Origin of the sequence: Noviherbaspirillum sp. ST9, from assembly GCF_048799745.1 — a bacterium.
Classification (GTDB): domain Bacteria; phylum Pseudomonadota; class Gammaproteobacteria; order Burkholderiales; family Burkholderiaceae_D; genus Noviherbaspirillum.
Window position 1 is genome coordinate 1 of the sequence record NZ_JBLWFR010000016.1, and the last position, 49940, is coordinate 49940.

The following is a 49940-nucleotide window of genomic DNA, read 5'->3' on the forward strand; positions in this document are numbered from 1 at the left end:
GTGTATTTCGGCCCAATTGCATTGGGCCGATTTGATGAGCGCAAGGGCGGCGAGCGTGGTTACTTGAACCTGAAGGTGTAACCCATGTGATTGAACTTTTTTGTTACCTATGTGGTTGACTCCTACAGACCCTGGTCCGCAGCCCCTTCGGGGTTCCCGAAAAAATCCGGCACAAGGCGGGAAGCGCAAAAACTCGCCTTCGGCTCAGACATTTGCGCTTCTTTTTCCGCCTTGTGCCGGATTTTTTCGGCTGCGTACAAGGGTGAAGAGCGCACCCCATCCCCACCCTAGCCCTCCCCTTGAAGGGGAGGGAACTGAACATTTCTCCGGGCGCTGGCAAGTGACGCATTCCCTCCCCTTCAAGGGGAGGGCCAGGGTGGGGATGGGTTTGAAGTTCCCTTGTGCCGACGCCAAAAGAGCGCAGGAAAAATCGGATAAAGAAGCGCAGTTGTCTGAGCCGAAGGCGAGTTGCTGCGCTTCCCGATTTTTCCTGCGCTCTTTTGGGAACCCCGAAGGGGCGGCGGAACCAGGGTCGCCTTTTTGGCCTACCTTTTTGGCGAAGCAAAAAGGTAGGTGGCCCGCCGGGGCCAGTCCCGGCTAGCATCAACGGAGTGACCACAGATTCGGGCCACCGAAGAAAAAACTAACCCTCCAACTTAGAAGTAAGCGAAATCTCCGCCTTCAACAACTTCGACACCGGACACCCCACCTTCGCGTTATTCACCGCCGTATCAAACACATCCTGCCCTATCCCCGGCACCTTCGCCGCCAGGTTCAAATGAATCTTGGTAATCTCAAAACCCGAAGCCACCTTCTCCAGCGTCACTACAGCATCCGTCTTCAAACTCTCCGCCTTGAACCCCGCCTCCTCCAGCTGCAAGGACAAGGCCATGGTGAAGCATCCGGCATGCGCCGCCGCGATCAGCTCCTCGGGATTCGTCCCCGGCCCTTCCTCGAACCGCGACTGAAAACCGTAGCGTGAGTTCGACAGCACCCCGCTCTGCAGCGAGACCGTCCCGGTGCCATCCTTGAGTCCGCCGCTCCATGCGGCCGTTGCACTGCGTTTCATGCTTCTTCTCCTGTAAGTTAATGCCGCTTCTTCCTTCGCTTCGCGGGTGGCTTGACGTCAAGCGCCGCGGTCCAGAAATCCGTCACCTGCTTCATGCCTCGTGTCATCATCGCCGCACTCTGGCGCTTGCTTTCCGCCATGATCCGGCGGCGCGCGGAACCGGCGACCGCGTTGGCGCCGCTGAGCCACATGCTCATCACCGGATTTTTCTTCATCCAGGGATTTTTCATTGCATCCTTTCTCCGCGACACGGGTAAAGGACTTCGACAAGCTTTGTGCGAGACAGGTCAGGCCCCGGCGCGAAAACGCGCCGGGCTTTGCGGAACATCAATAGGACGGTGCTACCAGCTATCCATCCGGTCGCCCCAGCTGGTCATGTCGCGGGCGTAGAAGCGGTAGGTGTCGCCGGGCGTGTGTTGCGCCAGCCGCGCGAGGTCGAAAATGAACAGCGCGCGTCCGATACCACGACGGCGATAACCGCGATTACGCTTGGGCAAGATGGAATCGCGCCATGCGCCGAGATTGATGTAGGTGTAGTTGTTGCGCCCCTGACGCGGCTGCCGGAATTGCAGGTCCGCCTCCAGCGCGACATGGGTATGCCCTTCCACATGCAGGCGCAGGCCAAGCTCGCGATAGGACGGCTGGAAAGCGGGCAGGCCGGTCAGCGTGCGGGTCTTGATATCGGACTCCGGCTCCTGCACCTTCGCCATCAAGCGCATGAGCGTGATCTCCAGCCAGTACCAGCGGATCCGGCTGAGGACGCTCAGTACATGCAATCCGAACTTCGTGCCCCCATGCGCACTCTTCCAGGTTTCGTCGTGCGACATCCAGTCGACCAGGCTTTCACGGAAACAGCGCAGCACCTTGTCGTGCAGACCCTTTGCCTCCGGCGTGCGCCAGGCCAAACGGCGCGATTCTGCCAGCAGCCGGACCACCGCCGACACCGACGGTCGATACAGGTCCATTTCATCGAGCAGGTTGCAGATGCGCCCCGCACCGGGCATGTTCTTGTCGATGGTATCGGCCATCTTGCAGATGAAGCGCGACAGCATGCCCGCGGCAACCGTGTCGCCGAAACAGGGCTCGCTGAACGCGCGGTACTGCTCCTGTTGCCACACCTGCGGCTGCCAGCCGCGCGACAGCTTCCAGTTCGCGGTGGACCGGCTGTTGTCCCGGTCGCGCCACTGGCCATGCGTGGCGAGCAGGCGCAGGCCGGTGTCGGCAAAGTAGAACGGCATGCACGGGTACATGTCGTCCTTCGCGGTGCCCATCTGCGCCGCCACCCAGGCACGGTAGCTGTCACCGATGTCGAGCGCGGTCATGCCGAGGCATTCCTCGTAGAACAGCTGCCGCGCCGCCGGCACGACCTGCAATTCCTTGTCGTGGTTGCCGACGATGGGGATCACGGTGACCGCGATGCCGCGCGCGCGCAGGGAGGCAATGCTTTGCCGCATCCAGTAGAAGAATCCGGAATACGGCTGCTCGCTGCATTCCGGCCGCGCGCAGGCATGGATGGCGACGATGTCGCGCATGATGTCGAGGATGATCTCAGCAAAGCGGGGATCGTCGCGCTGCCATGGATAGATGCCTGCCTCGGCCCACTTGCTGGTGCGGATCAGGTCGACGATGTCGCCGTTGAGGATCAGCAGCAGCTCGTCGATGCGCTGCTCCGGCGGCGCCTGCGCCTTGTCGCCGGGATTGTGCACGGCGAACTCCATCTGCTCGAAAAAGAGCTGCCAGTCCGTCTCCGACGCCGTCTGGTTGCCGACCGTGCAGTCGGTGCAATGGATGTCGCTGATCAGCACGCACACACGGTTCTTGCTTGCCGTGCCGGCCGGCCACATGACCAGGCCGGGCGGGAGTTCGCGTTCAGCCATGGGCATGCTCCCGCAGGAAGGCGAACAGATGGGGGAAGACATCCTTCGCGACATCCTTGCCCATGAAAATATCCTGGTGGCCGTAACCGGGAACGAGATGCAGGCGATGGCGGCCGGGAACGATCTTTTCCAGCCGCTCATGGCAGCGGATGTTGGAATCGGCAAACACGCGGTTGTCCTGCCCCTGGACGAACAGGATGGGTGTGCGGATCTCGGCCGCATGGTCGAAGTAATTGTCGGGCAGCGCCGCATAGCGCGGATTGCCGGGCTCGAACTTCACGGCCGTATTGCCCGCCGCAACCATCTTGTGCACATGGCGGTAGTAGTGCACATCCACCCCGCCGAACAGGTCGCCGAGCCGGTCGTGGGTCACCTTCAGCATGTTCTCGTGGTTGAACAACGCCGGCCTGCCGGTGCCCCACATGAAGCTGAGCATGTGGCATTCCGGCGAGTCGCATTCCTGGTGCAGCAGGTCCGCGCCCATCGCGATCAGCTTGCCGACCGACCATCCGGGCTGGCGGCGCCAGCTCGGGTTGTAGTACTCGATGCCAAGCAGATAATCCGATGCCCACGGCCCCAGGGCGAGCTTGAGGCCGGACCACACCGGCACGTGTGGCGTGAGCGCGACGCTGTTCAGGATCACGCTAGAGACGCCCTGCACCGTCTTGCCAAACAGGCTCATGGCCATGGTCAGCGCGCCGACGCAATGGGCAATCACGTGGATGCGTCGATGCGGGCCGATGTGCCGGCGCAATTCCGCAATCGCGGCGGGATGGTCGAACAGGGCGATATCGTCGAAGTTGTAGCGGCTGCGCGCGAGGTTGTACGGGAAGCGGCAGCTGCCCCGGTAGTCGAGCGTCCAGACATCCGGGAATCCCTCGTCGAGCAGTGTCTGCACCAGGTTCCTGTGCTCCGGCATGATGAACATGTCGGACGAGCTCGTCAGCCCGTGGACGATGAGGACGACGTCGTCGCTCGCTGCACGCGAGAAGCGCGTGAGATTGAGCGTGAGTCCGTCCGCCGTGGAAAACGGATGCATGGAAATCGCAGCACCCTGCACGCCTTCAAGCGTGAATTTTGCGTAAGTCCGCTGCGGCTGGCTGGGTGCGGGCGGCAGATGCGGTCCGTAGACGTCCCACAGTTTTCCGGCAAAGAAGCGGCCGAAAGCGATCAGGCCCGCGAAGCTGGTGGCGCCATGCGCATCCTTCGCGCTCAGGCCGCGCAGCACCTGCATGAAGTCCAGCAGGCCGAGGCTGATGATGCCCGTTACCCATAACGCCGCCTGGGCCGGCTTTTCCGGATCGACGTGGCCGCGGTAGACATTGACGAACAAGGTGGTCGTGTCATGCCACAGGTCGAGCGGCGCCGTGTGCTGCACCTGCTTGTTGCCGACGAAGGTGAACTGCTCGCCGGATGGCGTGGTGCAGTACACCTGGTAGTACATGACCTTGCGGTCGCGGTCGGCAGTATTGGGCATCAGCCGGAAGGTGCCGGACTGCACCGGGCAGACGCCGCCGAGCAGCGGGCAATCGACATGCCCTTCAAGCGTGCCGGCGTGCCCTTCGGTGTGAAGGAAGGCGTGGAGGTCGGCAATGCGGACGGTGACATGCAGCGCAAGCGCGTGGCCGGCTTTTTCGCCGTCGGCGTAGCCGTCCGCGAAAGTGGTGGCTTCGGCGCTGACGTAGCCTTTCATGACTTCGGCGAATTCGATTTTTACGTCGCGTAGTTCGTCGGACATTCGCGTGCTCCCTGTGGATTGTTCTTTGCGCGCCATGCAGGCGGGCGCTTTCTTCTGATCTTTCGCATCCCCTCGCCCCGTCATTCCCGCGATCAGGCCCCCTCCCCTACAACCCCGAATCCGGCATCGCCCCCGTCATGTCATGCGCAATCCACTCCGACAACGCAGTAATCGTCGCCACCGGGTTCGCCCCAAGTGCCGTCGGCATCAACGACCCATCGGCTACGTACAGTCCCTGGTAGCCAAACACCTGCCCCCGGCTGCCGGCCTGCGCGCTGACCACGCCCTGCTCCGGCGTGTCGGCGATCGCACAGCCGCCGAGCGGATGGACGGTCACATTGTTCTTGATCGGCCACAGCCAGTTCGGCATCGGCAGGTAGTGCTTGCCGCCGATGAACTGTGTGAAGCGCTTCCCCAGCCGGATGATGGCGTCGTACAGGGTTTCGTTGCTGTCCTGCGGCCAGTCGATGTCGAGCCAGCCGTCCTTGTTCAGGCGCAGCACGCCCTTCGCGTTGTCGAGTCCCATGCACAGCAGGACTGCGCTGTACTGCGACAGGTCATGCGCAAACAGCTTCTGCACCATGTAGCCGACGCTGCTGTGCTTGCGCCCCGGATAGAACTTGTCGAAGGCATAGGCGAGCACCTGCTTGACGGTCGTGCAAATCATCGCGAACGGGCTCATCACCGGGCCGAGCGCGGCAGTCGCCCAGCCGACCTGGGTCGGATAGCTGGCGTCCTCCAGCAGGAAGGCTTGCTTGCGGTCGAAATCCTTGTACAGGTGGTGGTCGGTGTACTGCGTGATGACGGGACCGTAGGTGGAATTGACTTCCTTCGTGCCATCCACGGCAAAGGCGAGGAAGTCGCCGTTGCCCGAAAATTGCTGCCCCAGACGCGAGGAAATGCGTGGCAGCGTCTTGTGCACATTCCGGTTGCGCATCAGCAGTTCGTTGGTGCCGAGCGTTCCGGCGGACACGACGACGCGCTGTGTCGTGACGCTGACCGTCTCGCCCGTCGGCAGGTCGCGGAAATACACGCGGTAGCCGTGGAAGCCGTCGCCGTCGGGATCATCGGCATGACCGGCATCGAGCGGCACGATGCGCTCGACTTCGCACTGGGTGCGCACCGAGGTCTGGTAACGGTGGCGCGCCACATGGAGGTAATTGTGATCGACGGAATTCTTGGCCTGCACGTTGCAGCCGATATCGCATTCGCCGCAGTAGGTGCATGACGTTTGCAGCGCCCCGTAACGGTTGGCTTCCTGCACGCCGAGCGGCACCGGCTTGTCGCTGCCGCGATAGGTGTAATCGTTGCCGAAATAGACGCAGATGTCAGCCATCTTCGTGGGCAGTTCGGCCTGCCGGGCGAACTCCTGGAAGCGCTCGGTACGCCGGATGTAGCGCCGGTCATCCTCGCCGCTGGCCGGGGGCACCGGCCGCGCGCCGAGTACCTGCTGGGCAACGTCATAGTACGGCGCCAGCACCTCGCGCCTGAGTGCGGAGGGCCAGCCCTGCTCGAAGACCGCTGCCGGCGGCCGCAGGAAGACATTCGCGTAGATCTGGGAGCCGCCGCCGTAGACCGCAGATGTAACCGTATCGATCTTCTCGAAATGCCGGATGTCGAACATGCCGGTCAGGTGGCCGCGTTCGGCCTTGCGCTTGCGCACTGCGCGGGGGCGGCGCGCGGTATCGCCGTCGGGACACCAGACGTTGTCCGCCATGTCCGCGGGACTGCGCGGATAGGCGCCCAACGGATATTCCTTGCCCCGCTCGAGCACCAGGACCTTGCCCGGCCACTGGCGAGACAGGCGGGCCGACATCACCGCGCCGCCGAAGCCGCTACCGATGATGACGGCTTCATGTTGAAGAGTGGTGCTCATTGTGCCTCCCCCTTGCGGTTTGCCGAGAGGCACCGCGATTATTGAAGTTTTCGGATCATATTTGATTTCTGTTAAGAAATGTTAATTCTGTAACTGCATGTTTCAACGACGCAACTTGCTCAAACGCAGACTGCGTTAACGTATGCTGTTACGATAGAAGTTGTTTCTAATTTGTAACATTTACAAACAGGTGAGGGATGTTGTCCGCTTTTCGTTTCATGCGTGCCTGCTGGGTAATCTGCCTGCTGCTCCTCGCCTCGGCGAGCGGAGCTGCCGACCTCCAACTGGATGGCAAGCCGGATCCCAAACCGATCAATCTGACGCCCTACTGGTCCGTGCTGGAAGATGTGGACCAGGTGTGGAATATCGACCAGGTGAGCAGCGATGCATTCGCTCCACGCTTCAAGCAGCCTCGCCTGAAGAACGACTCCCTCAACTTCGGCCTGCGCCGCTCGGCCATCTGGCTGCGCATCACAATCGCCAACAAGTCGGACCGCGACCTGGACCGTCTGCTCGAAGTCCCCTTCACCCACCTGCACCACGTCGACTTCTATTCGCCGTCGGATTTCAGCTTCAACCGGATTTCGACCGGCCACTCGAAACCCTACGCGGAACGCGTGGTCAATCACCGGCACTTCGTCTTCCCGCTCCACATTCCCGCCGGCACGGAGATCACGTATTACCTGCGGGTCGCCACCGGCACCACCCTCGACATTCCTACCAAGCTGTGGGAACCGAAAGTCTTCGAGCAGGAAAGCCTGCATGAATACATCGGCCAGGCGCTCTACTTCGGCATGCTGCTGGCGCTGGGCCTCTACAACCTGCTGCTGTTCGCCTCGCTGCGCGACCGCACCTATCTTTACTATGTGATGTTCGTCGGCGCAAACGCGCTGTCGCTCATCGCCTTCAGCGGCGTCGGCTTCCAGTTCCTCTGGCCGGAATCGCCGCGCTGGTCGATGATTTCGTCGATGATCGGCTTCGCGCTCACCGGCCTGACCCTCATGCTCTTCCAGCGCCGCCTGCTTGCGACCGACGTGACCGTGCCGGTCCTCGACAAGGTGATGCGTGCGATGATCGCTTTCAACGTGCTGCAGATGATCGGATTCTGGGTGTTGCCGTACCACCAGATCATTGGTACCGGCATCACCCTCGACATGCTCAACATGCTGCTGGCGCTGGTCGTCGGTATCGTGTGCAAGATGCGCGGCCAGCGCAGCGCGCGCTTCTTCCTGCTCGCATTCAGCTGCCTCGTGCTCACTGCAGTGGTCACTGCCCTGCGCAGCTACGGCGTCAAGGGCATCCCCAATTTCCTGGCGGTATACGGCATCCAGATCGGCTCCGCGCTCGAAATGCTGCTGCTGTCGCTGGCGCTGGCGGACCGCTTCAACCAGATGAAACGGGAAAAGGAAAATGCCCAGCAGCAGCTGGTGGACAGCCTGAAGCGTTCGGAACGCATCCTCGAACAACGCGTCGCCGAGCGCACCACGGAACTGCTGCGCACCAACCGTGAACTGCGCGAGCACGAGAAGGCGCTGGAAGACGCAAAGGAAGTGGCCGAGGAAGCGTCGCGCATGAAGTCGGCCTTCCTGGCCAACATGAGCCACGAAATCCGCACACCGATGAACGCGGTGATCGGCATGGCTTACCTCGCGCTGCGCACGGACCTGACCGGCAAGCAGCGCGACTACGTCGAAAAGATCCATCGCGCGGCAGTCTCGCTGCTGGGCCTGATCAACGACATCCTGGATTTCTCGAAGATCGAGGCCGGCAAGCTGAGCATCGAAAGGACGGATTTTTCGCTGCACGAGGTGCTGGCCAACGTCAGCACCGTCACCAGCCAGCGCGCGGCGGAAAAGGGCTTGCGCTATGTGTTCGACGTCGCCGACGACGTGCCCGTCCACCTCAACGGCGACCCGCTGCGCCTCAGCCAGATCCTGATCAACCTGATCAGCAATGCGATCAAATTCACGCAGCAAGGCAAGGTGCAATTGCGCTGCCGCGTCGTGTCCAACGGCAGCGACGGCGTGGAACTGCGCTTTGACGTCGAAGACACCGGCATCGGCATGTCGCAGGAGCAGCAGGCCAAGCTGTTCCAGGCCTTCACCCAGGCCGATGATTCGACCACCCGCAAGTATGGCGGCACGGGCCTCGGCCTCGCCATCAGCCGGCGACTGGTGGAAATGATGGGAGGCGGCATCTCGCTGCAGAGCCAGGAGGGCGTGGGGTCGACCTTCACATTCGCCCTTCGCTTCGGCCTCGCCGCGCAGACCGCGGTGTCGTTGCCGAGCCTGCCGGAACGCCTGCTCGGATGCAGGGTGCTGGTAGTCGATGACAATCCCGCCGCGCGGGAAATCCTCACCCACCTGGTCGAGGGCTTCGGTCTACAGGTCAATGCCGCGTCCAACGCCGGCGATGCGCTGGTCGCCATTCGCAATGCCGACCTGGGCGTGCCCTACGACCTCGTCCTGGCCGATCTCGGCATGCCAGGCATGAACGGCGCGGAGCTGGCGACCGCCATCCAGAAGGCCGGTCTGGCGCACATTCCGAAAGTGATCCTGGTAACAGCGTTCGGGCGCGAGGATGTAATGCGGCAGGCGGAAAACGCGCCGATTGACGCGGTGCTGTTCAAGCCCATCGACCAGTCCCTGCTGCACGACACGTTTGTGAATGTGCTGGCCGCCAGCCCGGAGCCGGCGCGAGGTCTTCCTGGCCAGCAGCATCTGCCGCGCTTCGATGGTTGCCGCGTCCTGCTGGTGGAGGACAATGAAATCAACCAGCAGATCGCACGCGAAATGCTCACGGTAACCGGGGTGCAGGTGGAGATTGCCGGCAACGGCCGTATTGCGGTGGACAAGCTGCTCGCCGAAGGACCGGACGCCTTCAACCTGGTGCTGATGGACATCCAGATGCCCGAAATGGGCGGGCACGCGGCGACCCGCCGCATCCGCATGGATGAACGCTTTTCCGAGCTGCCCATCGTGGCAATGACCGCCCATGCCACGCCGGAAGAGCGCGACGCCTGCATGAAGAGCGGTATGCAGGACCACATCACGAAACCGATCAACCCTGAACACTTCTACCAGACGCTCATGCGCTGGCTGTCGCCGCTGAGCGTCGTGGAAATGGTGCCGGCGCCCGCACCTTCTGGCACCGGCGCTGTGCCCATCGATATTCCGGGATTCGATACGGCCGACACCCTGGACCGGCTGTCGGGCGATGTGGAGCTCTACCACCATGTCCTGGACATGCTCGTGCCCAGCTTGCAGACGTCGGTGGATCACTTCACGGCGGCCGTTGCCTCGTGCGACCATGCCGGGACCAAGTCTGCCGTTCATAGCATTCGCGGAATGGCAGCCAACGTCGGCGCGACCGAGCTGGCCGGATGCGCCACGGAACTCGAACAGCTCCTGGGCGAGCATTGCGAAAATCCCGAGCAGCTGGCGCGCTTCAAGGCGCTGACGGAGCAGACCATCAACCTCGTGCAGGCGGCGCTGGAGGAGCGGAAGGCGGCGGTGACGCCTTAGGATTCTTAGGGGTTCAATTGATCTGTGCTTGCGGGCACCTTCCCTTCAATGACTGAAATTCCCCTTCCCCGTCATTCCCGCGAAGGCGGGAATCCATGGTGAGGCTGCTCGTACTACCTGCCTATGGATTCCCGCCTTCGCGGGAATGACGGGGAGGTTTTAGCGATAAATCGAACATGGTTGCCCGCCCTCCAACCCACGCGCAACTAGTCGACCATCAATGACTGGTCCCCGCCGAGCGGGTGATCTTGTTGAACACGTTGTACTTGCCCGACGGCTTGCGCATCGGCAGGCGCTTCACTTCCTTGAGCGTCTGCGCGTCGTACACCACCAGCTCGCCTTCGTTCTCCCAGATGCTCACCAGCGCATACTTGCCATCGCGGCTGAACTCGGTATGCGCCGCGACCTTGCCCGGGCTCGGGCGCAGCTGCGCGACCACTTCGAGCGTCTTCTTGTCCAGGATCTGGATCACGTCCCGATCCTTCGTGCCGTTGAACACGTCGACCCAGGCATAGGGCGTATTCTCATGGCTGCGCATGAAGAATCCCGGCCCCAGCGTTTTCACCTGTTTCACGGTTTTCCAGGTCTTCATGTCGATGACCGTGACCAGGCCATCCTTCAGGTTGGGCGAAGCCATCACCGGCCGGCCGTCGAGCTCCCATGAAATACCGGAACCGAGATGCGGCATGCCCGGCAGTTCGATATCGGTGATCTTGCGGCGGATGTTCAGGTTGACGACTTGCCCCTTCCCTTCACGCGAGGAGCCGATCAGATGGTCGTAGCGGGCGTCGAAAAAGAAATCATCCAGGTAATCCTCCAGCACGATGCGGCGCACCGGGAACGGGCCCTTTACCGCAACACCCTCGCCCATCTTGTAGTCGTGGACCATGCCGTTGTACACCGGCTCCGCCTTGTCGTCGTACGTCAGTTCCCAGACTTCCGGAATATCCTTCAACGCGGCAACGAAACTCTTGCGCGGCGCGGCATCGTACACCGCCGAGACGCGCGAACTCTTTCCCTTGTCGTCCTTGACGTCGATGATCCTGATCGGCTGCAGATCCTTCGCATCAAGCGCCACCAGCGTGTGCGGCAGGTAGTTGGCGACCATCACGAAGCGCCCGTCGCTCGATACCGCGAGGTTGCGCGTATTGATGCCGGCACGGATTTCCGCCACCAGCGCGAGGTTCCAGATGTCGTATTTGGCAATCCAGCCGTCACGTGAGGCGAAGTAGACATAGCGTCCCTCCGGCGAAAACTTCGGGCCACCGTGCAGCGCATAGCGCGTCGGGAAGCGGGTGATCGGTTCCAGCTTGTCGCCGTCCAGGATGGTGGCGTGGTGGTCACCCAGCTCGACCACGACGAACAGGTTCATCGGGTCGGCCTTGAACACCGGCTTGTCGCCGAGGCTGGCCGCGGCGCGGTGCTCGATGCGCGACGCGCGCATTTCGGCCATGCCCCATGTGGGCATGGTCGGCAGCGGCGTGTAGACCAGGTCGACCAGGGATTTGATCTCTTCCTCGTTCAGCTTGTCCTTGAAGCCGGGCATCTGCGTGGCGATCCGTCCGTCGGCGATCGTCGAAAGCGCCGCGGGCTTGCGCAGGCGCTCGAGATTCCCCGGCAGCAGTGCCGGCCCGGTTCCGCCAAGGCGATCCGCGCCGTGGCATGCGGCGCAGTGGGTGCGATACAGGGCGTCGGCATCGGCACTCCATGCCTTGCCCATTTGAAGGGATAGGGCCGCCGCTGCCGCGGTCAGGACGATGCGCCAGATCATGATGCCCTCGCGGTCCGGATCTTGAAGTAGGGCTTGAGCTGCACCCGCTCGCGTTCGCCCGTCAGGCCGAGCTCGTCATCGTGGAGATAGCATGCGGGATCTTCCTGCCATGGATCGCCGGTGAGCTGCATCGCGCGCACGCGCGTGTTGCCGCCACAGACGTCGAAATAACTGCACTCGCCGCAGCGGCCCTTGATGGTGCGCGGCGATGCCTTCAGGCCGGCCATCAGCGGATCGGACGTGTCACTCCAGATCTCGGAAAACTTCCGGTCGCGCACATTGCCAATCGTGTAGTTCCACCAGAACGTATCCGGGTGCACGTTGCCCAGGTTGTCGATATTGGCAACATTGACGCCGGAAGAATTGCCGCCCCACTGCGCCAGCTTGGCGCGCAGGTGCGCTTCCTTCTCCGGCATGTGTCGGCGCACCCAGTGCAGCAGGAAGACGCCGTCGGCATCGTTGTTGCCGGTCACGAATTCCTTTTCCACACCGCGCTGCAGGTCGTTCCAGCAGGTGTCGAACAGCAGATTCATCGCATTGCGCGTCGTTTCGAGGAAGGCATCCCTGCCGCGGTTGGTATTGCCGCGTCCCGCATAGTTGAGATGCGAGAGGTAGAACTTGTGAATGCCTTCGTCGTCGACCAATTTCAGCAGCCCCGGCAGATCGCGCGCATTGTCTTGCGTCAGCGTGAAGCGCACGCCGACCTTGATGCCCCTGTCGCGGCACAGGCGCACGCCTTCCAGCGAGGCATCGAACGCGCCTTCCTTGCGCCGGAAAGCATCGTGCGTGGCGCGGATGCCGTCGAGGCTGATGCCGACGTAATCGAAGCCGATTTCGGCGATGCGGTCGATATTGGATGCATCGACGAGCGTGCCGTTGCTGGACAGGCCGACGTAGAAGCCCATCTGTTTCGCGCGCCGGGCGACGTCGAAGATGTCCGGGCGCAGCAGCGGTTCGCCGCCCGACAGGATCAGCACCGGGACACGGTAGGCGCGCAGGTCGTCCATCACCTTGAACACTTCTTCCGTGTTCAGTTCGCCTTCGTAGTCATGGTCGGCGGAAATCGAGTAGCAGTGCTTGCATGTCAGGTTGCAGCGGCGGATCAGGTTCCAGATAACGACCGGGCCGGGCGGATTGCGTTTCGGGCCGAGGGGCGTCGGTTCAGCGATTTCGCGCATGTATTGGCTGATGCGGAACATGGTTTTTTCCTTCTAGGATTTGGTCTTGGCCAGCCGCAGGCCGGTCTTCTTCAGGATGCGCGTGCTGTACAGCACGTCATGGCCGCGCACGTGCTCGCCAAGCAAGGCGGCGATCTGTGCGACTTTCGCTTCTACCTCGTCGCGCGTGCGTCCGTGCACCATCGCGAACAGGTTGTAGTTCCATTGCGGCGGGCGACGCGGACGGCGGTAGCAGTGGCTCACGCAATCGAGCCGTCCGACGCGCTCGCCGAGTTCGTCGATGTGTTCGTCGGGCACATCCCAGACCGACATGCCGTTGGCGACGTAGCCGATGGCGTAATGGTTCGGCACCACGCCGATACGGCGGATTAGTCCCCGGTCGAGCATGGCGTTCATGCGGGCCATCACTTCGTCCGGCTTGATGCCGACCTGCTCGGCGATCGCATGGTAGGGACGCGCAACCAGCGGCAGGCCCTGCTGCGTGGCGACGATGATGGCGCGGTCGATGTCGTCGGTAGGAGTCATCAGACAGTCAGCTTTAGTTCAACGAAATATTCACGCGACTTCGGGAAGTTGTAGACCTTGCAGCCCGTGTCGCGCTCGATGCGTTCGATGGCACGGTCGATGCCGTCCGGTGTTTCCGCCGCCACCACGAACCACATGTTCAGGTCGTGGGTGCGCTCGTAGTTGTGCGCCACTTCGGGAAACGCATTGACGGTCGCCGCGATGCGCTCGTAGTCCTCCGCCGGCGCGCTCAAGGCGGCGAGCGTGAAGGCGCCGCCCATGCGTTCGATCTGGAACAGCGGTCCGATACGGGTGAGCGTGCCGTTGCCGAGGAGAGCCGACAGGCGCTGGAGCAATTCCTCCTCGCCAATGCCCAGCGTCTGCGCCGCCGCGAGATAAGGGCGCTCGCATACCGGCAGACCGCCTTGCAGCGAATTGATGATGCGGCGGTCGATGTCATCCATGGCGCGTCTCCGGCATGCTTGCATAGTGCGCGCCGCGTTGCTTGAAGCGGCGGCAGCTGAACAGGACATGGCGCGGCCAGGCATCGAGCCCGCATTCCGCGGAGAGCGCGTCGATCCGCGCCTGCACGTCTTCCCTGTCCTTGCCGTGGATCATGCAGAACAGGTTGTAGGGCCAGTCGGGCAGGCGGCGATCCCGGCGATAGCACAGCGTGGCGCGGCCGCTTTCGGCGATGCGGCGTCCTGCCTCTGACACCTCGTGGTCCGGCACGTTCCAGACGGTCATGGCATTCGCGGTGTAGCCCAGCTCATGGTGACGCACGATGACGCCCATGCGTTTGAGCAGGCCGTCGTCGAGCCAGCGTCCGATCAGATCAATCGCATCCTTTTCGGACAGACCAAGACAGGAGAACGGCCGCTCGACAATGGGCAGCCCTTCCTGCAACACAGCAACGACGCGTTGCTCGGTCTCGTCCAGGGTGACGGGCGGGCAGCGCACCACGCGGGAAGGACGCACGCCCTTGCCGGCATCGTAGGCGGCGAAGTCGAATCCAAGGTCGATGTGGTATTCCTCGACCATTGGCAGCACCAGCACCGGGCCGGATTCGCACACTTCCTCGATTTCCGCGAACACGGCATTGAGCCGTTCCACGGACGGCGCAGCGGCCACGAACCACAGGTTGTAGCGATGCTCGCGTTCATAGTTGTGGTTGACTTCGGCGAATGCGCTGACGAAGCTCGCCACGCACTCGAGCCGTTCCGGCGCAACCGCCAGCGCTGCGAGTGCGCTCGCACCGATCACATTGGGACGGAACACGGCGCCGATGCGGCTGATCGCGCCGTTGTCGCGGAGGGTCCGCAGTCGCTCGATGACCAGCGATTCATCGACACCGAGCTTGTCGGCCATGGCGGCGAAGGGCCGCGGCTGCAGGGGAAAATCGCGCTGGAAGCCGTTCAGGAGTTCCAGGTCGAGTGGGGATTGGATGGAGACGCGGGCGGCGTTCATGCGGACCTCAGAATCCGGTTCGCGCTGCGCGCGAAGTGAAGAAGATGCCACTCGGTGCCTCGGCTTTCAGTTCCACCTTGCGGACAAACGACGACGTGTCGTACACCACCACCCGGTTGTCGTCGCGCGCCGAGATCCAGACAGCCTCGCCGCGCGGCGTGAATTCCATGTGCAGGACGGTCTTGCCCGGCTCCAGGCGCTTGACGACGCGTCGCGCTTCGGCATCGATGACGTCCACGTGGGAATTGTCGGGGAAGGCGAAGTTGACCCAGATCTGGCGGCCGTCAGGACGCGCCATGACGAACACCGGCTGGCCGCCGACCGGAATGCGCCCGGCTTCCTTCCAGGTTTCCATGTCGAGCATCAGCACCTCATTGCGTCCGATGGCTGGCAGGTAGGCAAAGCGCCCCGCCACTGCCCAGCCACGCAGGTGCGGCATCTTGTACACCGGCATTTTCTCGGTGCCCTTGCCGTAACCATCGAGCACGCGCTTGACGCCGCGCTCCGGATACCACAGGTCGAGCATGGCCAGTCCGTCTTCGCCAAACAGTCCGGCGAGGTAATAGCGGCCGTTCGGTGTGACGAGGCCGTCATAGGGTTCGCGCCCGATATTGCGGAATTTGTCGACCTTCGGCGAACGCGGGTCGGTCACGTCGGCGACCCAGATCTCGCCGGCTTCGAACAAGCTCCAGACGAAGCGGTTGCCAGGCGCATCGGCCAGGCCGACCACCTTCGCACGCGCGCCCTGCTCGCCGTAGGTAGCAGGGATATCGGCAACCATTTCCAGCGTATCGGCATTGAAGATCTTGACGCCACCCGGCGTGTAGTTCTGCGCAGCGACCCAGCGGCCATCCTGAGAAATGGCACCGCCGATGCTGTTGCCGGCCTGGATGACGCGGTTCACGATCGCGCCCTTGAGCAGGTCCACTTTCGTGAGGCCACCGTCGCGTCCGAAGACATAGGCATAGCGGCCGTCGCGCGAATACACCAGCGAGGCATGGGACAAGTCGCCCAGGCCTTCGACGCGTGAGATCGCCTTCTGGCCGGACGTTTCCACCACCTGCACACTGCCGCTGGCGCGCTCGATCACAACGCCGAGGTCGCCCGTGCCGCGCAGCGGTTCACTCGCGCAGCCCGCGAGCACCAGGGATATTGCCGCCATCAAGCATTTAGCGCTCACCGGGAAATCCTTTCTGCAAATTGTCGACGATCCACGCGGCTTCCTGCTCGTTGACGAAGCGGTTCCACGGCGGCATCGGGGTGCCGGGACGGCCGCCCATGATGGTCGCGATCAGCGACTCGGCGGGCTTGTCGCGCAAGGTTTCGGGGAGCAGTGCCGGTCCGAGGCCGCCCTTGAGCGTCAGACCATGGCAGGAGCCGCAGTCCTGGCGCACGAGGCGGATCAGTTCAGCGCGGCGAGCGGGATCGGGGGAATAAGGTGCGGCATCGGATGCCGCGAAGGTGTTCAGGTGCAGGAGTGCGCAGGCAAGGAAAAGCAGGCCCTTGCCCAGGTAATAAACCGGGGGAAGCAGTCTTCCGGATCCGAGTAATGCAGGGTTCATGCTGCTGCTCCTGTTTTCGGCAGTCCGCAAGCGCCGGCAGCGGGCGCTTGCGGCATCTCCGCGCGCTGAACGCGGAGATGCGCCGTACATCAATAAACGTCGTGCTGCGTGTTGTTGACGTTGAACTTGCCGGTCGGCGTAATCAGCTTCGGATCCTTGATCACGGTCTTCAGCTTGCGGGTCTTGTCATCCACGACCACGACAGCCGAGACCTTGTCCTTGGCGTTCCACACCGAGAACCAGACTTCGTCGCCAGCCTTGTTGTACTCGGGCTGCACGACACGCTTGGCGCCTTCGCCCAAATTGGCCCACTCGGCGATCGGCAGTACTTCAAAGCCCTTGTCGAGGTTGTTGATGTCATACACGGCCACCGACTGGCTGACCTTGGCATCCGGGTGCAGCGGCGTGTCGACCCACAGGTTCTTCGACTTCGGATGGGTCTTGATGAACAGCGAACCGCCGCCCTGGCCCTTCAAGGTGGCAACAACCTTCCAGGCCTGTGCCTTGTTCTTGACGGGGTCGGTGCCGATCAGCGAGATCGTTTCGTCGCCGAGGTGGCTGGTCGCCCATACCGGACCGAACTTCGGATGCTTGAAGTTGGCGCCGCGTCCCGGGTGCGGCGTCTTGCCCACATCCACGATCGAGGCCAGCTTGCCTTCCTTGGTGTCCACGACCGCGATCTTGTTGGAGGCGTTGGCGGCCACCATGAAGTAGCGTCCGGTCGAATCGAAACCGCCGTCATGCAGGAACTTGGCAGCATCCAGCGTCGTCGTCTTCAGGTTGTTGATGTCCCTGTAGTTGACGAGGTAGATCTTGCCGGTTTCCTTGGCATTGATGACGAATTCCGGGTTGTAGTGCGACGCAACGATGGAGGCGACGCGCGGTTCCGGATGGTACTCGTTGTCGACGGTCATGCCGCGGGTGGACACGATCTTCAGCGGCTTGAGCGTCTCGCCTTCCATCAGCACGAACTGCGGCGGCCAGTAGGAGCCGGCAACGGCATACTTGTCTTCGAAGCCCTTGTACTTGGAGGTTTCCACCGAGCGTGCTTCGAGGCCGATCTTGATTTCAGCGACGTTGTCCGGCTTTTCCATCCAGAGGTCGATCAGGTTGATGCGCGCATCGCGGCCGATCACGTACAGGTAGCGTCCCGATGCGGAAATGCGCGAGATGTGCACCGCATAGCCGGTCTTGACGATGTTGATGATCTTCTTGGTATCGCCGTCGATCAGCGCCACTTCGCCGGAGTCCCGCAGCGTGGTGGAAAAGATGTTGGCGATGTTGTAGTTGTTCATCTTCTTGGTCGGGCGCTTGGCGACCGGGACGATGTCCTTCCACGAGGCTTCCATTTCCTTGATGCCGAATTCCGGCGGCGTCGGCGGCTCCTGCTGGATGTAGCGGGCCATCATGTCGACTTCCTGCTCGGAAAGGTCACCGGAGGTCTGCCAGTTCGGCATGCCCGCGGGCGAGCCGTAGGCGATGAAGACTTTCAGGTAATCCGTGCCCTTGGCGAGCGTGATGTCCGGCGTCAGCGGTTTGCCGGTCGCGCCCTTGCGCAGCACCCCGTGGCAGCCTGCGCAACGCTCGAAGTAGATCTGCTTGGCGCGGTCGAACTCCGCCTTGGTCATCGGCGGCGCCTTCGGGTTGATGTTCTGGTGCATTTCCTCATTGGCGAGCGGCGACGCGCCGGCCTGGTACTTCACTTCCGGCCCGGCATGAGGTGTCTTGTCTGGCGAGACCTGCGCAACAGCAACAGCAAACGGCAGAGCTGCCAGTATTGCCGCCAGGGGGCGAACAACCTGCTTCTTCAGCTTCATGTTGATTCTCCTTCTAGAAGGATGTTGGACTACCACAAGAGAAACAGCTTCATAAGAAACCGTTTACTGCGCCGAATGATGAAATGTACATGCGGCGATTCAGGCTGTCCGACACTTTGCGCTCGGTCAATTTCCATTTCCTTAATATCCATCAATTTTTTTCGGACTCGCGGGGAATACATTGATGTCGATCCGACGTGCGTCGGATGCGCAATGGAATTCATTGATAAGGAGCCCCCACCATGTCACCCTTTCCGCCCGTGCGCGCCGGGCAAGGCCAGGCAGGCCAATGCCCCGGAAAAGTGTTTCTCGTCGGCGCCGGCCCGGGAGATCCGGACCTGCTGACCGTACGCGCGGCGCGCCTTCTCGGGTCCGCGGACGTGATCGTGTACGACCACCTGGTAGGGACAGGCATCGTGGCGCTGTTCGCCAAGGATGCGGAGCGCATTTACGCGGGGAAACAGAATCGGCGACACACGATGGCACAGGGCGATATCAACGACCTGCTGGTGCGTCTGGCCAAACAGGGAAGGAATGTGGTGCGGCTCAAGGGCGGCGACCCCTTCATCTTTGGCCGGGGCGGAGAAGAACTGGAAACCCTGGCCGCGCACGGCGTTCCGTTTGAAGTGGTGCCTGGCGTGACGGCCGCCAGTGGAGTCTCCTGCTACACCGGCATTCCCCTTACGCACCGCGACTACGCCCAGTCCTGCATCTTTACCACCGGACACCTGAAGGACGGCACGCTCGATCTGGACTGGGACATGCTGGCACGTCCGCGCCAGACCGTGGTGATCTACATGGGTTTGAACGCGCTGCCGGAAATCGCGCGGCAGCTGATTGCACATGGACAATCGCGTGACATACCGGCCGCCGTTGTCGAAAAAGGGACGACGGCACAGCAGCGCGTGGTGACCGGTACGCTGACCGCGATGCCGGACCTGGTGGCAGCATTGGGCCTGCAATCGCCCTGCCTGATCATCATCGGCGAAGTCACGGCACTGCACCGGAAGCTGCAGTGGTTCAACACCGTGGCCGGCAACGTGGAGACGGCGGAAGTCTTCTGCTGAGGAGCGCTCTTACCGCTCCCCCGTCAACTGCACATAGAGGTTCGGCAGCACCTTGGGCAAGGTCTGCGCGTCACGCACGACCACAAAGCCATTGGCACCGAACAGATGCGGCAGGTACTCCCCCGCCTTGTCGTCGATGGTCACGCAGAACGGTGTGAGACCCAGCCGACGCGCCTCCTGCACCGCCATGCGCGTATCCTCGATGCCGTACCGTCCTTCGTACTTGTCCAGGTCGTTCGGCTTGCCGTCGGTGAGGATGAGCAGCAGCTTGCGCGCGGTGCGCTGCTTCGACAGGATGGCCGCCGAATGCCGGATCGCCGCGCCCATGCGGGTGTAGAAGCCGGGCTTGAGCGCCGCGAGCCTTCCGCGCACCTCGCCGCCGTAGCGCTCGTCGAATCCCTTGAGCAGGTGGTAGCGCACGTTCTCGCGCCGCACCGACGAAAATCCATACAGCGCGAACCGGTCGCCGGTCGCACCCAGCGCTTCACCGAACAGCATCATGCTGTCGCGGATCACGTCGATGACGCGCGCCGAATTGCTTACCCAGGCATCGGTGGACAGCGACAGGTCGGCCAGCAAGAGGCACGACAGGTCGCGCTGCTGCTTGCGGCTGTCGATGTAGAGGCCGGGTTCGGAGGTCGGCACGCCGCTCGCCTTCTCCGCGGCGTAACGCACGCAGGCGTCCAGGTCGAGGTCGCTGCCGTTGGCCTGCGCGCGCAGGCGGGCACGCTGCGAGGTCAGCGCCTGGAACTGGCTGCGCAGCCGGCGCGCGGCGGGACGCAATTCCACCGGAAGGTCGCAGGCTTGCGCGTCACGCGAAAGCAGCATCTGCAGGCGGCAATGCGCAGGCTGCATCTGCTGCTTGCGGTAATGCCATTCTGGCAGGAGGATGCCGTCGGCCAGCACGAGGTCGTCATCCGCCTCTGCCGGCAGGTCGAGGTCGAAGCGGATGCGGCTGGCCGTCGTCTTGCCATCGTTGGCAACGCTCATGACGTCGAGGTCGTTGGCGGCCTTTACCGCATCGTCGTTGTCGTCTTCTTCGAGCGAGCGATTGACCTTCACGTATTCAGCCCAGGTGAACAGGCTTTCGGCGCGGAACAGCAGGACGAAGGGGTTGTCCGCCTTCGGCATATCGACGTTCTCGGCGGCGCGCTTGCGGGCTTCCTCGTCCTTGTTGACCTTGCCGCCCTCGGGCTGCTGGGGTTCGCCCTGCCCTGCCTTGCGGGCTTCGCCTGACGGCTGCGGCGGATCGGGGTGGAGCCAGAGCGGCACCGGGAACGGTGGCTTGGTCCCCGGCGTGAATGCGGTTACCGATCCGGGCTGCAACAGTGCATCGCGAATCGTCTGCTCCGCTTTGGCGTCCGCTGCGGGCAGCTTGGCCGGGTCCATGCGCCTTGCCATTTCCGCCTCGAGCAGACGGCGATAGCGGGACTGCATGCCGGGCAAGGCTTCCAGCGTGGCGCGTGCCGCTTCCTGGTTGCGCACGATCCAGTCCGCGTCCGGCGCGACGTCATGCGCCGCCAGCGCGATCAGCCAGAGATAGAGCTCGCGGTTGAGCGCCTGCTCGGGGTAGAGGTCGATCGAGGCTGGCAGGTGCAGCGTGGCGTCGTCGGTCCATGCCAGCTCGGTTTTTTCGCCAATGCCGGCCACCCGCTCCATCCAGCTGCGCCGCGCGCCGTGTGCCGTTGCCGTTCCCGACCGGATGTTGAGCCCGGCATCACCGCCGAGCGCGCGGAAGAAGATGGGCGCAAGCTTTTCGATATCCTTCAGCTCCACGCGCGCCTTCGGGAAGCCGCGGTAGGCGGTGCGCGTAATCAGCTTGTCCCACAAGCCGCCGACGAATTCTTCCATGGCTATTCCTTCTTGCCGGATTGCACCGGCGTAATCTTGATGGTGCGTGCTTCACGCATATTGAACGCGGCCTCCGACTCCGCACGCACATCGTGCACCCAATTCAGCAGTGAGCCCTTGGGATTGTCCGCCTGGGTATGGTCGCAGGCATCGACGCACTGGCCGCACTGCACGCAGGCGAACATCATGCGCTTGACGTTGCGCGGATTGAGGCGCATCGGGCACACATGGTCGCAGGCGGAGAAACAGGTCGAGCAATCCTTCGCCTGTTCGCGCTTGAAGCCAACCACCATGGCCTTGTCGTTGCTCATCCACGCCAGGCTCTGGAAGAAACCGACGGCGCAGGCATAGCGGCAGAACAGGTGGCGCGCGAACATGAACTCGACGAAGAACGCGAGCGATGCCACGCCGATGAAGATGGACTGGTTGCGCGTCAGTGTGCCATTCCAGATGTTGCCGTAGATTTCCACAGGCGGCAGCAGGTAGGTCAACAGCACGACTGCCCACAACACCGAGCAGGCGATCACGAGCGGAATCACCGCGAACCACCAGATGGCATCATGCGGCGTCTCGCTGCCGTCTGGATTGCGCGTGGGAATGCGCTTGGCGTCCCAGATGCTCTGCTTGCCGATGGCGCGGCGCAGGGTCTGGTTGATGGTTTCCACCACCGAGAAATGCGGACAAAGCCAGCCGCAGTACAGCCGGCCCCATTTCCAGCTCACGTAGATCAACGTGCCGCCGACCGCGAGCAGCGGCAGGAATCCGCGCAGCACGATATTGATCGAGGCCTGTACGGCGGTAGCACGCCCGGCCAGGAAGTCATCAAGCCCGAGCGTCCAGTCAAGTCCGAAGAAAATGAAATGCTTGACGTTCAGGTCCAGCCGGAAGATGTCGAATACCGGTGCCAGGATGAACAACAGGAAGAAGCCTGCTTGTGTCAGTTGCCGCCAGCGCTGCACGCGCAGCCCCAGCCAGCCGGTCGCATGGCCGCCTGTCGCCGGCGCCACGACGGGACCGGTTGCGGCGCTCTGCATGGGCTTTACCATTGATGGCTCCCGATGAGGGGATAGATATAGGGTTTTCCTGCCATCGCGCGCGACAGCCCGACGATGCCGAGCAAGGCCAGCACCGCGTGACAGCAGGTGAAATAGAGGATCAGCACGACCCAGGTGGCCGGCTTGTGCAGGCCACCCATGACCAGGATGGTGGCGGTGACCGCCATCAGCAATGCGCCTGCCCAAAGACTGGCGACGATGGTCTGCTTCAGGTGGCAGCGCGCCAGGTCGCTCGGGCTGCCTTTATGACGATGCGCCAGCCACAGCAAAGCGGCAAAGGACAGCCCCGGCAGCAGCAGCAGGTTCAGGAGGTAGAGCGCTTCGGCCTGCACGGCCACTGGCGCATGCGGGTCCTCATCCATCATTTTCCGAACGTGGCCTTGATGACTTCGAGCAGCGCCGCGGCGGTGTCGGCATCGTCGGTCAGCGGCTCGACCAGTGCCGCCTCGCAGGCGTCCACCGGATCGCAGCCCGCGTGCATCAGGCTGGCGGCGTACACCAGCAGGCGCGTGGACACGGCCTCTTCCAGGTCATGGTCCTTCAACTGGCGGAAGTGGCCGGCCAGCGTGACGAGCTGCGTGGCGCGCATGGCTTCGATGCCGGTCTCGGCGATCACGATCTTCTGTTCCATCGCCGCAGGCGGGAAACCGAAGTTGATCGCAACGAAACGCTGGCGCGTCGACGGTTTCAGGCTTTTCAGCAGGTTCTGGTAGCCGGGGTTGTATGACACCACCAGCATGAAGTCGTCAGGCGCCAGCAGTTCCTCGCCAGTGCGCTCGATCGGCAGGATGCGGCGGTCGTCGGTCAGCGGGTGCAGCACGACGGTCGTGTCCTTGCGCGCCTCGACCACTTCGTCGAGGTAGCAGATGCCGCCCTGGCGCACCGCGCGGGTCAACGGGCCGTCGGACCAGACCGTCTGGCCGTCACCGATCAGGTGGCGTCCGACGAGGTCGGCGGCGGTCAGGTCATCGTGGCAGGCGACGGTGATGAGCGGCCGTGCGAGGCGTGCCGCCATGTGGGCGACGAAGCGCGTCTTGCCGCAGCCGGTCGGGCCCTTGATGAGGAGCGGGAGGCGGTTGCGGAACGCGTATTCGAACAGCGCGCATTCGTTGCCGATCGGCTGGTAATAAGGGATATCGAGGGTGGCCATCAGTCCGGGTGCAGTGAGGTCGTTCATCTATTCCTCCATACTAATTCTGTGAAATGTGGAATGCAAAGGCGATCAGGCCGACCACCGTGAGCAGCCAGCCGAGCACCGTGATGCGCCAGAGGATGGGCGCATGGCGCAGGCCCATGAAGGCGTCGATCACGATGCGGCCCTTGAGCAGGGTTGCCAGCAGCACCGGGACGAGCACGGCGAGGCCCGACAGGTGTGTCTCGGCGAGCCCGGTGCTGAGGCCGGTCAGGGCCAGCAGGATCAGCCATGCGCGCATCGATGCAGTGTTTGTCATGATGTCAGTGCAGTATGTAAATCAGCGGGAACAGCACGATCCACACGAGGTCGACCATGTGCCAGTACGCCGCGCCGGTTTCCACGCCGGCGTGGTCTTCGGGGCTGTAGCCGCCGCGCCGCGCCTTCAGTGCAACGGCGGCAAGGATCACCATGCCGAGCACCACGTGCATGAAGTGGAAGAAACCAAGAAACAGGTAAAACATGTAGAAGGTATTGGTCGACATCGAAATGCCGGCGGATACCTTGACGCCGAATTCGGCAAGTTTCAGCACGAGGAAAGCGCCGCCGCAGCCCATTGCCGCCATGAGCCAGCGCGCACATCCCGTACCGCCTTGTTGGCCGCCGCGCCGGATTGCATCGACGGCACGCACGACAAAGAAGCTGCTGGTGATCAGCAGCACGGTATTGATTGCGCCGCTGGTGCGGTCCAGTTCGAGTTGCGACGCGTTGAAGAGTTCGACGTGGTTGGCCCGGGTAAAGGCGTACACCACGAAAAAGACGCCGAACACCAGCAGTTCGGCGAGGATAAAGCACCACATCGCGAGATCGCCGCGCAGCTGGCGATCGTCCTGATGAGGCACAAAGGGAGACAGTGTGGTGGTCACGGCTGTTTTCCGAATCCGCCCGGCCGAAGCCGGGCGGTTGGTCAACTTGAAGGTCAGGCGGCTGCCTTGTCCTTGCCCTTGATGAAGAAGCTGGCAATGTAGAGCACGATGCCGACGAGGAACACGACACCGGCCACTTCACGCATCCAGTAGAACAGGGCCACCTGGTCCTGCGCCACCATGAACGGCATCGGGGTTGCCGACACGCGCTGCAGCCAGACTTGCAGGATGCCCGCAGCGGTCAGGAACAGGGTGATGAACACCATGGAGATGGTCATCAGCCAGAACGACCACATTTCCACGATCTGCGCCTTGTTGCTGTTGGCCGGACGGCCGCGCATCAGAGGCATGGTGTAGCTGATCATGGTCAGCGTGACCATCGCATACGCACCGTAGAACGCCATGTGGCCGTGCGCTGCCGTGATCTGGCTGCCGTGGGTGTAGTAGTTCACCGGTGCCAGGGTGTGCAGGAAGCCCCACACGCCTGCGCCGAGGAAGGCCATCACGCCGGTGCCCAGTGCCCACAGGACGGCTGCCTTGTTCGGATGTTCACGACGGCGGCGGTTCACCATGTTGAATGCAAAGACGGTCATCATGAAGAACGGAATCGGTTCCAGGGCGGAGAACACGCTGCCCCACCATTGCCAGTATTCCGGTGCGCCGATCCAGTAGTAGTGGTGGCCGGTACCGATGATGCCGGTGATGAGCGCCATGGCGATGATCACGTACAGCCACTTCTCGATTACTTCACGGTCAACGCCGGTCACCTTGATGAGCACGAAGGCCAGCATCGAACCCATGATCAGTTCCCACACGCCTTCCACCCAGAGGTGCACGACCCACCACCAGTAGTACTTGTCCTTGACGATGTTGGCCGGGTTGTAGAAGGAGAACAGGAAGAAGATCGCCAGGCCCCACAGACCGACCAGCATGACCAGGTTGATGCTGGTCTTGCGGCCGCGCAGGATGGTCATCGAGATGTTGTACAGGAAGACCAGTGCAACGATCACGATGCCGACCTTGGTGGGCAGCGGCTGTTCCAGGAACTCGCGGCCCATGGTCGCCAGCAGGTCATTGCCGGTGTATTCGGCAAGCTTGGCGTACGGGACGGCGAGGTAGCCGACGATGGTTGCCGCGCCGGCGATCAGGAAGACCCAGAAGGTCGCCAGTGCCAGCTTCGGGCTGTGCAGTTCACGCTCCGATTCTTCGGGAACGAGGTAGTACGCCGCACCCATGAAGCCGAACAGCAGCCACACGATGAGCAGGTTGGTGTGGACCATGCGGGCCACGTTGAACGGAATCGCCGGGAACAGGAAGTCCCCCACGACATACTGCAGCCCCATGATCAGGCCGAACAGAATCTGCCCGAAGAAGAGGCCGATCGCCGCGATGAAATAAGGCTTCGCGACCGCCTGTGATTTGAATTGCATTGTTTTCTCCGCTTGTTGCTTTGAATTGGATTAACCCTCGATATTCGGCGGCCACTTGCTGGTGTTGACCTCGGAGGTGAACTTCAGGAAGTTCACGAGATCGTCCAGCTGCTGGTCGTTCAGGTGGAACTGCGGCATCTGGCGGCGGCCCGGGGTGCCGGTCGGCTGGATCTTCATCCACGTCTTGATGAAGTCACCGCCGCGGCGGGTGTACACGTTGGCAAGCTCGGGAGCGAAGTACGCGCCCTCACCCATCAGCGTATGGCAGCCGATGCAGTTGCGCGTCTCCCAGATGTGCTTGCCGCGGGCAACTGACTCGGTCAGGTTCTCGCGGTTGTCACGCTTGGGCAGCGTCTGCATGGTGTCGAAGGTCATTGCCACGAATAGCAGGAAGAAAAACACCGCGCCGCCATAGAAGATATTCCTGGCTGCGGATTTGGTGAAAGAGGCGCTCATGTCAGGGGATTCCTATGTCTGAACCGTTAAGGGTTTCGGCGCGTCGCATACGATGAAAATAGTCGTATGTTGAGCCGACAGGCCAAATCATACATTTAAGATGCATCTTTAGGCAAAGGGGAAAATGCCCTTTTGTTGCCAAAAGACGGGAAATTTTCGTACCTTGATCTAAGTTAAGGACAGCAGGATGGGAAGGCAGGACAGTAGCCAGTCACGCTTGTCAGTCCTGTACCTCCATCACGAGGCGAATGCCGACCAGGGTGTAGCGGGTGTCCGGCGAATTCCAATTGCGATAAGCACAACGTGCGTACAGCGGCCACGTATGCCACGAGCCGCCACGGCGGACCTTCACCGAACCTTCTGCCGGTCCAGGAGGATTGTCCAGGGGCGAATGCGCGTAATAGGTTTCGTCATGCCAGTCGGCCGTCCATTCCCACACATTCCCATGCATGTCATGCAAGCCGAAGGCATTGGGCGCGAATTGACCTACCGGGGAGGTAAAGGGATAGCCGTCATGGCTCGATAACGCAAACTGTTTCCATTTCGTCCAGTTGGCCACCGAGTCAGCATCGAATACATTCGCCACCTTGCTTAGCGACGCCGGGTCATCGCCGCTGTGGTAGTGGGTCCGCGTGCCGGCGCGGCAGGCATACTCCCATTCCGCCTCGGTCGGCAACCTGTAGCGGCGGCCTTCGGTCTCGCTCAGCCAGCGCGCGAGTGCCTGCGCATCGTGCCATGTCACGTTCACAACCGGATGGTCGTCGGCCTGTTCGAATCCCGGGTTTTGCCAGGAATAGCGGGGGTCACGTCCCTCGAACGCATCGCCCCGGCGCGACGAAGCCGGATCGTATGCGGGGTTGTATCCGTATCCGCCCGTACCGTCCGCAATCGACTGAGGCACATGGCCCGACGCCTGGAGAAATCGGCGGAACTGGCCGACAGTCACCTCATGTCGTGCCATGTAAAACGGCCTCGTGAACCGGACCGGATGCATGGGCACCTCGTCGGTCAGGTCGCGAAGGCGGCGCTCCTCGTACTGTGGAAAGACGTGGGCAAGGTCCTGCGGCGATGCGTCGCTTCCCATCATGAACTCGCCCGCCGGGATCAATACCATCTGCATGCCCAGGCTGTTCTGCATGGCCTCCTGCGAGGCAGGGACGGTGCCGCAGGCGCTGAGGAAGGTCGTCAGGACAACGATCGCGCCAAGGCGCGAAGACACGGCTACAGCAGGCTTCATTTCGCGGCTGCCTGGAGTACCGCATGAAGGCGATCCAGGTTCTGTTCGTTCGCGGGGACAATGATGTGCGCCATGCTTGCAGCGGCGCGTGGATCGTCAAGGGCCTGCCGCCAGTCGAGACGCGTTTGCCCTGCCGCCTCGCTCAGGGTAATGGTCAGCGTAAAGTTTGGCGGCGAGGCATGCCGGATGATGATGCGTTGCGGCGAGGCGTCCAGGAACATGCATTCGTTAGGATAGTTCTTGCCATCCGGCCCGTGCATGACGAACTTCCATCGCCCCTGCGGCTTGAATTCGAATAGCTCGAACGTATTGCTGAAGTCTTTCGGTCCCCACCACCTTGCGAGCTGATCGGGATTCGAAAACGCAGCGAAGACTTGTGCGGGGGCGAATGGGAAGAGGCGGCTCGTTGTGAAAACGCCGTCAGCGCTCGGTTGTGAGGTCATAGGGGCTTCCATATTGAGGAGCGACACCTGAGGCAACGGTCGCCGGGAGTCGACATATTGCCCCGCATTCGGGCAAAACGGCAAGTCAGTAGGTGGCGTTGAACGCCTCATCATATGAAACCGTCCCTGATGGAACGGAACCATTGAACGAAAGAGTCTGGAAATATTCCTGCGGAACGCCAGGCAAGACCAACGCAGGTTCCGCCCTGAAGCCGAAGCGAGCGTAGTAGCCAGGCTCGCCCAACACCACGCAGCCAGCGGCGCCCGCCATGTGCAAATCGTCCAGCGCACGGCTCACAAGCGCACTGCCGATTCCTTTTCCCTGGCGCTCAGGCAGGACCGAGACTGGCCCAATCCCGTACCATCCGCCCGCGCCACTGGAGATGGACACTGGCGACACGGCGACATGTCCGACAATGGCACCGCCATCGGTGGCAACAAGTGATATGGCCAACTGCCCGGCCTTCCGTAGCGCATTGACGATGAATTGTTCGGTGTGGCTGGTGTGCGGGGCATGCAGGAAAGCGTTGGTTGTCAGCGCTTCGATGTCTGCGATGTCTGAGGCCGCTTCGCTTCGAATTTCAATGGGCATAGGATCCGGATCCGAGTACCGTAGGCTGGGATGAAATCCCGGCAGTGCCGTACGAATGAAAGCTGGGACTGCATCCCAACCTACGGTACTCCACCACCGCCGACATCGCCCCTCTGCACCTCATAGCGCAACTCCGCGAATCCCGTCCCGACCTGTCGAACCGAAACCAGACGAAGCGGCGGTTTCGTGACGTTCCGGGGGAACAAGGGCTTGCCCTTGCCCAGCGTGACCGAACCGACCTGGACAATGAGCTCGTCGAGAAGGCCGGCATCGTAGAATTGACCGGCAAGATCGCCCCCGCCCACGATCCAGATGTTCTTCGTGCCCGCCGCCTTCTTCATCTCGGCATGCACGGGCCGCACGTCGCCACGGACGAATTGCATGTTCGCGCCTTGAATCGGTGGAAGTACCCGACTGGTGAAGATCCACGTCGGCTGTGCATAAGGCCACGGCGATCCGGTTTCAGTAGCGACCTTATCCGCATGGCGCAGCATCCACTCGTAGGTTGACGAGCCCATTGCCAGCGCACCGACTCCCTTGATGAATTCGGGATAGCTTGTATCGTTCACATCGCCAAGCGGAAACAGCCAATCCAAAGAATCATCTTCCGTGGCAATGAATCCGTCGAGGCTCGTTGCGGTGTAGTACTGGGTCTTCATAACGTCGGCTTCTCCTGCGTTGGCGCTTGGCGCTGCTCACCAGTGCCGTAGGCTGGGATGCAATCCCAGCAGTCCTGGTAGCAATGACAGCCGGGATGACATCCCAGCCTACCACGCTTCATTTGTTCAGAAACTAAAGCGCCCGGCCGTCAAAGTGCTGCACCGGTACCGTCGACAGATCGACATTCTCCAGGCAACGGATATTGATGGCCGCCATTGCATTTCCCTTGGCGTCCGCGCCTTCTCCATATGGATGAATACCGCAGGCCGGACAGAAGCGGTGCTTGATGACGTGCTTGTTGAAGGTGTACGTGCTTGCCGCATCTTCATCGGACAAAAGATGCAGGTTTGTGCGGGGGACAAACCAGAGCAGGGAGCCTTTGCGCTGGCAGATGGAACAGTTGCAGGCCATGGCTCCCTTGAGTTCTCCTTCCACTTCAAACGAGACTTTTCCGCAGTGGCAACTGCCTTTGTATTTCATTTTGTTCTCCTCCTTGTTTATTGGCGTTCGGCTCCTTCGCCAGAAGCTTGCTCGGACATAGACGCCTATGCCAGCGCGAGACGCTGCTGCTGTTTCGGCAGAAACTCGCGAATGTCGCGCGGCTTGCGACGGCGCGGATGCTCGATCTCGTCGCGACGCAGGGCGCGTGCCGCTTTCCATAACATCACGTCATCCTCGTAGGGGCGCAAGGCCGAGGTCCTTTCCCATGTTATACGCCGATGTGTGTCGAAATCCCACAGGACCGGGGTCAGTCCATCGAGCTTGCCTTCCGCCTGCAACTTGAGCGCGACGCCCATCACATCGCCCGCGTGCGGCATGTCTTCGGGAAAATGAATGGAATTGGCCCATGCGCGCATGTCGCAGAAGTCGAGGACCTGGCCGCGTACCGGTTTTTGCCAATGATCGGGATGCGCGCTCCGGTTCGGCCAGCGGCCCGCGCCTACCGATGTGCCTGCTTTGAACATAGTGGGCTCCTTGTTCAAGTGGCGACGGGATCGGTGTCCGGTCTGTCGCCGAGGGAGGCCTGGATGCCTCCCTGTTTCAATGCGGCGTTGACGGTTCAGAGGGTTTCAGTTCCCTGAAAACCGGCAAAACCAAGTACTGTTCAGACATACAGTACACCCTTTTTCTCCCTTTGTCCATGCGGGTTTGCGGCGAGTTCCCCTCCTTTCCAGGACGCAAACAAAATCTGTACTTGCGCTTTAAATAAAGTAGAACTATATTCAATTTAAATTTACTCTATTTAATTTTAAACACGATGGCTCCGAGGAATTACGACAACTCCCTGCGCAAGGAAATGGAAGCGGACACGATCCGCCGGATTGTCACGGCGACCGTCGAACTGCATGCAGAAAAAGGCGCACTCGCCACAACGCATGCGGACATTGCGGATGCAGCCGGTGTCTCCGTCGCCACCGTCTACAAGCATTTCCCCTCGCGCGAAGCGCTGCTGCCCCATTGCACCGGCATGGTGGCGGAGCAGGCGCCGCGCATCGACCTGCAGGAAATCCTCGGAACACACGACCAGAAAAACGCGTCGGGCCGCCTCGTACGTGCGCTGCACGGACGCTACCGCTTCATGCATCCCTGGATGCGTTGGGGAGCGCGCGATGCGGCTGCCCTGCCCGCGCTGGAAAAGATCATCGCGGAAGGCCGCCGAAAAACCGAAGGCCTGGTGCGCGCAGTACTCGACAGCGTCGCCGCGAAGCCGGTGACGGATGAAACCTTTGCCCTTGCCATGGTCATCCTCGACTATCCCGCATGGCAGCGGCTCGACCAGATGCTGAACGACCCGGAGCGGGTCAGCAGCGCCGCAGAGCAGGCTCTGCAACTCCTGTTGTCCTCAATGCCCCAAGCGAATGGAAGGAACTGACCATGGAAAGCACGCAACACCCCGCCACCACCGTGGACGAAGTGGCAAACGGCATCTATCGCATCTCGACGCCGGTCCCGCCGGAAGCCATGCCGGGCGGATTCTCCTTCAACCAGTATCTGGTGGCGGCCGAGAAGCCCCTGCTCTACCACACCGGCCCGCGCAAGCTGTTCGAGCAGATCTGCGGCGCGATCGAACGCATCATGCCGGTGTCCCGGCTCGCGTATATCGGCTTTTCGCACGTGGAAGCCGACGAGTGCGGTTCGCTGAACGAGTTTCTCTCGCTCGCGCCGAAGGCGGTGCCGCTGTGCGGCCAGGTTGCCGCCATGGTGTCGATCGACGATATCGCGCTGCGTCCGGCGAAAGCGATGGCGGATGGCGAGGTGCTGGACCTGGGCGGACACCGCATCCGCTGGATCGCGACGCCCCACCTGCCGCATGGATGGGAATGCTCGATGGCGTACGAAGAGACGACCGGAACGCTGTTGTGCGGCGACCTGTTCACGCAGCCCGGTCATGCGAATCCTGCGCTGACCGAAGGCGACATCCTGGAATCGAGTGAAGCATTCCGTCACCAGATGGATTACTACGCGCACAGTCCGGAAACACGGCATCACCTGCAGCGCCTCGCGGACCTGCATCCGACGACCCTGGCGTGCATGCATGGAAGTGCATGGCGCGGGGATGGCGCAAGACTGCTGGGGCAGTTGTCCGACCGGCTGACGCAGCGATAGGCAATAAAAAAAGGCACCGGAAATCCGGTGCCTTTTCTGCTCTAAGCTGCTGCGCCGATCACTTGCCCGGCAGCTTGCCCTGCACGCCTTCGACGTAGAAGTCCATCTTGTTCAGCGCGTCGTCGTTCAGCGCGCCCTTGTCGAGGCGAACCTTGCCTTCGTTGTCCTTGACCGGTGCATCGAACGGGGTGATCTTGCCCGACACGATATCCTTCTCGGCCGCGGCGACGAGCTTCTTCACATCATCCGGAACGCTGGCGTTGATCGCTTCCAGCTTCACGAAGCCGTCCTTGATGCCGCCCCAGGTGCCGCTGGTCTTCCACTTGCCGTCGATGACTTGCTGCGCGGCCTTGGTGTAGTAGTCGCCCCAGTGGTGGGTGACCGCTGCGAGCTGCGCCTTCGGACCGAACTTCTTCATGTCGGAGTGGTAGGCCACGGCAAACTTGCCCTTCTCTTCCGCTGCCTGCACGGCGGCGTGCGAGTCGGTGTGGTGCGTGACGACGTCTGCACCCTGGCCCATCAGGGTGATGGCTGCATCACGCTCCTTGCCCGGATCGAACCAGCTGTTGACCCAGATGACGCGCACTTCCGCCTTCGGGTTCACGCTGCGCATGCCGCGGGTGAAGGCGTTGATGCCTTGCAGGACTTCGGGAATCGGGAAGGCGCCCACGTAGCCGGCGACGTTGGACTTGGTCATCTTGCCTGCGAGGACGCCGGCGAGGTAGCGGGCTTCATAGAAGCGCGCGTTGGCGGTGGCGACGTTCGGCGCGGTCTTGTAGCCGGTGAGGTGCACGAACTTGACGTCCGGGAACTGCTTCGCAACCTTGAGCGTCGGGTTCATGTAGCCGAACGAGGTCGTGAAGATCAGCTTGTTGCCCTGCTGTGCCAGGTCGCGGATCACGCGCTCGGCGTCGGCGCCTTCCGGCACGCTTTCGACGAAGCGGGTCTTGACCTTGTTGCCGAGCGCCTGTTCCATCTGCTTGCGGCCCATGTCGTGCTGGAAGGTCCAGCCGGCTTCACCGATCGGGCTGACATAGACGAAACCGACATTGAGCGGCGCCGGGTCCGCGGCAAAGGCCATTACTGGCAGTACGGCAATCGCGGCCAGGGCGGCGCGCATGAAGCTTTTCGACATGGTTGTCCTCTACAGAAATTCCCACTGGTTAATCAATGGACGCCGCATCACGCCGAGTGGGAAACACGGCGCAATTGTCCGGACGACGGGCGACCGTGCGTCGAAGTCCGCGTTGTTTGACAGCGAACAAACCCGAGATTATCTCCGGATTTTCCTTTCCTGCAGTCAACTCGGATGGAAATTTTTTCCAAGCGAGGCCGGCATGTTCAGCTTGATCCAGTTGGCGTTGGTCGAAATCAGCACCAGCACCACGATGGTCGCCAGATAGGGCAGCATCGACAGCCACTGCGAGGCGATCGACACGCCCAGGCCTTGCGCGTGGAAGGTCATGATGGTTACGCCGCCGAACAGGTAGGCGCCGACCAGCACGCGCGCCGGACGCCAGGTGGCGAAGGTGGTCAGCGCCAGCGCGATCCAGCCACGGCCGGCGACCATGCCTTCCACCCACAACGGCGTGTAGACCAGCGACATGAAGGCGCCGGCCAGGCCGCAGCAGGCGCCGCCGAACAGCAAGGCGGCCAGGCGGATCTTGCGCACGTCGTAGCCGAGCGCGTGGGCGGAGGATGGCGATTCGCCCACCGCGCGCAGCACCAGGCCGGCGCGGCTGCGGTACAGGAACCAGATGATGGCTGCGCACAGCAGCAGCGACAGGTAGACCATCGGATGCTGGCGGAACAGCGCGACGCCGAGAACCGGAATCTCGCCGAGGATGGGGATAGCGAACTTCGGATTCTCCAGGCTGTGGCCGACGTAGCTGATGCCGATGTAGGCCGATGCCCCGCCGCCGAACAGCGACAGCGCCAGGCCGGTCGCGTATTGGTTGGTGCCGAGCCAGACCGTCATCAGCGCGAAGAAACCTGCCAGCAGCATGCCGGCGCAGGCGGCGGCGATGAAGCCAAGCGTCACGCTTTCCGTATGCACGGCAGTGGCGAAGCCGACGATGGCGGCGACCAGCATCATGCCTTCGGCGCCGAGATTGACCACGCCGGACTTTTCATTGATGAGCAGGCCAAGCGCGGCCAGCATCAGCGGCGTGCCGGCATTGATCGACGCGGCGACCAGTGGCGCGAAGGATTCCATTATTTTCTCCAGCTCAATTTATAGTGGATCAGCACGTCGCAGGCCAGCAGCGAGAACAGCAGGATGCCCTGGAACACGCCGGTGATGGCGTTGGGCATGCCGAGCCGCGACTGCGAGAGTTCGCCGCCGATGTAGAACAGCGCCATGATGAAGCTCGAGAACAGCACGCCGACCGGATGCAGGCGACCCACGTAGGCCACGATGATGGCGGCGAAACCGTATCCCGGCGAGACGGAAGGCGTCAGCTGTCCGATCGGGCCGAGCACTTCGGCGGTGCCGGCGATGCCCGCCAGCGCGCCGCACAGCAGCATCGAGGTCCACAAGGCCTTGCGCGAGGAGAAACCGGCATAGCGCGCCGCCGCCGGCGCCATGCCGCCGACTTGCAGGCGGTAGCCGGCGAAGCTGCGCGACAGGAACAGCCAGCCGAGCGCGGAAGCCAGCACGGCCAATGCGAAACCGAAATGCAGGCGCGTCCCTTCGATGATGTTCGGCAGCAGGTAGCCGTCGGACAGCATGCGCGACTGCGGGAAGTTGAAACCTTCCGGATCGCGCAGCGGGCCATGGACCACGTAGTTGAGCAGGAGCTGCGCGACATAGACCAGCATCAGCGACACCAGGATTTCATTGGCGTTGAAGCGGTCGCGCAGGAAAGCCGTGATCGCCGCCCACGCCATGCCGCCCGCCATGCCGGCAAGCAGCACGAGCGTGATCATCATCGCCCCGCCGCCTTCACCCTGGTCGAAATACAGGCCCACCGCACCGCCCGCCATGGCGCCGACGACCAGCTGGCCTTCGGCGCCGATGTTGAACACGTTGGCGCGGAAGCAGATCGCCAGGCCGACCGCGATCAGCAGCAGCGGCGCGACCTTCACGCCGACTTCCGCCCAGCCTTGCAAGTCCTTGATCGGTTCGATGAAGAATACCGAGAGGCCGGTCACCGGGTTCTTGCCCAGCGCAAGAAACAGGATGACGCCGCAAGCCACCGTCAGCAGCACGGCAAACACCGGCGACAGCCACGACATCAGCACGGACGGGCTGGGCCGCTTTTCCATCTTAAGCATGGGCGGCCTCCTGGCGTGCCGGTTGTTTCTCGTCCCACAAGCCGCTCATCCACTGGCCAATCAGGTCGACCGTGGCCTGCGAGCGCTTGATGGACGGCGACAGCCTGCCCTTGGCGATCACCACGAGGCGGTCCGAAATTTCAAACAGTTCATCGAGTTCCTCCGACACCACGAGCAGCGCGCAGCCAGCGTCGCGCAGTGCGACCAGTTCGGCGCGGATCTGCGCGGCGGCGCCCACGTCCACGCCCCAGGTCGGCTGCGCGACGATCAGCACTTTCGGGTCGCGCATCACTTCGCGGCCGACGATGTATTTCTGGAGATTGCCGCCCGAGAGGCTGCCGGCGGTCGCCTGCGGCCCCGGCGCCTTGACCTTGAAGCGCTTGATGATGGCGTCGGCGAGGTCATGGATCGCACCAAACCGGATCAGGCCGGAGCGGATCGTTGACGTGTTCTGGTGCGACAGCAGGATGTTCTGCGCCAGCGAGAGATCGGGCACGGCGCCGCGGCCGAGGCGCTCTTCCGGCACGAATCCGAGCCCGCGCTTGCGGCGGCGCGCGGCGTTCATGCGCCCCACCGGTTCGCCGTTGAGCACGATCGCGTCCGGCCGCGCGCGCGGGTCTTCACCGGACAAGGCGGCAAGCAGTTCCTGCTGGCCGTTGCCGGACACGCCGGCGACGCCGACGATTTCGCCCGCATGCAGGTCGAGGTTGATGTCCACCAGCTCGGTACCGAACGGATGGCTCTTCGGCAGCGACAGTTCGCGCAGCGAGAGCAGCTTGTCACCCGGCAGGCGATCGACCGCCTTGATGGCCGGCGGCTCGGCGCCGATCATCATGCGCGACAGGCTGGCCGCGGTTTCCTGCGTCGGATCGCAGATGCCGGTCACCTTCCCGGCGCGCATGACGGTGCACTTGTGGCACAGCGCGCGGATTTCGTCGAGCTTGTGGCTGATATACAGAATGCTGCAGCCCTCTTTCGCCAGCTGGCGCAGCGTGTCGAAGAGTTTTTCGACCGCCTGCGGCGTCAGCACCGATGTCGGTTCGTCAAGGATCAGCAGTTGCGGCTTGGCCAGCAGCGCGCGCACGATTTCCACGCGCTGGCATTCGCCGACCGATAGCGTATGGACGTGGCGTTCGGGTTCGAGCGGCAGGCCGTACTGGTGCGAGATTTCGCGGATGCGCATGCTCAATTCATGCAAGTCGGTGTCCTTGGGCAAGCCGAGCGCGATGTTTTCAGTGACGGTCAGGGTGTCGAACAGCGAGAAGTGCTGGAACACCATCGCGATGCCGAGCTTGCGCGCCTCGGCGGGATTGGCGATGTTGACTTCGCGGCCGTTCCAGAACACCTGGCCGGCATCCGGCTTGACCGCGCCATAGATGATTTTCATCAGGGTCGACTTGCCGGCGCCGTTCTCGCCGAGGATCGAATGGATCTCGCCGGGCAGAACGTTCAGGTCGACGCCGTCATTGGCGACCACGGAAGGATATTTCTTCGTGATCCGGCTCAGGGTTAAGCGGGTATCCATGTCTCACTCTTCAGGGAGCTTCTACTACATAAAACGACGAAGGCGTAATGGTAGTGGCTCGTTGTGAATTTATTCTGGTTCTTGTCGAAAATTACAGGAAATAATCCACACCACTATACCTTTGTCTGTATGAGCAATATAGATGCCAGGATATAGGGTTGTAGGAAGTTATCTGTAGCGTTGTTTTTGCGTAGAAAGTCCTCGGTGTGAGTGCGGGAACGGCATGGGTTTTCGACTGCTTTCTTTTCCCCGTCATTCCCGCCGGCATCCTCTCAAGTCGCGCTCATCGCCCATATTCTCCCCGCCATATGCCACCTATTCAACATCCCATATCCATTCCCCTTTTTTCTATAGGACATTACAGCCACGGAGACCCCGCAGGTACGGTGGCGGCAGCGGAAGCCATGAAAATGCGTTCTAATAGCCGTCGCCGTTCTCAACCAACACATACAGGAGAGAGACGTTGAGCACCTTGGAGAACAGGCAGCGAACAGCCGAAACAGTCATCACAGGAGAAGAAAGCATGGGTTTCTTGGAGAGGTTCTTCAAGCTCAAACAACAGGGAACGGATGTGCGGACCGAGCTGCTGGCCGGCCTCACCACCTTCCTCACGATGGCCTACATCATTTTCGTGAACCCCTCCATCCTCGGTGACGCCGGCATGCCCAAGGATGCCGTGTTCGTCGCCACCTGCGTGGCCGCTGCGATCGGCACGCTGATCATGGGCCTGTACGCAAATTATCCGATCGCGCTGGCACCGGGCATGGGCCTGAACGCCTACTTCGCCTACACCGTGGTGATCGGCATGGGCTACACCTGGCAGGCGGCGCTGGGCGCGGTCTGCATCTCGGGCATGCTGTTCCTGACCATCAGCGTGCTGCGCATCCGGGAAATGATCGTCAATGGCATCCCTCGCTCGATACGTATCGCCATCACGGCGGGCATCGGTCTCTTCCTCGGCATCATTGCGCTGAAAAATGCCGGCATCGTCGCCGCCAGCCCGGCCACCTACGTCACCCTTGGCAACCTGCATGCGGCGCCGGCGGTGCTGGCCATTATCGGCTTCTTCATGATCGTCGCGCTGGACCGGCTGAAGGTGAAGGGCGCGATCCTGATCGGCATTGTCGCCGTCACGATCCTGAGTTTCATTTTCGGCGGCAACAAGTTCAATGGCATCGTTTCCGCACCGCCGTCCATCGACCCGACGCTGTTCAAGCTGGATCTTTCCGCCGCGCTGTCGATCGGCATCCTGAATGTGGTGCTGGTGTTCTTCCTCGTGGAACTGTTCGACGCCACCGGCACGCTGATGGGCGTCGCCACCCGCGCCGGCCTGCTGAAGACGGGCAAGATGGAACGCCTGAACAAGGCGCTGATCGCCGACAGCACAGCCATCGTCGGCGGTGCCTTCCTCGGCACGTCGAGCACCACGGCCTACATCGAGAGCGCTGCCGGCGTGCAGGCAGGCGGCCGTACCGGCCTCACGGCGGTTGCCGTCGCGATCCTGTTCCTCGCCTGCCTGTTCATTTCCCCGCTGGCGGGCGCCGTTCCTGCCTATGCGACCGCGCCCGCGCTGTTCTACGTCGCCTGCCTGATGCTGCGCGACCTGGCGGACGTGGACTGGGAAGATTCGACGGAAAGCGTGCCGGCTGTCATCACCGCGCTGATGATGCCGTTCACCTTCTCGATTGCGAACGGCGTGGCCTTCGGCTTCATCTCGTTTGCCGGCCTGAAGCTGTTCACCGGACGCGCGAAGGAAGTGCCGGTAATCGTCTGGATCATCGCGGCGATTTTTGTGTTCCGCTATATCTACCTCGGAGCGGAATAGTCGGCGAAAAAAATGGCCGGAGGGAAAATCTCCGGCCATGCATTAACAAGCCGCAGGTCTAAAGCGTGTCCAGCGCCCTCTCCAGCGTGGCGACGGAACGTTCGATGTTGTGCAGCTTGTCGAGCCCGAACAGGCCGACACGGAAGGTCTTGAAATCCGCCGGCTCGTCGCACTGCAGGGGCACGCCGGCCGCGATCTGGATGCCCGCCTGCGCGAACTTCTTTCCGGACTTCACGTCGTCGTCGCCGGTGTAGCTGACGATCACGCCGGGCGCCTTGAATCCATCGGCGGCCACGCTCTTGATGCCCTTGCTTTCGAACAGCGCGCGCACGCGCTTGCCGAGTTCCTGCTGCTCGGCCTTGACCTTGTCGAAGCCGTACTCGTCCATTTCCTTCATCACGTTGCGGAGCACGGCGAGGCCGTCGGTGGGCATGGTGGCGTGGTAGGCGAAGGAGCCGCCTTCGTAGGCTTCCATGATCTGCATCCACTTCTTCAGGTCGCAGGCGAAGCTGCTGCTGGTGGTGGCGTCGATGCGGTCGCGGGCGAGCTGGCTGAGCATCACGAGGCCGCAGCAGGGCTGTGCGCTCCAGCCTTTCTGCGGCGCGCTGACAAGCACATCGATGCCGACGGCCTGCATGTCGACCCAGATCGCGCCGGAGGCAATGCAGTCGAGGACGAACATGCCGCCCACCGCATGCACGGCTTCGGCCACCTTGCGCAGGTAGTCATCGGGCAGAATCATGCCGGAGGCGGTTTCGACGTGCGGCGCGAACACGAGGTCGGGCTTCGTTTCGCGGATGGTGGCGACGACTTCCTCGATCGGTGCCGGGGCGTACGCGGCCTGGCTGCCCTGTTCCACCGGACGGGCCTTGAGCACCGCGCATGAGGAGGGGATATTGCCCATTTCAAGGATCTGCGACCAGCGGAAGCTGAACCAGCCGTTGCGGATCACCAGGCATTTCTTGCCGTGTGCGAACTGGCGGCACACCGCTTCCATGCCGAAGGTGCCGCTGCCGGGAACGACGATGGCCGTCTTTGCGCCGTACACTTTCTTGAGCGTCGCGGAGACGTCGCGCATGACGCCCTGGAACTGCTGGGACATGTGATTGATTGCACGATCGGTGTAGACGACCGAATATTCGAGAAGTCCGTCGGGATCGACGTGGGGTAACAAACCTGGCACTCGCGCCTCCATCGTTGTGAGAGTTTCGGTCGGATTGCACTTGCCGCCGGGTAAGCGGATGCAAAACTTGCTGCTGTTCAGGCGATTCTACTGGAGCCAGCAGAAAAGGTCAGAACCGATATTGAACCAGAAAGTACCGCCTTGCACGAATATGGCGCAATCCTGCGCTGCAACATTACACTTGTCCGACACGGAAGACGTCCGTCGGCTGACACGCCGCAAAGGAAGCAGAAGAATGATCGAAGAGGAAGCAAGGGTAGTTTCACAGAAGGGCCTTTCGGGGTGGCTGGGCGAAGGCGCGCGTACCGCACTCTTCCTGCCTGCGCGATGGGAAGGACTGACGCCCTCTCCCGGCTTGGTCGCGTTATTGGTTCTTTACGGCATCCTGCTGAACCTCGCGTTCGAGCGCCTAACCCTGCCCGGCCCGGCCGTTTTCGAATGGCGCACGCTCGCGAGCGGCTGGCTGCCGACGCTGGTCGCTGCCTGGACCTGCTACCTGATGCGCGGCCCGACCCGCACCGCGGCCCACCTGTTCGGGATGGTGCTGGCGCAATCGCTGTTCGTTTCGCTAGTGGCCGGAGCAACTTATGTCGTACTGGTCAGGGCGAACCTGCACAGCGCGCGCGCATTGGGGGAAGCGGGGATGTGGGCGCTATGGCTGGGCCCTGCCCTCTGGGCCATCCTCGCCCAGGTCACCCTGCTGTCCCGCGACGGCGCGCATCACTCCGGCCGTCTTCTGCTGGCCGCGTCAAGCCTCGTCGCGGCGTCCGCCTTGCAATATGCCGTGCAGCCAGCCGGATTCTGGACGCCCGCCGACGACGACCTGCAGGAGCAGCGGCGCCGACTGAGCCTGACGCAGGAATTGATGGAAGCGCAGCCGCAGCTGCTCGCGCAGCGGCTCAGGGAAATTCCGAAGCAGCGCCCGGGCGCAATCGACGTGTACGCCATCACCTTCGCCCCGTACTCGGACGAGGATGTGTTCTTGCGTGAGAGCGCCATGGTTTCGGATGTCATGGCGCGCCGTTTTGGCGCAAAGGGCGTGCAGCTGGTCAACCACGTGCAGACTGTCAACCAGTGGCCATGGGCGACGCCGCGCAACCTGCAGCGGGCAATCCAGCGCGTGGCCGAAGTGATGGACCGCAACGAGGACATCCTTTTCCTCCACCTGACCTCGCACGGAGCAAAGGATGGCCAACTGACAGCGGATTTCTGGCCGATGACGGTCACGCCCGTGCATCCCGCCGAGCTTAAAGCCTGGCTGGACCAGGCCGGCATTCGCCATCGGGTGATTTCGATTTCCGCCTGCTATTCGGGAAGCTGGATCCCTGCCCTGGCAGGGGATTCGACGCTGGTGATGACGGCGGCCGACGCCGAACACACGTCCTACGGCTGCGGACGCGGGTCGGAACTGACGTTTTTCGGGCGGGCGATGTTCGACGAGCAGTTGCGCAATAACACGCTGTCGTTCGAGTCGGCACATGCGGCGGCGCGCGACGTCATCAAGAACCGGGAAGAGGAAGCCGGCAAGGATGACGGTTATTCCAATCCGCAGATCAGCGTGGGAACGGAGATCCGTCCCCGCCTTGCCCGACTGGAACAGCAGTTGAAGAATCAGCTGCCGCGATAGGTCGAGTACGACCAGGGGGAGACCACCAGCGGAACGTGGTAGTTCTGCGATGGATCGGCGATGCCGAAGGCGATGATCACGCGGTCGACGAAACGCGGCTCGGGAAGCTTGACGCCCTGGGCGGCGAAATAGTCGCCGGCACCGAATACGAGCTCATACTGGCCTGCGCGCATCGCCTCTCCCTGCAGCAGCGGCGCGTCACAGCGGCCGTCGGCGTTGGTCACCGTGCTGCACACCAGGGTCCGTTGCGTTGCCTCCACGACATACAGTTCGACCAGCACGCCGGCGCCCGGCCTGCCCTGCGTGACGTCCAGTACGTGGGTGCTCAGTTTTCCCATTGGTTTCTCCTGTGGAATGGATTGGGGGAATGATATATCGGGAGGGTGGCTTGCTTATGGTGCTTGCGATATAGGGCTCATGCAGGCGGGCGGATAAGGTCAATCAACCCTGCCTCATCCCCGTCGTCCCCGCGCAGGCGGGGACCCATAGTGAGCTAGTTCGTGCGACTTGCCTATGGATCCCCGCCTTCGCGGGGATGACGGGCTACTTTTCAAGGGCAACCCACCGTCGTCACCCGCCTGCCACCGCCCCTATATCCAAGCCCATATACCCACTATTCACCCCATCCCCTGCCCTTCTCGCACGCATCTTGCATGATGACTATCAGACAGTCATGCATCGTCCCGATATTTCCCGTATTGCATGTCGAGGATACCCTGCATCATGTTCCGGATATAGCCAGACAACAGCCCAGTGCTAACCTAATGCCACAACAATTCATGGTTGAGAGAGCATGACACAAGCCATTCGTTACCTTTATCGCGGTGAAGTTCAGACCGTTTCCGACGTGTCTCCGACCCGCACCATCCTGCAGCAGGTGCGCGAAGAACACCGCTGCACCGGCACCAAGGAAGGATGCGCCGAGGGCGATTGCGGCGCCTGCACCGTGGTGATCGGCGAGCTGAAAGGCAATACGGTCGAACTGAAGGCCGTCAATTCCTGCATCCAGTTCGTGCCCACGCTCGACGGCAAGGCACTGTTCACCGTGGAAGACCTGAAGCAGCCGGACGGCGCGCTGCATCCGGTGCAGCAGGCGATGGTCGAGTGCCACGGTTCGCAGTGCGGCTTCTGCACGCCCGGCTTCGTGATGTCCCTGTGGGGCCTGTACCTGAAGCAGGAAGACAAGTCCTGTTACCCCGAACGCAAGGAAATCGACGATACGCTGTCCGGTAACCTGTGCCGCTGCACCGGCTACCGCCCGATCATCGACGCGGCGCACCGCATGCTCGATCTGCCAAAGGTGAAGTTCGACCGCGACACCCTGAAAGGCGCGCTGCAGGCCATCCAGCGCCAGGACATGCTGACGTATACCTTCGAAGGCCAGTCCTTCCATATCCCGCGCACGCTCGACCAGCTGGTACAGATCCGCGCCGAGAAGCCTGCCGCCACCATCCTGTCCGGCTCGACCGACGTCGGCCTGTGGGTCACGAAGCAGATGCGCAACCTGGGCGACATCATCTACATCAACGAAGTGGCCGAACTGCAGGACGTCAAGGAAGCCGACGGCACGCTGGAAATCGGCGCCGCCGTCACGCTCAACGACGCCTATGCGGCGGTCTGCAAGCACTATCCGCAGGAACTGTCCGAACTGTGGCAGCGCTTTGCTTCCCTGCCGGTGCGTAACGCGGGCACGCTGGGCGGCAATGTGGCCAATGGCTCCCCGATCGGCGACTCCGCGCCCTGGCTGATCGCCCTCGGCAGCGAAATCGTCCTGCGAGGCAAAGACGGACAGCGTGCGATGCCGCTGGAAGCCTTCTATCTCGACTACCAGAAGAAGGACCTGCGCCCGGACGAATTCGTCGAAGCGGTCCGCGTGCCGCTGCCGCAACCCGGACGGCGCTTCCGTACCTACAAGCTGTCCAAGCGCTTCGACCAGGACATCTCGGCCGTCTGCGCTGCGTTCGCCATCACGCTCGACGGCAAGACCGTGCGCGACGCGCGCATCGCGTTCGGCGGCATGGCCGCGACATCGCGCCGCGCACCGAAAGCCGAAGCCGCGCTCAGCGGCCGCGAATGGAACGAAGACGCGCTGAACGACGCCATCAAGGCACTGGCGGAAGACTACGCGCCGCTCACCGACATGCGCGCCTCCGGCAACTACCGCATGAAATCCGCGCAGAACCTGCTGCGCCGTTTCTGGCTTGAAACACGGCCTGATGCCCCGCTGTCCGCCGAAGCGGTCAACGCATTCGCCTGCGCATGACTGGTGACACGATCATGAACAAGACGACCGAATCCTTCCTGAAGCAAAAAACCGCCGCCGAGTGGGCGGAAGTCGGCGTGCCTCGTCCGCACGAATCCGCCTTCCTGCACGTCCTCGGCGAGGCCCGTTATGTCGACGACATTCCGGAAATGCAAGGCACACTGCATGCCGCGCTCGGCCTGTCGCAGAAAGCGCATGCGCGGGTCAAGGGCATGGACCTCACGGAAGTGCAGGCGTCGCCCGGCGTGGTGGCGGTCTACACGGCCAAGGACATTCCCGGCACCAACGACTGCGGCCCGATCATCCACGACGATCCCATCCTGGCAGACGGTCTCGTGGAATATGTCGGCCAGCCGATCTTCCTGGTCATCGCCGACACGCACGACAACGCACGCCGTGCAGCACGGCTGGCGAAGGTGGACTATGAGGAACTGCCCGCGATCCTGACACCGCAGGAAGCGAAGAAGGCGCAATCCTTCGTGCTGCCGCCGATGCGCCTGCGGCGCGGCGATTTCCAGAAGGCCTTCGAGCAGTCGCCGCATCGCGTCAAGGGCGAGCTGTACGTCGGCGGGCAGGAGCAGTTCTACCTCGAAGGCCAGATCTCCTACGCGGTGCCGAAGGAAGACCGCGGCATGCACGTCTACTGCTCGACCCAGCATCCGTCGGAAATGCAGCATGTGGTCGCGCATGCGCTCGGACTGCATTCGCACCATGTGGTGGTCGAATGCCGGCGCATGGGTGGCGGCTTCGGCGGCAAGGAATCGCAGTCCGCGCTGTGGGCGGCGGCAGCATCGATCGCGGCCGCAAAGCTGGACCGTCCGGTGAAGCTGCGTGCCGACCGCGACGACGACATGATGGTGACCGGCAAGCGGCACGACTTCCATTACGAATACGAGGTCGGCTACGACAACGACGGCCGCATCACCGCCGCGAAAGTGGAGATGGTATCGCGCGCCGGTTACTCGGCCGACCTGTCCGGCCCGGTCGCCACGCGCGCGGTCTGCCACTTCGACAATACCTATTACCTGTCCGATGTCGACATCCTCGCGCTGTGCGGCAAGACCAACACCCAGTCGAACACCGCCTTCCGGGGATTCGGCGGGCCACAGGGCGCGATCGCGATCGAGTACATCATCGACGAGATCGCGCGGACGCTGGGCAAGGATCCGGTCGACGTGCGCAAGGCCAACTTCTACGGCCGCAGCGACGAGGAAGGCCGCAACGTCACGCACTACGGCCAGAAGGTGGTCGACAATGTGATCCACGAAATCGTCGCCGAGCTGGAAGCAGACAGTGACTACCGGCAGCGTCGCGAAGTCGTGCGCGCCTTCAATGCATCCAGTCCGGTGCTGAAGAAAGGCATCGCGCTCACGCCGCTCAAGTTCGGTATCGCCTTCAACCTCACGCACCTGAACCAGGCCGGTGCGCTCGTGCATGTGTATGTGGACGGCTCGGTGCTCGTCAACCACGGCGGCACCGAGATGGGCCAGGGCGTCAACACCAAGGTGGCGCAGGTTGTCGCGCATGAACTCGGACTGGACCTGTCGCAGGTACGCGTGTCGGCAACCGACACCAGCAAGGTGGCGAACACCTCGGCCACCGCGGCATCCACGGGCGCGGACCTGAACGGCAAGGCCGCGCAGGATGCGGCACGGCAGATTCGCGAGCGCCTGACCGCCTTTGCCGCGCAGGCATGGAAGGCGGACCCGGCCGGAATCCGCTTTGCCGACAATCACATTGTCATCAACGGCACGCCGCAGCCCTTCAACGAAGTGGTGCGCAAGGCCTACAATGCCCGCGTGCAGCTCTGGTCGGACGGCTTCTACGCCACGCCCGGCCTGCACTGGGATGCGGCCACCATGACCGGCAATCCCTTCTTCTACTTCGCGTATGGCGCGGCGGTATCGGAAGTGGTGGTCGACACCCTGACCGGCGAATGGAAACTGCTGCGCGCCGACGCACTCTACGACGCCGGCAATTCGCTCAATCCTGCAATCGACATCGGCCAGGTGGAAGGCGGCTTCATCCAGGGCATGGGCTGGCTGACGACCGAGGAACTGTGGTGGAACAAGGCGGGCAAGCTGATGACGCACGCGCCGTCCACCTACAAGATCCCCGGCATCTCCGACTGCCCACGCGATTTCCGCGTGAAGCTGTACAAGAACCGTAATGCCGCCGACAGCATCCACCGCTCCAAGGCGGTGGGCGAACCGCCGCTGCTGCTGCCGTTCTCGGTATTTTTCGCGATCCGCGATGCGGTGGCCAGCGTCGGCGGCTACAAGGTGAATCCACCGCTGAATGCGCCGGCGACCAGCGAAGCCATCCTCAACGCAGTCGACGCGGTGCGCGCAGCATGATGAACTGGCTCGACGCAATCCGTGCCATCACCGCCCGTGCAGAACCGGCAGTGCTGGTCACGGTTGCGTCCGTGGAGGGTTCCGGCCCGCGCGAGCCGGGGGCGAAGATGCTGGTCACGCGCTCGTCGCAGTTCGACACGATTGGGGGCGGACACCTCGAAATGCGCGCCTGCGAACTGGCGCGCGACATGCTGTCCATGCCTTCCGCCCTGCCCGCTTCCGAACGTCGGCTAGCGCGATTTGCGCTCGGCCCGAGTCTTGGCCAATGCTGTGGCGGCGTTGTGCATCTCGCATTTGAGCGCGTCGATGGCGCGGCGCACGCCTTCTACGCTGCGCTTGAAGAAATCTGGCGGCAGCGGCAGGATGCCTGGCGCGTGGTGGCACTGGATGCCGCCGTTGCGCCTGTTCTGGTTGACACCGACGGGCATTCGCTGCAAGGATCGCTGCCCCCGTCGCTGTCCGGCATTGACCGGGAACGCGGCTGCCACGTGATGAAAGATGCCGACGGCCGCAGCTGGATGGTCGATCCCTGCCTCGCCTACCGATCGCACCTCGTGCTGTTCGGCGCGGGCCATGTGGGCGCCGCCATCGTGCGCGCGCTGGCCGAACTGCCCTGCCTCGTCACATGGGTAGACGAGCGCGAGGACCTTTTTCCTGCGAACCTGCCGGCAAACGTGAAGATCGAGGCGACGGATACCCCGGAAGCCGTGGTCGACGAAGTACCGCCCGGCGCCAGCTATCTTGTCATGACGTACAGCCACGCGCTCGACCAGCAACTGTGCGAGACAATCCTGCGTCGCGCGGATCGCGGCTGGTTCGGGCTCATCGGGTCGAAGACGAAGCGCATGCAGTTCGAGCATCGGCTGCGCGATCGCGGCATTGGCGCTCAGGAACTTGAGACCATGGTCTGCCCTGTCGGTGTCCCCGGCATCACCGGCAAAGCCCCGGCCGTGATTGCCGCATCAGTGTGCGCGCAGTTGTTGCAGGTATGGGAAAGGGAAGAAGCCGCGCGCCGCGCCTGCAGCGGCCCCAGCCTCGTTCGCACAGTCGCAGGAATTTGACCGTATTTCAGAAAGCAAGAAAGCATTACATGACCTTGAACCCCGCAACACCCCGTTGCCAGGCTTACCGCGCCAGCATTCTCCACTTCACCGCCGACCCCGCCTTCAATGACAACGCGCACAGCTGGCATGAAGACGGCCTGCTGGTTGTCGAGGATGGCCGCGTGAAGGCAGCCGGCGACTTCGCGCAATTGCACAACACCCTTCCCCCGGACACCACCGTATTCGATTATCGCGGCAAGCTGATCGTGCCCGGCTTCATCGACACGCACATCCATTACCCGCAGACCGACATGATCGCGTCGCCTGCGCCCGGCCTGCTCCCGTGGCTGGAAACCTATACCTTCCCCAACGAGCGCAAGTTCGACGATCCCGAACACGCGCAGGAGGTCGCCCACTTCTTCATCGACGAACTCCTGCGCTGCGGCACGACGACCGCGATGGTGTACTGCACCGTGCATCCCACGTCGGTGAACGCCTTCTTCGGCGAAAGCCACAAGCGCAACCTGCGCATGGTGGCCGGCAAGATCCTGATGGACCGCAACTGCCCGGAATTCCTGCGCGACACTGCGGAAGGCGGCGTCCGCCAGAGCGAGGAACTGATCAACAGCTGGCACAACCACGGGCGCCAGCTCTATGCGATCACACCGCGCTTCGCGCCAACGTCGACCGAGGCGCAGCTGCAACTGGCGGGCGAACTGGCGCGCGCCTATCCGGATACCTTCCTGCAGACGCATGTGGCAGAGAACACGGATGAAGTGGCGTGGGTGAAGTCGCTTTTCCCCGAGTCGCGCAGCTATCTCGATGTGTATGACAAATACGGCATGATGCGGCCGCGCGCCATGTATGCACACTGCATCTGGCTCGACGACCACGACCGCGCGCGCATGCGCGACACGCAGTCGGCGGCATCGATCTGCCCGACCTCCAATCTCTTCCTCGGCAGCGGCCTGTTCGACTTCAAGCGCGCCGACGAAGCGCGCGTACCGATGGCGCTGGCCACCGATGTCGGCGGCGGGACTTCCTTCTCGATGCTGCAGACGATGAACGAGGTGTACAAGGTCGCGCGCATGGGTGGCACCTACCTGTCGGCGCTACGCATGTTCTACATGGCCACGCTTGGCGGCGCGCGCAGCATGCAGCTCGAAGGAACCGTCGGCAATTTCGCCACAGGCGTCGAGGCCGACTTTGTTGTATTGGATCCACAGGCCACGCCGCTGCTGGCGCGCCGTACTTCGCGCACCGAAAGCCTCGAAGAACTGCTGTTTGCACTGGCCCTGCTGGGGGACGATCGCACTGTCGCCGCGACGTACAGCGGGGGTAAACAGGTACACGCGCGCGGCGAAACAAATGCTGAAAAAAGCAGCACTTGAATTTGCCAATTTGACAAATAAAAAACTTGACCTCGATCAAGTTCTCCAATTTCCCTTACGCAACTGTCAGAAGGAAAAGTAGAATGGCACCCGACTCGAAAGCGGGGCCACAGGCGGGCGCGTAAGTACTACCGTCCGGGGAGGCCCGGCTTCTTTAACTGCATTGCAACAGGAGATGTCATGCACCAAACAAGCCTGAAACTGAAACACTTCGCGCTGGCAGCAGCGCTGTGCGCCGCCACCGCGGCACCCGCCATGGCACAGACCAATGTCACCGTCATGGGTCTCGTGGACGCCTATGCCGGTTCCATGCGCAACGCCGGCGACGCCAGCGCACGCAAGGTCGTCAACAGCGGCGGCATGACGACGTCGTGGATCGGTTTCAAGGGCTCCGAAGACCTCGGCGGCGGACTGAAGGCCAACTTCCTGCTGACCAGCTTCTTCCAGGCAGACACCGGTGTGCAGGGCCGCTTCCCTGGCGACACGATGTGGTCGCGCGATGCGAACGTCGGCCTGTCCGGCGGCTTCGGCGCCATCTCCTTCGGCCGTGAACTGGCACCGCACTTCCTGCCGACGATCCTGTTCAACCCGTTCGGCGATTCCTATACCTTCGCCCCGCTGATCCTGCACGCAGACGTGCCGCTGTTCAACGCGTCCGGCTGGACCAACTCCGTGGCCGGCGATACCGGCTGGAGCAACTCCATCCGCTATACGACGCCCGATTTCGGCGGCCTGAAGGCCAACCTGCACTACCAGCTCGGCGAGCAGGCAGGCAACAACGGCGTGAACAACATCGGCGCCAACGCGCTGTACTTCAACGGCCCGCTCGCGCTGACCGCGTTCTATCACACGGTTGAAGTCAACAATCCGACCGGCGGCCCGACCGCAGCCCGCCAGAAGGCCTGGATGCTGGGCGGCACCTACGACCTGAAGGCAGCGAAGCTGTTTGCCACCTACGGCCAGACCTCCCACAACATCGACCTCGACGACAAGACCCTGTCGCTGGGCGCGACCGTGCCGATGGGCGCGGGCAAGATCCAGGCAAGCTGGGCGCAGACCAAGCGTGAAGGCACCGTGGTCGGCGCCGACCAGAAGCGCACCACGACTGCAGTCGGCTACGACTACGACATGTCCAAGCGTACCGACCTGTATGCGGTCTTCATGAACGATCGCATCACCGCACAGAACAGCGGCAACAGCTTCGGCGTCGGCGTCCGCCATCGCTTCTGATGTAATTCAGCTTCAGGCAGTGGCGACAGTCGCTGCCTGGCCGCAGGGCCGGCCATAAGCCCTCCTTGCGAATTTGATCGATGGATGTCGATTGAAACTGAAACCCGGCAGACCGCCGGGTTTTTCTTTTTTGTTTGTCTTTTTCTTCGGTAACCCGATTCTGTGGTCACTCCGTTGATGCTAGCCGGGACTGGCCCCGGCGGGCCACTCACTTTCTTTGCTTCGCCAAAGAAAGTAAGCAAAGAAAAGCGACCGGTACGGTTTACTCTGATCGGTAACACATTAATTCAAGCACATGGGTAACAGTTTTTTACCCTATGGCTATCTTCATTGCTGGAGAGAGCCATGCCTTGGAAGGATGTCAAACCGATGGACGAGAAG

The 49940-nt window shown here is 62.4% G+C and carries 44 protein-coding genes; 11 read left to right on the forward strand and 33 right to left on the reverse strand.

What is annotated here, in order from left to right; genetic code table 11:
* Window positions 1–643 precede the first annotated feature (643 nt).
* The 5 genes from ACNOHI_RS23990 to ACNOHI_RS24010 form a co-directional block, all read right to left on the reverse strand.
* Window positions 644–1069 (reverse strand): OsmC family protein, encoded by a 426-nt coding sequence (locus ACNOHI_RS23990; protein WP_420477248.1) that lies wholly within the window; start codon window positions 1067–1069, stop codon window positions 644–646.
* 17 nt (window positions 1070–1086) lie between these two features.
* Window positions 1087–1299: a hypothetical protein gene (locus tag ACNOHI_RS23995; protein WP_420477249.1), complete on the reverse strand. Its 213-nt coding sequence runs from the start codon at window positions 1297–1299 to the stop codon at window positions 1087–1089.
* A gap of 111 nt (window positions 1300–1410) precedes the next feature.
* Entirely contained in the window at window positions 1411–2946 is a 1536-nt protein-coding gene (locus ACNOHI_RS24000; protein WP_420477250.1) for a hypothetical protein, read from the reverse strand.
* Window positions 2939–4684, reverse strand: coding sequence for an alpha/beta fold hydrolase (locus ACNOHI_RS24005; RefSeq protein WP_420477251.1), 1746 nt, complete (start codon window positions 4682–4684; stop codon window positions 2939–2941). The genes ACNOHI_RS24000 and ACNOHI_RS24005 overlap by 8 nt, the downstream gene beginning before the upstream one ends.
* 106 nt (window positions 4685–4790) lie before the next feature.
* A complete protein-coding gene (locus ACNOHI_RS24010; RefSeq protein WP_420477252.1) occupies window positions 4791–6560 on the reverse strand; it encodes a GMC family oxidoreductase N-terminal domain-containing protein in 1770 nt (589 codons plus the stop codon).
* Window positions 6561–6757: 197 nt separating this feature from the next.
* On the opposite strand from ACNOHI_RS24010, the gene ACNOHI_RS24015 reads away from it, so the two are divergent.
* Entirely contained in the window at window positions 6758–10084 is a 3327-nt protein-coding gene (locus tag ACNOHI_RS24015) for a 7TM diverse intracellular signaling domain-containing protein (RefSeq protein ID WP_420477253.1), read from the forward strand.
* 217 nt (window positions 10085–10301) lie between these two features.
* On the opposite strand, the gene ACNOHI_RS24020 is transcribed toward ACNOHI_RS24015, so the two are convergent.
* The 8 genes from ACNOHI_RS24020 to ACNOHI_RS24055 all read right to left on the reverse strand — a co-directional run bounded on the left by ACNOHI_RS24020 (window position 10302) and on the right by ACNOHI_RS24055 (window position 18383).
* The gene (locus ACNOHI_RS24020; RefSeq protein ID WP_420477254.1) at window positions 10302–11855 is read right to left on the reverse strand and encodes a cytochrome D1 domain-containing protein; all 1554 of its coding nucleotides are present in this window, start codon (window positions 11853–11855) and stop codon (window positions 10302–10304) included.
* Window positions 11852–13054: a heme d1 biosynthesis radical SAM protein NirJ gene (nirJ, locus tag ACNOHI_RS24025; protein WP_420477255.1), complete on the reverse strand. Its 1203-nt coding sequence runs from the start codon at window positions 13052–13054 to the stop codon at window positions 11852–11854. The genes ACNOHI_RS24020 and nirJ overlap by 4 nt, the downstream gene beginning before the upstream one ends.
* Window positions 13055–13066: 12 nt before the next feature.
* A complete protein-coding gene (locus ACNOHI_RS24030; RefSeq protein ID WP_420477256.1) occupies window positions 13067–13558 on the reverse strand; it encodes an AsnC family transcriptional regulator in 492 nt (163 codons plus the stop codon).
* Window positions 13558–14001: an Lrp/AsnC family transcriptional regulator gene (locus tag ACNOHI_RS24035; protein ID WP_420477257.1), complete on the reverse strand. Its 444-nt coding sequence runs from the start codon at window positions 13999–14001 to the stop codon at window positions 13558–13560. The genes ACNOHI_RS24030 and ACNOHI_RS24035 overlap by 1 nt, the downstream gene beginning before the upstream one ends.
* The gene (locus ACNOHI_RS24040) at window positions 13994–15004 is read right to left on the reverse strand and encodes an Lrp/AsnC family transcriptional regulator (protein WP_420477258.1); all 1011 of its coding nucleotides are present in this window, start codon (window positions 15002–15004) and stop codon (window positions 13994–13996) included. Before ACNOHI_RS24040 ends, ACNOHI_RS24035 begins: the two co-directional genes overlap by 8 nt.
* A 7-nt stretch (window positions 15005–15011) precedes the next feature.
* Window positions 15012–16166, reverse strand: coding sequence for a cytochrome D1 domain-containing protein (locus tag ACNOHI_RS24045; protein ID WP_420477290.1), 1155 nt, complete (start codon window positions 16164–16166; stop codon window positions 15012–15014).
* Between the two features lie 7 nt (window positions 16167–16173).
* Complete coding sequence (locus ACNOHI_RS24050) at window positions 16174–16566, reverse strand: c-type cytochrome (RefSeq protein ID WP_420477259.1); 393 nt, start codon at window positions 16564–16566, stop codon at window positions 16174–16176.
* An 89-nt stretch (window positions 16567–16655) separates the two neighbouring features.
* Window positions 16656–18383: a cytochrome D1 domain-containing protein gene (locus ACNOHI_RS24055; protein WP_420477260.1), complete on the reverse strand. Its 1728-nt coding sequence runs from the start codon at window positions 18381–18383 to the stop codon at window positions 16656–16658.
* 242 nt (window positions 18384–18625) lie between these two features.
* Here ACNOHI_RS24055 and cobA point away from each other — a divergent pair, with 242 nt between their 5' ends.
* On the forward strand, window positions 18626–19450 hold the full coding sequence (gene cobA / locus ACNOHI_RS24060) for a uroporphyrinogen-III C-methyltransferase (RefSeq protein WP_420477261.1): 825 nt from the start codon (window positions 18626–18628) through the stop codon (window positions 19448–19450).
* 9 nt (window positions 19451–19459) lie between these two features.
* Here cobA and ACNOHI_RS24065 read toward each other — a convergent pair whose 3' ends face one another.
* The 14 genes from ACNOHI_RS24065 to ACNOHI_RS24130 all read right to left on the reverse strand — a co-directional run bounded on the left by ACNOHI_RS24065 (window position 19460) and on the right by ACNOHI_RS24130 (window position 30197).
* Window positions 19460–21301 carry a nitric oxide reductase activation protein NorD gene (locus ACNOHI_RS24065; RefSeq protein ID WP_420477262.1) on the reverse strand — a complete coding sequence of 614 codons (1842 nt, stop codon included), beginning with the start codon at window positions 21299–21301 and terminating at the stop codon, window positions 19460–19462.
* Window positions 21302–21303: 2 nt separating this feature from the next.
* Window positions 21304–22347 (reverse strand): 4Fe-4S binding protein, encoded by a 1044-nt coding sequence (locus ACNOHI_RS24070; protein WP_420477263.1) that lies wholly within the window; start codon window positions 22345–22347, stop codon window positions 21304–21306.
* Window positions 22341–22721, reverse strand: a complete 381-nt coding sequence (locus ACNOHI_RS24075) for a hypothetical protein (RefSeq protein ID WP_420477264.1) — start codon at window positions 22719–22721, stop codon at window positions 22341–22343. Before ACNOHI_RS24075 ends, ACNOHI_RS24070 begins: the two co-directional genes overlap by 7 nt.
* A complete protein-coding gene (locus tag ACNOHI_RS24080) occupies window positions 22718–23506 on the reverse strand; it encodes a CbbQ/NirQ/NorQ/GpvN family protein (protein WP_420477291.1) in 789 nt (262 codons plus the stop codon). The genes ACNOHI_RS24075 and ACNOHI_RS24080 overlap by 4 nt, the downstream gene beginning before the upstream one ends.
* Window positions 23507–23546: 40 nt before the next feature.
* Complete coding sequence (locus tag ACNOHI_RS24085; RefSeq protein WP_420477265.1) at window positions 23547–23807, reverse strand: cytochrome C oxidase subunit IV family protein; 261 nt, start codon at window positions 23805–23807, stop codon at window positions 23547–23549.
* Between the two features lie 4 nt (window positions 23808–23811).
* Window positions 23812–24414, reverse strand: coding sequence for a cytochrome c oxidase subunit 3 family protein (locus ACNOHI_RS24090; RefSeq protein ID WP_420477266.1), 603 nt, complete (start codon window positions 24412–24414; stop codon window positions 23812–23814).
* A gap of 53 nt (window positions 24415–24467) precedes the next feature.
* The gene (locus ACNOHI_RS24095) at window positions 24468–25844 is read right to left on the reverse strand and encodes a cbb3-type cytochrome c oxidase subunit I (RefSeq protein WP_420477267.1); all 1377 of its coding nucleotides are present in this window, start codon (window positions 25842–25844) and stop codon (window positions 24468–24470) included.
* Between the two features lie 30 nt (window positions 25845–25874).
* Window positions 25875–26300, reverse strand: a complete 426-nt coding sequence (locus ACNOHI_RS24100; protein ID WP_420477268.1) for a c-type cytochrome — start codon at window positions 26298–26300, stop codon at window positions 25875–25877.
* Window positions 26301–26520: 220 nt separating this feature from the next.
* Window positions 26521–27537 (reverse strand): formylglycine-generating enzyme family protein, encoded by a 1017-nt coding sequence (locus tag ACNOHI_RS24105; RefSeq protein WP_420477269.1) that lies wholly within the window; start codon window positions 27535–27537, stop codon window positions 26521–26523.
* Window positions 27534–27980 carry an SRPBCC domain-containing protein gene (locus ACNOHI_RS24110; RefSeq protein ID WP_420477270.1) on the reverse strand — a complete coding sequence of 149 codons (447 nt, stop codon included), beginning with the start codon at window positions 27978–27980 and terminating at the stop codon, window positions 27534–27536. Before ACNOHI_RS24110 ends, ACNOHI_RS24105 begins: the two co-directional genes overlap by 4 nt.
* A gap of 85 nt (window positions 27981–28065) precedes the next feature.
* The gene (locus tag ACNOHI_RS24115) at window positions 28066–28572 is read right to left on the reverse strand and encodes a GNAT family N-acetyltransferase (protein ID WP_420477271.1); all 507 of its coding nucleotides are present in this window, start codon (window positions 28570–28572) and stop codon (window positions 28066–28068) included.
* A gap of 80 nt (window positions 28573–28652) precedes the next feature.
* A complete protein-coding gene (locus tag ACNOHI_RS24120) occupies window positions 28653–29231 on the reverse strand; it encodes a dihydrofolate reductase family protein (RefSeq protein ID WP_420477272.1) in 579 nt (192 codons plus the stop codon).
* A 133-nt stretch (window positions 29232–29364) separates the two neighbouring features.
* Window positions 29365–29712 (reverse strand): GFA family protein, encoded by a 348-nt coding sequence (locus ACNOHI_RS24125; protein ID WP_420477273.1) that lies wholly within the window; start codon window positions 29710–29712, stop codon window positions 29365–29367.
* Between the two features lie 65 nt (window positions 29713–29777).
* On the reverse strand, window positions 29778–30197 hold the full coding sequence (locus tag ACNOHI_RS24130; protein ID WP_420477274.1) for a hypothetical protein: 420 nt from the start codon (window positions 30195–30197) through the stop codon (window positions 29778–29780).
* A gap of 293 nt (window positions 30198–30490) precedes the next feature.
* On the opposite strand from ACNOHI_RS24130, the gene ACNOHI_RS24135 reads away from it, so the two are divergent.
* Window positions 30491–31105 carry a TetR/AcrR family transcriptional regulator gene (locus ACNOHI_RS24135; RefSeq protein ID WP_420477275.1) on the forward strand — a complete coding sequence of 205 codons (615 nt, stop codon included), beginning with the start codon at window positions 30491–30493 and terminating at the stop codon, window positions 31103–31105.
* Between the two features lie 2 nt (window positions 31106–31107).
* A complete protein-coding gene (locus tag ACNOHI_RS24140; RefSeq protein ID WP_420477276.1) occupies window positions 31108–31839 on the forward strand; it encodes an FprA family A-type flavoprotein in 732 nt (243 codons plus the stop codon).
* A gap of 58 nt (window positions 31840–31897) precedes the next feature.
* Here the strand turns inward: ACNOHI_RS24140 and ACNOHI_RS24145 are convergent, their stop codons facing one another.
* From ACNOHI_RS24145 to ACNOHI_RS24160, 4 genes are all read right to left on the reverse strand, one after another.
* On the reverse strand, window positions 31898–32974 hold the full coding sequence (locus ACNOHI_RS24145; protein ID WP_420477277.1) for a BMP family ABC transporter substrate-binding protein: 1077 nt from the start codon (window positions 32972–32974) through the stop codon (window positions 31898–31900).
* Between the two features lie 165 nt (window positions 32975–33139).
* Window positions 33140–34054, reverse strand: coding sequence for an ABC transporter permease (locus ACNOHI_RS24150; protein ID WP_420477278.1), 915 nt, complete (start codon window positions 34052–34054; stop codon window positions 33140–33142).
* Complete coding sequence (locus tag ACNOHI_RS24155; protein WP_420477279.1) at window positions 34054–35115, reverse strand: ABC transporter permease; 1062 nt, start codon at window positions 35113–35115, stop codon at window positions 34054–34056. Before ACNOHI_RS24155 ends, ACNOHI_RS24150 begins: the two co-directional genes overlap by 1 nt.
* Entirely contained in the window at window positions 35108–36640 is a 1533-nt protein-coding gene (locus ACNOHI_RS24160; RefSeq protein ID WP_420477280.1) for an ABC transporter ATP-binding protein, read from the reverse strand. The genes ACNOHI_RS24155 and ACNOHI_RS24160 overlap by 8 nt, the downstream gene beginning before the upstream one ends.
* Before the next feature lie 523 nt (window positions 36641–37163).
* Between ACNOHI_RS24160 and ACNOHI_RS24165 the strand changes: the two genes are divergently transcribed.
* Window positions 37164–38465: an NCS2 family permease gene (locus ACNOHI_RS24165; RefSeq protein ID WP_420477281.1), complete on the forward strand. Its 1302-nt coding sequence runs from the start codon at window positions 37164–37166 to the stop codon at window positions 38463–38465.
* A 58-nt stretch (window positions 38466–38523) separates the two neighbouring features.
* Here the strand turns inward: ACNOHI_RS24165 and ACNOHI_RS24170 are convergent, their stop codons facing one another.
* A complete protein-coding gene (locus ACNOHI_RS24170) occupies window positions 38524–39648 on the reverse strand; it encodes an aminotransferase class V-fold PLP-dependent enzyme (protein WP_420477282.1) in 1125 nt (374 codons plus the stop codon).
* 235 nt (window positions 39649–39883) lie between these two features.
* Between ACNOHI_RS24170 and ACNOHI_RS24175 the strand changes: the two genes are divergently transcribed.
* Window positions 39884–41275: a C13 family peptidase gene (locus tag ACNOHI_RS24175; RefSeq protein ID WP_420477283.1), complete on the forward strand. Its 1392-nt coding sequence runs from the start codon at window positions 39884–39886 to the stop codon at window positions 41273–41275.
* Here ACNOHI_RS24175 and uraH read toward each other — a convergent pair.
* Window positions 41260–41613: a hydroxyisourate hydrolase gene (gene uraH / locus ACNOHI_RS24180; protein WP_420477284.1), complete on the reverse strand. Its 354-nt coding sequence runs from the start codon at window positions 41611–41613 to the stop codon at window positions 41260–41262. The two genes, ACNOHI_RS24175 and uraH, sit on opposite strands and share 16 nt — an antisense overlap.
* A 455-nt stretch (window positions 41614–42068) precedes the next feature.
* Between uraH and xdhA the strand changes: the two genes are divergently transcribed.
* From xdhA to ACNOHI_RS24205, 5 genes are all read left to right on the forward strand, one after another.
* Window positions 42069–43538 (forward strand): xanthine dehydrogenase small subunit, encoded by a 1470-nt coding sequence (gene xdhA, locus ACNOHI_RS24185; protein WP_420477285.1) that lies wholly within the window; start codon window positions 42069–42071, stop codon window positions 43536–43538.
* A 14-nt stretch (window positions 43539–43552) separates the two neighbouring features.
* Window positions 43553–45895, forward strand: coding sequence for a xanthine dehydrogenase molybdopterin binding subunit (gene xdhB / locus ACNOHI_RS24190; RefSeq protein ID WP_420477286.1), 2343 nt, complete (start codon window positions 43553–43555; stop codon window positions 45893–45895).
* The gene (gene xdhC / locus ACNOHI_RS24195) at window positions 45892–46956 is read left to right on the forward strand and encodes a xanthine dehydrogenase accessory protein XdhC (RefSeq protein WP_420477287.1); all 1065 of its coding nucleotides are present in this window, start codon (window positions 45892–45894) and stop codon (window positions 46954–46956) included. Before xdhB ends, xdhC begins: the two co-directional genes overlap by 4 nt.
* A gap of 29 nt (window positions 46957–46985) precedes the next feature.
* Window positions 46986–48329, forward strand: coding sequence for a guanine deaminase (gene guaD, locus ACNOHI_RS24200; RefSeq protein ID WP_420477288.1), 1344 nt, complete (start codon window positions 46986–46988; stop codon window positions 48327–48329).
* 180 nt (window positions 48330–48509) lie between these two features.
* Window positions 48510–49559, forward strand: coding sequence for a porin (locus ACNOHI_RS24205; protein WP_420477289.1), 1050 nt, complete (start codon window positions 48510–48512; stop codon window positions 49557–49559).
* The last annotated feature ends 381 nt before the right edge of the window (window positions 49560–49940 follow it).

Excerpts from the sequence above, each read along its gene's own strand:
- ACNOHI_RS24075 (WP_420477264.1), bottom strand. The coding sequence starts at position 22,721 with ATGATGGATGAGGACCCGCATGCGCCAGTGGCCGTGCAGGCCGAAGCG.
- ACNOHI_RS24130 (WP_420477274.1), bottom strand. The coding sequence starts at position 30,197 with ATGTTCAAAGCAGGCACATCGGTAGGCGCGGGCCGCTGGCCGAACCGG.
- ACNOHI_RS24160 (WP_420477280.1), bottom strand. The coding sequence starts at position 36,640 with ATGGATACCCGCTTAACCCTGAGCCGGATCACGAAGAAATATCCTTCC.
- ACNOHI_RS24165 (WP_420477281.1), top strand. The coding sequence starts at position 37,164 with ATGGGTTTCTTGGAGAGGTTCTTCAAGCTCAAACAACAGGGAACGGAT.
- ACNOHI_RS24070 (WP_420477263.1), bottom strand. The coding sequence starts at position 22,347 with ATGGTAAAGCCCATGCAGAGCGCCGCAACCGGTCCCGTCGTGGCGCCG.
- ACNOHI_RS24020 (WP_420477254.1), bottom strand. The coding sequence starts at position 11,855 with ATGATCTGGCGCATCGTCCTGACCGCGGCAGCGGCGGCCCTATCCCTT.
- guaD (WP_420477288.1), top strand. The coding sequence starts at position 46,986 with ATGACCTTGAACCCCGCAACACCCCGTTGCCAGGCTTACCGCGCCAGC.
- ACNOHI_RS24115 (WP_420477271.1), bottom strand. The coding sequence starts at position 28,572 with ATGCCCATTGAAATTCGAAGCGAAGCGGCCTCAGACATCGCAGACATC.
- ACNOHI_RS23990 (WP_420477248.1), bottom strand. The coding sequence starts at position 1,069 with ATGAAACGCAGTGCAACGGCCGCATGGAGCGGCGGACTCAAGGATGGC.
- ACNOHI_RS24175 (WP_420477283.1), top strand. The coding sequence starts at position 39,884 with ATGATCGAAGAGGAAGCAAGGGTAGTTTCACAGAAGGGCCTTTCGGGG.
- nirJ (WP_420477255.1), bottom strand. The coding sequence starts at position 13,054 with ATGTTCCGCATCAGCCAATACATGCGCGAAATCGCTGAACCGACGCCC.
- ACNOHI_RS24055 (WP_420477260.1), bottom strand. The coding sequence starts at position 18,383 with ATGAAGCTGAAGAAGCAGGTTGTTCGCCCCCTGGCGGCAATACTGGCA.
- ACNOHI_RS24080 (WP_420477291.1), bottom strand. The coding sequence starts at position 23,506 with ATGGCCACCCTCGATATCCCTTATTACCAGCCGATCGGCAACGAATGC.
- xdhC (WP_420477287.1), top strand. The coding sequence starts at position 45,892 with ATGATGAACTGGCTCGACGCAATCCGTGCCATCACCGCCCGTGCAGAA.
- ACNOHI_RS24205 (WP_420477289.1), top strand. The coding sequence starts at position 48,510 with ATGCACCAAACAAGCCTGAAACTGAAACACTTCGCGCTGGCAGCAGCG.
- ACNOHI_RS24065 (WP_420477262.1), bottom strand. The coding sequence starts at position 21,301 with ATGGAAGAATTCGTCGGCGGCTTGTGGGACAAGCTGATTACGCGCACC.
- ACNOHI_RS24005 (WP_420477251.1), bottom strand. The coding sequence starts at position 4,684 with ATGTCCGACGAACTACGCGACGTAAAAATCGAATTCGCCGAAGTCATG.
- ACNOHI_RS23995 (WP_420477249.1), bottom strand. The coding sequence starts at position 1,299 with ATGAAAAATCCCTGGATGAAGAAAAATCCGGTGATGAGCATGTGGCTC.
- ACNOHI_RS24155 (WP_420477279.1), bottom strand. The coding sequence starts at position 35,115 with ATGCTTAAGATGGAAAAGCGGCCCAGCCCGTCCGTGCTGATGTCGTGG.
- ACNOHI_RS24040 (WP_420477258.1), bottom strand. The coding sequence starts at position 15,004 with ATGAACGCCGCCCGCGTCTCCATCCAATCCCCACTCGACCTGGAACTC.
- ACNOHI_RS24030 (WP_420477256.1), bottom strand. The coding sequence starts at position 13,558 with ATGACTCCTACCGACGACATCGACCGCGCCATCATCGTCGCCACGCAG.
- ACNOHI_RS24035 (WP_420477257.1), bottom strand. The coding sequence starts at position 14,001 with ATGGATGACATCGACCGCCGCATCATCAATTCGCTGCAAGGCGGTCTG.
- ACNOHI_RS24085 (WP_420477265.1), bottom strand. The coding sequence starts at position 23,807 with ATGACAAACACTGCATCGATGCGCGCATGGCTGATCCTGCTGGCCCTG.
- ACNOHI_RS24045 (WP_420477290.1), bottom strand. The coding sequence starts at position 16,166 with ATGGCGGCAATATCCCTGGTGCTCGCGGGCTGCGCGAGTGAACCGCTG.
- ACNOHI_RS24110 (WP_420477270.1), bottom strand. The coding sequence starts at position 27,980 with ATGACCTCACAACCGAGCGCTGACGGCGTTTTCACAACGAGCCGCCTC.
- uraH (WP_420477284.1), bottom strand. The coding sequence starts at position 41,613 with ATGGGAAAACTGAGCACCCACGTACTGGACGTCACGCAGGGCAGGCCG.
- xdhA (WP_420477285.1), top strand. The coding sequence starts at position 42,069 with ATGACACAAGCCATTCGTTACCTTTATCGCGGTGAAGTTCAGACCGTT.
- ACNOHI_RS24140 (WP_420477276.1), top strand. The coding sequence starts at position 31,108 with ATGGAAAGCACGCAACACCCCGCCACCACCGTGGACGAAGTGGCAAAC.
- cobA (WP_420477261.1), top strand. The coding sequence starts at position 18,626 with ATGTCACCCTTTCCGCCCGTGCGCGCCGGGCAAGGCCAGGCAGGCCAA.
- ACNOHI_RS24010 (WP_420477252.1), bottom strand. The coding sequence starts at position 6,560 with ATGAGCACCACTCTTCAACATGAAGCCGTCATCATCGGTAGCGGCTTC.
- ACNOHI_RS24150 (WP_420477278.1), bottom strand. The coding sequence starts at position 34,054 with ATGGAATCCTTCGCGCCACTGGTCGCCGCGTCGATCAATGCCGGCACG.
- ACNOHI_RS24145 (WP_420477277.1), bottom strand. The coding sequence starts at position 32,974 with ATGTCGAAAAGCTTCATGCGCGCCGCCCTGGCCGCGATTGCCGTACTG.
- xdhB (WP_420477286.1), top strand. The coding sequence starts at position 43,553 with ATGAACAAGACGACCGAATCCTTCCTGAAGCAAAAAACCGCCGCCGAG.
- ACNOHI_RS24135 (WP_420477275.1), top strand. The coding sequence starts at position 30,491 with ATGGCTCCGAGGAATTACGACAACTCCCTGCGCAAGGAAATGGAAGCG.
- ACNOHI_RS24000 (WP_420477250.1), bottom strand. The coding sequence starts at position 2,946 with ATGGCTGAACGCGAACTCCCGCCCGGCCTGGTCATGTGGCCGGCCGGC.
- ACNOHI_RS24095 (WP_420477267.1), bottom strand. The coding sequence starts at position 25,844 with ATGCAATTCAAATCACAGGCGGTCGCGAAGCCTTATTTCATCGCGGCG.
- ACNOHI_RS24120 (WP_420477272.1), bottom strand. The coding sequence starts at position 29,231 with ATGAAGACCCAGTACTACACCGCAACGAGCCTCGACGGATTCATTGCC.
- ACNOHI_RS24105 (WP_420477269.1), bottom strand. The coding sequence starts at position 27,537 with ATGAAGCCTGCTGTAGCCGTGTCTTCGCGCCTTGGCGCGATCGTTGTC.
- ACNOHI_RS24015 (WP_420477253.1), top strand. The coding sequence starts at position 6,758 with ATGTTGTCCGCTTTTCGTTTCATGCGTGCCTGCTGGGTAATCTGCCTG.
- ACNOHI_RS24050 (WP_420477259.1), bottom strand. The coding sequence starts at position 16,566 with ATGAACCCTGCATTACTCGGATCCGGAAGACTGCTTCCCCCGGTTTAT.
- ACNOHI_RS24125 (WP_420477273.1), bottom strand. The coding sequence starts at position 29,712 with ATGAAATACAAAGGCAGTTGCCACTGCGGAAAAGTCTCGTTTGAAGTG.
- ACNOHI_RS24100 (WP_420477268.1), bottom strand. The coding sequence starts at position 26,300 with ATGAGCGCCTCTTTCACCAAATCCGCAGCCAGGAATATCTTCTATGGC.